Source organism: Terrimonas rubra, from assembly GCF_042686025.1.
Classification (GTDB): Bacteria; Bacteroidota; Bacteroidia; order Chitinophagales; family Chitinophagaceae; genus Terrimonas; species Terrimonas rubra.
The window spans coordinates 1-57671 of the sequence record NZ_JBHUOZ010000001.1 but is presented as its reverse complement, the minus strand read 5'-3'; the positions used below and the strand labels follow the sequence as shown (position 1 = coordinate 57671).

Annotated in this window: 50 protein-coding genes and 2 tRNA genes (1 of these 52 running past the window's edge); 32 read left to right on the top strand and 20 right to left on the bottom strand. The window is 41.9% G+C overall.

Annotated features, from left to right (window positions below; genetic code table 11):
- The 3 genes from ACFS6H_RS00260 to ACFS6H_RS00250 all read left to right on the top strand — a co-directional run.
- A protein-coding gene (locus ACFS6H_RS00260; RefSeq protein WP_386093656.1) for a hypothetical protein crosses the window boundary here: on the top strand, nucleotides 1–297 show its end. 501 nt of this gene lie to the left of the window's left edge; 297 of the gene's 798 nt are visible here — the last part of the coding sequence; its start codon lies off the left edge, out of view; the stop codon is at nucleotides 295–297.
- A 32-nt stretch (nucleotides 298–329) separates the two neighbouring features.
- Nucleotides 330–539 (top strand): hypothetical protein, encoded by a 210-nt coding sequence (locus tag ACFS6H_RS00255; protein ID WP_386093653.1) that lies wholly within the window; start codon nucleotides 330–332, stop codon nucleotides 537–539.
- 558 nt (nucleotides 540–1097) lie between these two features.
- Nucleotides 1098–1424 carry a YegP family protein gene (locus tag ACFS6H_RS00250; protein WP_386093651.1) on the top strand — a complete coding sequence of 109 codons (327 nt, stop codon included), beginning with the start codon at nucleotides 1098–1100 and terminating at the stop codon, nucleotides 1422–1424.
- A 154-nt stretch (nucleotides 1425–1578) separates the two neighbouring features.
- Here the strand turns inward: ACFS6H_RS00250 and ACFS6H_RS00245 are convergent, their stop codons facing one another.
- Entirely contained in the window at nucleotides 1579–2649 is a 1071-nt protein-coding gene (locus ACFS6H_RS00245; RefSeq protein WP_386093648.1) for a hypothetical protein, read from the bottom strand.
- 904 nt (nucleotides 2650–3553) lie between these two features.
- Here ACFS6H_RS00245 and ACFS6H_RS00240 point away from each other — a divergent pair.
- Nucleotides 3554–3913 carry an XRE family transcriptional regulator gene (locus ACFS6H_RS00240; RefSeq protein ID WP_386093645.1) on the top strand — a complete coding sequence of 120 codons (360 nt, stop codon included), beginning with the start codon at nucleotides 3554–3556 and terminating at the stop codon, nucleotides 3911–3913.
- A 67-nt stretch (nucleotides 3914–3980) separates the two neighbouring features.
- Here the strand turns inward: ACFS6H_RS00240 and ACFS6H_RS00235 are convergent, their stop codons facing one another.
- The 10 genes from ACFS6H_RS00235 to ACFS6H_RS00190 all read right to left on the bottom strand — a co-directional run bounded on the left by ACFS6H_RS00235 (nucleotide 3981) and on the right by ACFS6H_RS00190 (nucleotide 17893).
- Entirely contained in the window at nucleotides 3981–7130 is a 3150-nt protein-coding gene (locus ACFS6H_RS00235) for a hypothetical protein (protein WP_386093642.1), read from the bottom strand.
- A 78-nt stretch (nucleotides 7131–7208) separates the two neighbouring features.
- Nucleotides 7209–7853 carry a TIR domain-containing protein gene (locus ACFS6H_RS00230; RefSeq protein WP_386093640.1) on the bottom strand — a complete coding sequence of 215 codons (645 nt, stop codon included), beginning with the start codon at nucleotides 7851–7853 and terminating at the stop codon, nucleotides 7209–7211.
- Nucleotides 7854–7856: 3 nt separating this feature from the next.
- On the bottom strand, nucleotides 7857–8336 hold the full coding sequence (locus ACFS6H_RS00225; RefSeq protein WP_386093637.1) for a TIR domain-containing protein: 480 nt from the start codon (nucleotides 8334–8336) through the stop codon (nucleotides 7857–7859).
- 1 nt (nucleotide 8337) lies between these two features.
- Nucleotides 8338–8997: an SLOG domain-containing protein gene (locus ACFS6H_RS00220; protein WP_386093634.1), complete on the bottom strand. Its 660-nt coding sequence runs from the start codon at nucleotides 8995–8997 to the stop codon at nucleotides 8338–8340.
- Between the two features lie 3 nt (nucleotides 8998–9000).
- Nucleotides 9001–10164 (bottom strand): toll/interleukin-1 receptor domain-containing protein, encoded by a 1164-nt coding sequence (locus tag ACFS6H_RS00215; RefSeq protein WP_386093631.1) that lies wholly within the window; start codon nucleotides 10162–10164, stop codon nucleotides 9001–9003.
- Nucleotides 10165–10183: 19 nt separating this feature from the next.
- Nucleotides 10184–11422, bottom strand: a complete 1239-nt coding sequence (locus ACFS6H_RS00210) for a toll/interleukin-1 receptor domain-containing protein (protein ID WP_386093628.1) — start codon at nucleotides 11420–11422, stop codon at nucleotides 10184–10186.
- A 277-nt stretch (nucleotides 11423–11699) separates the two neighbouring features.
- The gene (locus ACFS6H_RS00205) at nucleotides 11700–16232 is read right to left on the bottom strand and encodes an SMEK domain-containing protein (RefSeq protein WP_386093625.1); all 4533 of its coding nucleotides are present in this window, start codon (nucleotides 16230–16232) and stop codon (nucleotides 11700–11702) included.
- Nucleotides 16233–16407: 175 nt separating this feature from the next.
- Nucleotides 16408–16995, bottom strand: coding sequence for a hypothetical protein (locus tag ACFS6H_RS00200; protein WP_386093622.1), 588 nt, complete (start codon nucleotides 16993–16995; stop codon nucleotides 16408–16410).
- 11 nt (nucleotides 16996–17006) lie between these two features.
- Nucleotides 17007–17576: a hypothetical protein gene (locus tag ACFS6H_RS00195; protein ID WP_386093619.1), complete on the bottom strand. Its 570-nt coding sequence runs from the start codon at nucleotides 17574–17576 to the stop codon at nucleotides 17007–17009.
- Between the two features lie 134 nt (nucleotides 17577–17710).
- Nucleotides 17711–17893 carry a hypothetical protein gene (locus ACFS6H_RS00190; protein ID WP_386093616.1) on the bottom strand — a complete coding sequence of 61 codons (183 nt, stop codon included), beginning with the start codon at nucleotides 17891–17893 and terminating at the stop codon, nucleotides 17711–17713.
- Nucleotides 17894–17914: 21 nt separating this feature from the next.
- Here ACFS6H_RS00190 and ACFS6H_RS00185 point away from each other — a divergent pair, with 21 nt between their 5' ends.
- On the top strand, nucleotides 17915–18103 hold the full coding sequence (locus tag ACFS6H_RS00185; protein WP_386093613.1) for a hypothetical protein: 189 nt from the start codon (nucleotides 17915–17917) through the stop codon (nucleotides 18101–18103).
- A 258-nt stretch (nucleotides 18104–18361) separates the two neighbouring features.
- Here ACFS6H_RS00185 and ACFS6H_RS00180 read toward each other — a convergent pair.
- The 3 genes from ACFS6H_RS00180 to ACFS6H_RS00170 all read right to left on the bottom strand — a co-directional run bounded on the left by ACFS6H_RS00180 (nucleotide 18362) and on the right by ACFS6H_RS00170 (nucleotide 20106).
- Nucleotides 18362–18448: transfer RNA gene (locus tag ACFS6H_RS00180), tRNA-Ser, on the bottom strand.
- A gap of 38 nt (nucleotides 18449–18486) precedes the next feature.
- Complete coding sequence (locus ACFS6H_RS00175; protein ID WP_386093611.1) at nucleotides 18487–19248, bottom strand: TatD family hydrolase; 762 nt, start codon at nucleotides 19246–19248, stop codon at nucleotides 18487–18489.
- Nucleotides 19249–19455: 207 nt separating this feature from the next.
- Nucleotides 19456–20106: a polysaccharide deacetylase family protein gene (locus ACFS6H_RS00170; protein WP_386093608.1), complete on the bottom strand. Its 651-nt coding sequence runs from the start codon at nucleotides 20104–20106 to the stop codon at nucleotides 19456–19458.
- Nucleotides 20107–20280: 174 nt separating this feature from the next.
- On the opposite strand from ACFS6H_RS00170, the gene gltX reads away from it, so the two are divergent.
- The 24 genes from gltX to ACFS6H_RS00050 all read left to right on the top strand — a co-directional run bounded on the left by gltX (nucleotide 20281) and on the right by ACFS6H_RS00050 (nucleotide 46231).
- The gene (gltX, locus tag ACFS6H_RS00165; RefSeq protein ID WP_386093605.1) at nucleotides 20281–21810 is read left to right on the top strand and encodes a glutamate--tRNA ligase; all 1530 of its coding nucleotides are present in this window, start codon (nucleotides 20281–20283) and stop codon (nucleotides 21808–21810) included.
- Between the two features lie 109 nt (nucleotides 21811–21919).
- Nucleotides 21920–22327 carry a cobalamin B12-binding domain-containing protein gene (locus ACFS6H_RS00160; protein ID WP_386093602.1) on the top strand — a complete coding sequence of 136 codons (408 nt, stop codon included), beginning with the start codon at nucleotides 21920–21922 and terminating at the stop codon, nucleotides 22325–22327.
- 42 nt (nucleotides 22328–22369) lie between these two features.
- The gene (locus ACFS6H_RS00155; protein WP_386093600.1) at nucleotides 22370–22888 is read left to right on the top strand and encodes a YegJ family protein; all 519 of its coding nucleotides are present in this window, start codon (nucleotides 22370–22372) and stop codon (nucleotides 22886–22888) included.
- Nucleotides 22889–22954: 66 nt separating this feature from the next.
- Nucleotides 22955–23281, top strand: coding sequence for a TetR/AcrR family transcriptional regulator (locus ACFS6H_RS00150; RefSeq protein WP_386093597.1), 327 nt, complete (start codon nucleotides 22955–22957; stop codon nucleotides 23279–23281).
- Nucleotides 23281–23592: a TetR-like C-terminal domain-containing protein gene (locus ACFS6H_RS00145; protein WP_386093594.1), complete on the top strand. Its 312-nt coding sequence runs from the start codon at nucleotides 23281–23283 to the stop codon at nucleotides 23590–23592. Before ACFS6H_RS00150 ends, ACFS6H_RS00145 begins: the two co-directional genes overlap by 1 nt.
- A 31-nt stretch (nucleotides 23593–23623) precedes the next feature.
- Nucleotides 23624–24997 (top strand): TolC family protein, encoded by a 1374-nt coding sequence (locus tag ACFS6H_RS00140; RefSeq protein ID WP_386093591.1) that lies wholly within the window; start codon nucleotides 23624–23626, stop codon nucleotides 24995–24997.
- Between the two features lies 1 nt (nucleotide 24998).
- A complete protein-coding gene (locus ACFS6H_RS00135; protein ID WP_386093588.1) occupies nucleotides 24999–26045 on the top strand; it encodes an efflux RND transporter periplasmic adaptor subunit in 1047 nt (348 codons plus the stop codon).
- Nucleotides 26046–26162: 117 nt separating this feature from the next.
- Nucleotides 26163–29225: an efflux RND transporter permease subunit gene (locus tag ACFS6H_RS00130; protein WP_386093585.1), complete on the top strand. Its 3063-nt coding sequence runs from the start codon at nucleotides 26163–26165 to the stop codon at nucleotides 29223–29225.
- 132 nt (nucleotides 29226–29357) lie between these two features.
- A complete protein-coding gene (locus ACFS6H_RS00125) occupies nucleotides 29358–29993 on the top strand; it encodes a LutC/YkgG family protein (RefSeq protein ID WP_386093582.1) in 636 nt (211 codons plus the stop codon).
- Between the two features lie 65 nt (nucleotides 29994–30058).
- Nucleotides 30059–30481, top strand: coding sequence for a gamma-glutamylcyclotransferase family protein (locus ACFS6H_RS00120; RefSeq protein ID WP_386093579.1), 423 nt, complete (start codon nucleotides 30059–30061; stop codon nucleotides 30479–30481).
- Between the two features lie 164 nt (nucleotides 30482–30645).
- Nucleotides 30646–31434: a UDP-2,3-diacylglucosamine diphosphatase gene (locus tag ACFS6H_RS00115; protein WP_386093576.1), complete on the top strand. Its 789-nt coding sequence runs from the start codon at nucleotides 30646–30648 to the stop codon at nucleotides 31432–31434.
- Entirely contained in the window at nucleotides 31434–32258 is an 825-nt protein-coding gene (locus tag ACFS6H_RS00110) for a hypothetical protein (protein ID WP_386093573.1), read from the top strand. The genes ACFS6H_RS00115 and ACFS6H_RS00110 overlap by 1 nt, the downstream gene beginning before the upstream one ends.
- A gap of 63 nt (nucleotides 32259–32321) precedes the next feature.
- Nucleotides 32322–33443: a mechanosensitive ion channel family protein gene (locus ACFS6H_RS00105; RefSeq protein WP_386093570.1), complete on the top strand. Its 1122-nt coding sequence runs from the start codon at nucleotides 32322–32324 to the stop codon at nucleotides 33441–33443.
- A 199-nt stretch (nucleotides 33444–33642) separates the two neighbouring features.
- A complete protein-coding gene (locus ACFS6H_RS00100) occupies nucleotides 33643–34275 on the top strand; it encodes a TetR/AcrR family transcriptional regulator (protein ID WP_386093568.1) in 633 nt (210 codons plus the stop codon).
- On the top strand, nucleotides 34262–35677 hold the full coding sequence (locus tag ACFS6H_RS00095) for a TolC family protein (protein WP_386093565.1): 1416 nt from the start codon (nucleotides 34262–34264) through the stop codon (nucleotides 35675–35677). The genes ACFS6H_RS00100 and ACFS6H_RS00095 overlap by 14 nt, the downstream gene beginning before the upstream one ends.
- A gap of 38 nt (nucleotides 35678–35715) precedes the next feature.
- Nucleotides 35716–36930 carry an efflux RND transporter periplasmic adaptor subunit gene (locus ACFS6H_RS00090; protein ID WP_386093562.1) on the top strand — a complete coding sequence of 405 codons (1215 nt, stop codon included), beginning with the start codon at nucleotides 35716–35718 and terminating at the stop codon, nucleotides 36928–36930.
- A 160-nt stretch (nucleotides 36931–37090) separates the two neighbouring features.
- Entirely contained in the window at nucleotides 37091–40687 is a 3597-nt protein-coding gene (locus ACFS6H_RS00085) for an efflux RND transporter permease subunit (protein ID WP_386093560.1), read from the top strand.
- Nucleotides 40688–41487: 800 nt separating this feature from the next.
- The gene (locus ACFS6H_RS00080) at nucleotides 41488–42585 is read left to right on the top strand and encodes an LptF/LptG family permease (RefSeq protein ID WP_386093557.1); all 1098 of its coding nucleotides are present in this window, start codon (nucleotides 41488–41490) and stop codon (nucleotides 42583–42585) included.
- Between the two features lie 171 nt (nucleotides 42586–42756).
- Nucleotides 42757–44082 carry a citrate (Si)-synthase, eukaryotic gene (locus tag ACFS6H_RS00075; protein ID WP_386093554.1) on the top strand — a complete coding sequence of 442 codons (1326 nt, stop codon included), beginning with the start codon at nucleotides 42757–42759 and terminating at the stop codon, nucleotides 44080–44082.
- Nucleotides 44083–44479: 397 nt separating this feature from the next.
- Nucleotides 44480–44728 (top strand): YtxH domain-containing protein, encoded by a 249-nt coding sequence (locus ACFS6H_RS00070; protein WP_386093551.1) that lies wholly within the window; start codon nucleotides 44480–44482, stop codon nucleotides 44726–44728.
- A gap of 199 nt (nucleotides 44729–44927) precedes the next feature.
- Nucleotides 44928–45266 carry a phage holin family protein gene (locus ACFS6H_RS00065; RefSeq protein ID WP_386093548.1) on the top strand — a complete coding sequence of 113 codons (339 nt, stop codon included), beginning with the start codon at nucleotides 44928–44930 and terminating at the stop codon, nucleotides 45264–45266.
- Entirely contained in the window at nucleotides 45259–45648 is a 390-nt protein-coding gene (locus ACFS6H_RS00060; protein WP_386093545.1) for a hypothetical protein, read from the top strand. The genes ACFS6H_RS00065 and ACFS6H_RS00060 overlap by 8 nt, the downstream gene beginning before the upstream one ends.
- 100 nt (nucleotides 45649–45748) lie before the next feature.
- Nucleotides 45749–45822: transfer RNA gene (locus ACFS6H_RS00055), tRNA-Ala, on the top strand.
- 157 nt (nucleotides 45823–45979) lie between these two features.
- Complete coding sequence (locus ACFS6H_RS00050) at nucleotides 45980–46231, top strand: GIY-YIG nuclease family protein (protein WP_386093543.1); 252 nt, start codon at nucleotides 45980–45982, stop codon at nucleotides 46229–46231.
- Between the two features lie 224 nt (nucleotides 46232–46455).
- Here the strand turns inward: ACFS6H_RS00050 and ACFS6H_RS00045 are convergent, their stop codons facing one another.
- From ACFS6H_RS00045 to ACFS6H_RS00025, 5 genes are all read right to left on the bottom strand, one after another.
- Nucleotides 46456–47238 carry an alpha/beta hydrolase gene (locus tag ACFS6H_RS00045; protein ID WP_386093540.1) on the bottom strand — a complete coding sequence of 261 codons (783 nt, stop codon included), beginning with the start codon at nucleotides 47236–47238 and terminating at the stop codon, nucleotides 46456–46458.
- A gap of 580 nt (nucleotides 47239–47818) precedes the next feature.
- Nucleotides 47819–49114: a M28 family peptidase gene (locus tag ACFS6H_RS00040; RefSeq protein ID WP_386093537.1), complete on the bottom strand. Its 1296-nt coding sequence runs from the start codon at nucleotides 49112–49114 to the stop codon at nucleotides 47819–47821.
- Between the two features lie 2 nt (nucleotides 49115–49116).
- Nucleotides 49117–50409 carry a M28 family peptidase gene (locus tag ACFS6H_RS00035; protein ID WP_386093534.1) on the bottom strand — a complete coding sequence of 431 codons (1293 nt, stop codon included), beginning with the start codon at nucleotides 50407–50409 and terminating at the stop codon, nucleotides 49117–49119.
- Between the two features lie 167 nt (nucleotides 50410–50576).
- The gene (locus ACFS6H_RS00030) at nucleotides 50577–51305 is read right to left on the bottom strand and encodes a LytR/AlgR family response regulator transcription factor (RefSeq protein ID WP_386093531.1); all 729 of its coding nucleotides are present in this window, start codon (nucleotides 51303–51305) and stop codon (nucleotides 50577–50579) included.
- 81 nt (nucleotides 51306–51386) lie between these two features.
- Complete coding sequence (locus ACFS6H_RS00025; protein WP_386097207.1) at nucleotides 51387–52523, bottom strand: sensor histidine kinase; 1137 nt, start codon at nucleotides 52521–52523, stop codon at nucleotides 51387–51389.
- A 159-nt stretch (nucleotides 52524–52682) separates the two neighbouring features.
- On the opposite strand from ACFS6H_RS00025, the gene dxs reads away from it, so the two are divergent.
- From dxs to ACFS6H_RS00010, 3 genes are all read left to right on the top strand, one after another.
- Nucleotides 52683–54641: a 1-deoxy-D-xylulose-5-phosphate synthase gene (gene dxs, locus ACFS6H_RS00020; RefSeq protein WP_386093528.1), complete on the top strand. Its 1959-nt coding sequence runs from the start codon at nucleotides 52683–52685 to the stop codon at nucleotides 54639–54641.
- A 240-nt stretch (nucleotides 54642–54881) separates the two neighbouring features.
- Nucleotides 54882–55640, top strand: coding sequence for a geranylgeranylglyceryl/heptaprenylglyceryl phosphate synthase (locus tag ACFS6H_RS00015; protein WP_386093525.1), 759 nt, complete (start codon nucleotides 54882–54884; stop codon nucleotides 55638–55640).
- 82 nt (nucleotides 55641–55722) lie between these two features.
- Nucleotides 55723–56430, top strand: coding sequence for a hypothetical protein (locus ACFS6H_RS00010; protein ID WP_386093522.1), 708 nt, complete (start codon nucleotides 55723–55725; stop codon nucleotides 56428–56430).
- A 135-nt stretch (nucleotides 56431–56565) separates the two neighbouring features.
- Here the strand turns inward: ACFS6H_RS00010 and ACFS6H_RS00005 are convergent, their stop codons facing one another.
- A complete protein-coding gene (locus ACFS6H_RS00005; protein ID WP_386093519.1) occupies nucleotides 56566–57216 on the bottom strand; it encodes a murein L,D-transpeptidase catalytic domain-containing protein in 651 nt (216 codons plus the stop codon).
- Nucleotides 57217–57671: the final 455 nt, after the last annotated feature.

Here is a 57671-nt window from a genome sequence, read left to right as displayed (position 1 = left end):
ATCATCTCTGCCGGCTCGGAGGTGGATTTTGAACGGGAAAGTTATGTGTCGGCTACGAGTGAAACACCCCTGATGCGCTGGGACAGCAGCTTGACTGCCGCTATTACCTTGTCTAATGCGGTGACGCCTAATAGTACTAGCCCGTTGTTCCTGGCACTGGGTGTGGCGTTTTACCAGGAGGTAAATGGTGTTCTGTATTCGCTGAAGAATGGCGGCTTTAATGCCCCGGCTTTGGTAAAGGTGAGCGGCCTGTGGGTGCTAATGACACAGGTGTATTGCTCCCGGAGCGGTTGCTGAATGACCTATTTTCATGCTTAAATTTTACGACTATGAAAGGTATTATGGAAAGGGCGGCGGCCCCTACTCCAAAGTTTTTTAAAAGACTGCGGAATATTGGCCTGGTGCTGGCGGCGGTAGCTGCGTCTGTGGCGGCGGCCCCGGTGGCGCTGCCTGCTGGGGTAATTAAAATTGCCGGTCACCTGGCTGTGGCTGGTGGTGTTGCCGGTGCGGTAAGTCAAACGGCTGTGGAGGGTGAGTGATGAACCAGTATTTTGATGGTACTACGAAAGCCGGTACTGCAGGGGGCACGCTGCTCACGGTGTTTGTTTTTATCAGCAGTGCGGATGTGTTGAAAACGCTGGTATTGGCCGGTATTGGTGCAATAGTGAGTTTCTGTGTAACGGTATGCCTTAAAGCGGCGATAAGGTGGTTTAAAAAGTAGTTTCTGCCGGTTTGGTGTGGCGACTTCCGGCGGAAGCTTATAAAAGTCCTGGCTAAGACCGGGGCTTTTTTTTATGCCCTGGGGTATATGAACTAAAAGAGAAAGAAAAAGGGAAAAAGAAAAAGAAAGCTTTGACACCAGCAGGCGTGTCGAGGCCCTGCAAGTAGGAACGGGATAAAGGATGGCCGGCAGCGCTGATGGAGGTTTGCACGGTAAAGCGGGCAAACCTGTGTTTATGCCGTAGTTCCTTGCAGGGGGGCTGGCAGAGGCGGTGTGCCAGCCTGCTAATTTTGCTGCATTTTTTATTTGTGATTTTGTTGTTGATTGTTTTCAATACAAAAGATGCTATTTTTAATATTCATCAAAAACGCTAACTATGGTTAAGTTTGTGACTAAGACCGGAAGTAACGGTCAGTATTATTTCAGCCTGAAGGCTGATAACGGACAGAAAATTTTATCGAGCGAGGGCTATACAACCAAAGCTGCCTGCCTTGGCGGAATTGATTCGGTAAAGGCCAATGCTAAGGATGATAGCAGGTATGATAAGAAGGTGTCTACAAACCAGAAGTATTATTTTAACCTGAAGGCTGCTAATGGCCAGATCATTGGCACGAGTGAGATTTATGAATCATCTTCGGGCAGGGATAATGGTATTGAATCGGTGAAATCTAATGCACCCGGTGCGGGTGTGGTGGAAGAATAGTATTGTAACTGTATTTGCTGAGCGCCGGGGCTTTTGGCCCCGGCTTTTTTATGCCGCAGATTTTTGCCAATCTGCTTTTTACTATGTTTGTTGAGCTGTTGTGGTTTTTTATACCAAGAAGTTGAGCAAAGTAGTGTAAGAAAAATACCTGCCGTTAGCTTTTCTTTTTGTCTTTGTATTCTTCGGGGATTATTACATGCGTTTCGGATTGGTAAGGATAAAATGGTGGAACATGGGCATAAAAATGTGTATCGAAATATCCATGTAAAATATCGGGAAATAGTTTGCGCTCTATGGGATGTATTGCCTGAGGGTTATGATACATAGATATTCCCTGTGCCCATGATTCCATGGGGCCATTTTCTCCAACGGTATACTTAAAGAGTAATGGGTCTGTGGCATTTGGATCGTGCAAATGTTGATTGCCAATACGGATCATTTTTATATTGGAGTCGCCATAACCTTTCAGTTTACCCATTCTGTTGAACTTTGCAATTGTACCGGAGTTACTAAAAACTACAGCACTAATAAACTCAGCATTGGGTTGTTTGAAGAAATTAGCCGGAATTATTTTATTTCCAATCTGATATTCGATTACTGTTCTTGCTTGGACTTGCAAGTTTCCTTTTTCATCGTAATGGTGGAAGTATTTAACCCCATACAGATACTCGTTTAAGTTGCTATCTGATAACAAATGAGCCATGCTATGATGAAAGGGCTCTACTGCGAGTATTAATGGATTGTTTTTAACCCATTCCAGATTCCAATATTCTTTTTTCAATTTGTTATATAGAGCACCGGCGAGCTTTACCATGCTTTTCTCTCTCAAATCATAGATAAATTGCATGATATTTTTTTCGTTTAAATCGGCAAAAATGTCTGTCTTATCTTTTAGCTCATCATCGGTACCAGGATTGGAGGTCACTGCCTCGACAAATATTTTCTTGTTGTCTTTTTCTAGTTCAAAGTCAGGTCTGGCATAATTCCGATGGATTTTGAATTGTAGGTCTTGAAAAGTTGCGGCTAAATAAAGCTCCCATATCCGAGCGTCAAATCCTTCTCCCTGAAATTGTTTCAAGAAATCAGGGTCTATGTCGGTTATTGAGTTATAGACTTCATTCAAAGTTTTCCGGGCTGGTTCATAGCCCCAAAAATCATCACGAACTTTTTTGAAGTTCCGATGTAGCTTTTCTTCCTTAATGATGGTGTTAAATAAGTCAATCATGTGATGAATAATTTCAAGATATAAATATCTACTAAAATAATAAGTAGTTCTCAATCTCTATTGCCTTGCTGCCGGTAAAAGCGCCTGCGGCAAAAAAGAAGCGTTAGCCTTGCAGCACACCTGCCCGCAATGAGCGTGGAAGCGTAGCGAGCCATGAAGGCCAGGGAGTGAGGTACGAGCGGACGGGCCTGCGAGCGCCCACGAAGGGGCCGGACAGTAAAGGGCTGACGCAGGAAGCACGGTGGAAGGCTCCATAGGAAGCCACCGGTGCGCTGGCCACTGACAGGCACTGGGGCGGCGGCTGAACTATACAAGTAAGCCTTAGCGGTGCTTTGCGATATGAGGCACGAATGAGCAATTAGCAGGCGCAAGGCGAACGCAGCCGCAGTGGGCCAGCCGGCGAGCAAAATTATGGGCAGCAGGTGGACTGTACACTAATGAAGCGAATGCATGACGTAGCGGAGCATAATGGAACCCGGTGAGTATAGTAGCGCCGGCTTGCGAATGGCCGGGTGCAAAGTGATGAGCCAGGTGCGGAGGCAGGGTACCCGGCCATGAAGCAGTTGCCAGGCTACGAACGTGGTGCAATGGTTTGGCGGGCTGCTTGCTGACGACAAGTGACGAACACCTTTTTACCGGCGAAGCGTGGGCTATGTGCGACAGCCTCCGGAGGCATGACGGCGAGGAAGATGCCGTTTCCCTTACTCCATACCCTAGTACTGAAGGTTTACAAACGGCACCGGGCACTTTGCGGCTCATGCGTTAATACATATAAGTTGCGGGTATGTTACCCGATTAATTTGTAATTTACATGAGTTTTAAAAATTACATTTGCTTTATGACGCATACTACAACCCGCAACAATAAGATACACTAAGGCCGCAATGTAAAACGCTTCCGCGAAATGCTGGGCATAAAGCAGGATGCGCTGGCTTATGAGCTGGGTGATGACTGGAACCAGCAAAAGGTATCGCTGCTGGAGCAAAAGGAGACTATTGAAAGCAACATCCTGCACCAGGTGGCTGCCATTCTTAAAATACCGGTAGAGGCCATTCAGAATTTTGATGAGGAGCAGGCAGTTAATGTGATTGCGAATACCTTTGGCGACTATGGTATAGGATTTCAAAGAAATGAAAATCCAACCTTCCGCCCTATTGAAAAATTAGCTCAACTGCACGAAGAAAAGATTGCTTTGTATGAACGTATGCTAAAGGAAAAGGATGAGATGATGGCGAGGCTGGAACGGCTGATTGAGCAGAGGTAATTTGTAGTTAATTTTTTATACAAAGCCGCAAAGACAGAGGATCTTTGCGGCTTTGAAGTACATAAGCTTAAATGTAGTCGATATAAAATCTGTCATTGTTTTCTCTTGTCTCTACATTTTCAGGAGGGAAATCAGGTGGTGTAGCTTTAAATTTTAATTCGGGGGGATAGACTCCTGTTCTTTTTGCCTCTTTCTTTCCTTCCCGCTGCTGATCATGGGTTAGTTTTTGAAAATTCCGTAAATCTTTAATCTTTAAATCGCCTACCAGTATTGTAAAATTATAGTCACGCTCTGTCCCCCCTTTTACAATTACCTTTTCCTTGTTAACATGATCCTGCGGACGAGCTATTTTTGAAAATCCGTATTGTGCAGTATTGACTATTATAAAGTAGTTGTGCATGTCCCTGGTAGCGGCATCAATGATACTATTGTAGTAATGGGTGTCGGCATTCCAAACCGGGGCAATTATAGCATCGACTTGAGAAAAGAAAATAGACCGGTGAAATACATCTGCTAATTCATAGCAATAATATGAGGAAAAATAGAATCCCCGCCATTCAAAAAGGTCGTATCTATAAGGACGGGGTTTGGGAACGGCCATTTTTTCGCCACGCTCCTTTTCGTCCCAAATACAGTCTTCCTCAATAGGAGCGTAATGATTTTTAAGTCTTAATACGGGAATTGCATCTTTGTCTCCTGCAATGTTGATAGGTAATACTGTAAACAGGAAATTAAACCCAATATTCCTGATTTTTAGATGCTCAATGCCGGTAATATAAGCAATTTGATTCCTGGCAACCTGGTCAGTATATCTCGCTATTAAACGGTGTGGTAACGATAGTTCCGGCATTACAAAAAGGTCACATTTCTTAATACCGGATACTTCATCCAGTATCCTGTCGAAAATTTCCATTTTTTCTGAATCAACAACAGGGTTTCCATTAAGGCTTGACAAATATTCTTTAGCATCGACATATTTATTGATAAGTGCAACACGGTATGTGTCCTGACTCTGTCCTCCGTTTGGCGTATATATCTCTTGAATATAGTAATTGTGCTCTCTTTTTTCAGGTATAACTAATTTTGCGTCTTCTTGGATATCTGTTTTTAGCGTTTGAAAATATTCATCTTTGAGCAACTCTTTAGGTACACTGGGTTTGTTGATTTCATAAAATAAATCGAATGCAGTATTCAGCAGTTCGTGCGAAGAAAATTTATCAGTAAACCATTTTTTATCTGTTTGATTCTCGCATTCAAGTAGGTTTTTATAATAAGTTAGAATCGCAGCCTGCCAAAATTTAATTCGGAAGGGTATAAAATCTATTCTCCGAATACCAAATGACTTAGTGATATCCTCTTCTGTCTTCAATATCCCAAAAATAGATTCAGGACTTGTTAAGTCAACATTATAATCAAATGCGAATTTTGTAAACTGAAATAAGGGATAGTAAACAAAACCCCCTCTTAGTAAACCAGTGTCTCGAAATACCGTGTATTTAACTTCCAAATAATCAGCTGTTGAGTGATAGCTATTTTCAGCTTTCTTTTTTTCAATACTTGGAAGTATCGTTTTTAAAGTTCTAACTAATGATGGATTTTTTCGCAACATATTCAGGTCTAATCCTATAGACATAGCCAAGGCATTTTCAAAGTGCAGGCGAAGGGAGATTTTATAATCGTCTGCAGTGATGTTGAAATCCTGCTCATTATTTGATTCAGATATTTGTATCGATTCTATTTCATCAAGAATTTCTTTTGCCAAATCAGAAAGCTCATCCATCCTTTTGTATACTACCAACAGGGTAAATAGTTTTTCCCAAAAGAAGTAATGCTCTATCAGGTACCCGCCTTTGAAAAATTTTCCTATTTTATCAATTTCGGCCTCTTTATACAGGGCACCTCTTTGAATACGCCTTTTGATTAGTTTGCTTAAAAAAGTGGACAATTTGTACTTATTATCCTCCAGGTTTTTAAACCGTGCTTTGTTCAGGTCTACATTGTCGAAATTTGATTCGAAGGTCTGGCTTTCAAAATCGTCAAAAGATTCATCTTCTTCATCCGATAAGAACCGGAACATGCTGCTTCTCTCTTTTTGTTCTTCAACAAATTTTTCAATTAGGTTGGGACTATGATCGTGGTCAAACTGGTAGATAAATAACTTATCCATATTGAGCCTTAGATTCTTTAGGCTCGCAATCTTAAATGTAATGGGTTGTGAGTCTTCAGGAACTGAGAAGAGGTTTGGGAATTGAGTTTTAAGATATTCTTTAATAATTTCATCTTTATTGCCTTGTTTTGGCGCTTCATTATTGATCAGTTGTTCATCTAGTACTGTATTTTTAAGTACTATTAATACGTCATCTACATACCGTCCATAATATAGCGGGGTGAATTCTCTATTAATGTAACGATCTAATGATCTTAAATGAAAGTTTGCCAAAACATGAGAGGTAAATAATCCTATAGGGAGGGGGACAATGTTATCTTCTTCAATTGACAGGTTTGGTTTGACTACTTTTAAAAGACCTCTATATTTAATATGAATTTTTTTAAGGACAATGTGAATCACATCGTTCTCTATTTCAGGGAATTTTTTAAGCAGTGTACTTTCAAGTTTATCAAAATCGAACCTTACTTCATGATAAAAATATTTTAAATCAAAGTTCAATATTGTAACACTCTGCTCTTTATTTAGGGCATTTTTAGTAGCTTTTATTGCTAAAGACCACCAATTTTGAAATTGTTTAAAATATGGTTTGAATAAGGATCTTCCTTCAGTTTTATTGGTGCTTTGATCAATAGCAAGCCTGTTTCCAAATGAAGTGGCCGGTACTAAACCTTCCAGGTAAGCGCCGTATCGCATTAGCCAAATTGTAGCAATTAAATGTAGCTCAATCGGAAAATCACAATGAACATTTGGTCTTGCTATTTCGGTTTTGGCAGATGATATCTTATTGGTATAGTAGTTAGAATGAAAGTTGAGATGCCGGGGTTTAACTTTCTTTGGTAAAATTGAAAAATCCATTTTGCCTAAAACACTGCCAAATGCGTTATTTGATCGGCTCTCTGCTATGAAACTAGTGATATTAGAATTCAACCTTTTTTTATAAATAGCTACTCTTTGTCTTAAAATAAGGTCGTAATTGTCAAAATACACATTGGCCTGAAGTTTTGAAAAAGCAATTTTAACTTCTTCCTGAGTTACGCTTTTTGTCATACTACTGTGAGGTTTAAGTTTATCAAATAATATTGTTGCCTATAAATTAACGAGCAGGATTTATGCACTTAAGTGGAGTCAATGCATAAATAATCTATAACTATCTGCCTGCTTGTATTGCTGCCTGATTTGCCCAGGCAGGAAAGTTGTTGTACCCCTGGTCAAAAAACCAGCAGTAGGTATTAAACTTATCCGAAAAACGAAAGTTTTGCCCAAATTCACTTTTTCGCAAAAGCTATTTTGAAAGTAAAGGGTGTTTGTTTTTTTGTTATTGATCTCCGGCAAATCTTCAAACACACGCCATTTTCTATTCACTAACTCCAGGAAACGAATCTTTCTGCCATCTTCTGAAATTTGAAAAGCGAGGCGTTCCAATGGATTGGTACCTCTTGAAGTGATAGCTTGTTTATTGTCACGAATACGATTGAGGTGAATACCTAAAATGCCATTACCTTTTTCAAAACTCTTGACTATTTCATATTTGACCCATCTTCTGTCGGCGGTATCGTCGCCTATGAGTACAGCGGTAACGGATGTTTGGTTAAGCCCGGATTCAATCAGTGCTTTGATTACAGCAGCTCCTTTGCTCTTCTCTGTTTCCCAGATGGAGCCATCTATAAATGCTTCAGGGCTGTTTTTAAAGAGCCCGCTTTTGCGAACAACGTTTACTTTAAAGTTTTTTACGTCTTCATAAGAAAAACTGAAAAAGGTATGTCTTGGCATGAGCTATCTATCATTTATTGCTGTTTCTACCCATTGTTCAAGGTTATCCGCAATATTGCTATAGGCATTGCCCGCGGCCGGATTATACGTTCTTACCAAACCTGATAGCTTAACTCCCCCGGGAGTATACGTGTATTCAAAGGGGTTGAGGCCCTGGTTGCATCTCCCATTTTTCATGCAGTTGATGTTATGGATATATACGCCCAATACCCCTTTTCCATCCCGCCAAGCTTTTTCAATTTCATACTTTACCCAAGGTCTGCTATAGGTTTCTGTACCAATTAAAACAATTAAACAACTTTTACCTTTCAGGTTACTATCTATCCACTGCTCAATGGCCCGGGGACCGCCCTGCTTTACCTTCTCCCAATCATTGATACTAACCGGCTGATTCTCCTCCAGTGCTCCAATATTGCGTATTTGCTGCACCCGGAACACATCGTTGTCGTAATGGAAACTGTAAAAAATTTGTCGCTTTGCCATTTTATATTTTTTCGATTAATAGTTTTTGAAACAGGCTCATATATCCGTAGTCTTTTACGAGTCTTTCGTCCTGGTACTTTTCTTGAAGTAAATTATTGTAAACAATCCTGGTCGCCGCTCCGGTGCTGGCTATAGGGAGTAACAGTGCATCAGGCTGCTGCTCTCTAAACATGTTGAACTCTGCCTCTATGCCATCCATACCACCAATAAAAACAGCGGCGGAAAACTGATTTTCGCTTAACATATTTTGCCGCATAAGCCGGATACTATCCAGCTTGTCTCCTGTGCTAGGGGTAAATACAATGTTTTCGAATTTATTGTTGTCTTCCGGAAAGATTTCTTTGAAGTAAAGCGATTGATAAAGGGTAACGTGGTTTTGCACTTTTGATTTGAGCTCGCTTTTGACGATTTCGCACTCTTCCTCGGATAAGCGTATATCCCAATCGGTCCTTTCCAGCTTATTAATGATTGTCCTTTCGATAACATAATAAATAAGAGGTGTAATAGACGGATGACCACCCCATATAAGCCGGTGATGTGGCAATAAGATAGTAGTTAGTGCTATTACAGCATCCCGGATAGCTATGATATCAGCTGTATCGTAATATTTTTTATCACGATCGGGAATGGGAATACTGGCCGATAAAAAAATATTTTTCATTGATTAAAATTTAGAGAACCAGTCGTTGAATTTTTGCTTTTTTATGGTCTGGATATTCAAATATTTGTTTAGCCAGTCAAGGTGTTCCAGCCAGCGGTCTCTTACCGACATTTCGTCAAAAATCAGGTGAATTGACTCTATTTTATTTTTCTCAATCTTGGAGATCAGTTTTTCTGAGCTATGGCAATTGACAGACTGCGGGATGCCTATAGTAGGTATATATACTATCCGCTTGCCGCTGCTTACATCCTGGGTAATATACCTGCTATATTGCAGGTTTACTTCTATTTTATTGTTGTATGCCGCCCTGGTAAACTCTGTAATAAGGGCATCTTGCCTGGAAGCCAAATTGCGGGCTCTTGTGCCTTCGATAAGGTTGATGACATCGGTAATGACGCCAGGGTTCAGCTTGCCTCCCGTGGCGCCGGTATGCGGTAATTTATCAAAATCGGATTCGGTAAGTTGTTTTGAAAAAGCAAGGTGGGCAAAATCATTGAAGGGACAACCGGGCCAAATGAGGTGAACTATACCGATTCTTTTCAGGTGGGCCTTTTCTAACTCCTGGCTGCACCATTGGCTTTCGAGAAATTTTTCTGTATTGAGCATGAGTATTACATCGCAGTCGGTCATCCGATGCCATAGTTCTTCCTGAAATTCATCACCCTTATCTACAGCATGGGTATCGAGGAATACATCAAAGTTGTTTTGTTCCAAAGCTTCGTATAGCTGAATGGCTACGTTGCTGGATTCGCTCCTTTTATAGGAAATAAATATTTTCCTTGTCTTTCTTAATAATTCAAAAGCTTCTAAAATGAGGTTGCATATCTTCTTTATATTGTCGTCCAGCTTTAGGCCATTTTGATTGGTCAGCAGGTCGGGCATTTCTTCAGAAAACTCTTTTATATAAACGGGTAGGATGGCATTGCCATCAGCTTTTTGACTTTTGAGGATATGCTCTGTTTCTGCATCCAGGTGATCTTTATGCCCGGAGTAAATAACATAAGCCGGCTCGGCACCAGTATATTCACTTATGTTGTGTTTGGTGATTATTTTGAGCAGATCCTGTATTAGTTTGAGTTCATCGAATTTATTGCTGAGCTCTTTCTTTATTTTATTGAACAGGTCATCGTTTTCCCCAAGTAACACCAATTGATATTTGTACTTCATGAGTAATGATTTTAGCGCGTTAAGAATTGCCAGCTTGTTTGATTAAAGCTTCTATTTTTGCTAATACTTCCGGGTTAGTAATTGCCTTCAGTGTATAAACAATATATCGTACTGCCTCCAAGTCTTTAGTGATTAATTCTTCAAGTACCTTTCCTGCCTCGCGCTGGTTGTTGGCTGCAAGCTTTACTACTTGCTCTATCATTTCTTCTCTGTTGTACTGTTCGCCGTTTATTACATATTTCAATAGTTTTTGCAGCTCTGCATGATTGTGACCATAAAAATGCTGTACTACTTTATCGAAAACCTTGTCTCTGACATATAAATTATCAACCAGGGCTTCGCCCAATCTACGCAGCTCTGCCCTGTTAGAAAATAACGGGATAGCGTTTAGTAGTGCTTTATTGTCTACTCTTCTGTTTTTTACGAGGTACTCGCAAAAATGACGCAAAGAGGTTTGACTGGAAGCGATATAGGAAAGCATCTTTTCTACCAGTTCGGAATTTTCATGATCGTTGTCTACAAGGCTTTTTATTAAAGGCAGGAGGTTCTCTCTAAGTTCCACTGCCTCATAAATAGTTTCGATAAACCCGAGATCACTTCTGTCAAAAAGCATATTCAAAAGATTGCCTTTGATGGAGTTGTCTTTTATGTTCCTGAATACTTCTGCTGCCGTACTTTTATCTGATTCGTTTTCATAGAAATACCAGAAGATCTCTACTTTTTTAAAATCGTCGTTTGGCAACAGGCGGGATGCATTTTTATATATGGAGTACTTCTGGCGCTCCTCGTCGCTCAGTAGTTTTTCATAAATAGCTTTCAATGTATTTGAAAACTCGCTGACAATATCAATATCTGTGTAAGCATCATAACCTGACTCTCGCTTGATTGTATGAAGCAGCTTTTCTACGTCATCTTTGCTAAACATTCTGGTACTCTGCCGCTCAAGCATGGGCTCTATAATGTCTTTTACTTCTACATCATCTGTAAGTAATAAAAACCGGGTTCTGTCTTTTAACCAAAAGGCAGACCACTCTATATATGCCCAGGGCCTTTGGAGATATTTTGGCGTTAATATGGTGAGGATGGCATCTGAATCTTCGAGACCATTTTGTATTACTTTTTTCCAGTTGTCGCCTCCTCTGATAACATCATAAAAAACCTCAACATGATCGTTGAATATACGTGTGAGCATGTTTTTTACAAATTCGGCAAGCGGCCTCTCCTGTTCGTAGTAGCTTAAAAATATCTTGTAACTCATATATGGTGGCTTTAATAATGGCGCTTTTTATGTTTCAATTTTTAATGCAAATTGTCCGTAAAAGTATTTCCTCCTTTTAAAAAAAGACGAGGGAAAACACACGTTTTACAAACACTTACCTGTACAAATTATAAAAAGGTTAATGAACAAAAAAAGGGAAAAACCCCTTTTTTTGAATTGTGATGCTTATTTGACAATTGTGGGGTATGGGGCGCGAAAACGCTAAGTGAGGGGTATTGTTGACCGCTACGTAGGTAATTTGTATTTGTTTGAGGAGTTAGAAAGCGTCTCTTAATCTCCAGGTTAGCTCCAGTGCTTCCTGCCAGCCGGAATTGGCAAAGAGGTCAAGTATAGTAATGAGACTTTTGAAATGGCTGCTGTCAGATAAAAGCTCTTTGTGATCTGAGAGGATTTTTTCCGTCAGCTGTACAATCTGACCCAATGTGGTCTGGTCATACGTAAATCCATTGGCAGCAGCACAGGTAACAATAGCGGAGGACAGTGTGAGTACATACTCAGGATCTGTATATAGCATAGAATTTAAGAGCTGCATGAAATAAAAACCGGTATGGGCTACCATAAATCCGGGACCGATTTTTAATGATTCATCGACTATAAAACTGAGTAAGGGCTTTATTTTATTGAAGTAAGCATTTTTGTTAGCCTGCGCTTCTGCTGATTTTTTACCATCGCTAAGTGAGAAAAACAGTTTTTGAATAACACCATCAATAATTGTGAAGTCGTCGTTTGCACTCTCGTTATTCCATCCTTTGACTGCAATGGTTTTAAACCTGAAAGCGATAATGGCATGTACAATATGGATGAGATTGGTGTTCTTTTCAGGCTCAGCAACATAGTTGTTTTTTTCGCCGTGAGGAATAACATTTCTTATAATTTGAAAAAGAAGCTGGTTTGCAAATTCCTGAATACCCAGCTCTGCATGAATAATATCGGCCGCTACCTGACTATTGTATCTTATAACAAGCCTTAAAAGTAGAACAACATAGCTCTCCCAGATATCTTTCAATATAATACTGCCGGAATTTTTAAAATTTTCCATTAAGACCAACGCCAGCTCTTCTACTTTCTGCTGATCTGCTTTGACAATATTATTGTTGCAAATACGGCTAATAAGATACCTAATACATAAAGTGTCTTTTTCCTGTGCTGCTCTTTCTTTCAGGGTGTGCCAAAAATCGGAGTTGTGGTTTTCCCAATAGTAGTTAGCCGCATGTAGCGCTTTAAATCTTATAAACGGCACGTTGTCATTCATTAATTGAAGTACCAGGGGAGCTAATGCGCCGGAGCTGTCGGCATCTAGTAACTGTACCATGGTTTCGGCTGCCTGCGTTCTGGGAGTGGGAGAATGTGTATTGAAACGTTCAATAATATTCCCTACCTGGTATTGCGGTACCATATACAGATTGTGTCCGATATAGTAGTGGGCTATTGTTTCCACAAAAGTTCTGGTGGCCTTATCTAATTCTTTATTTCTTGCTACGATTTTAGCAAAGCGGCTTATTGTGTTATCACAATTAACCAACAGCTTTCTGCTAAATGTTGTGTGCTTTTTCCGAAGCTGCAGCAGTTCTGTCACAGTAAGCATCAGTGGCTCATATTCTGCCGGTGGCGGACTGTCGGAGTTATTGTAATCATACTTATCGTTGAAGGGCATAATCGCCTGAATAAGCATGTATGCTGTAAATTCGTTTGTATCGGCAGCGTTTACGCCCATGTCCTTTATTTTTTCTTCTGTGGACGGGTAATGAGCTTGCAGTATAGAAGAGGTTTTTCGTGGCTCGTTTTTTACTGTTTTGATTTCTGTCATGTAAGGGCCAGAAACCTGAGGCGTTAGCTGATTCGTTGGTATACAACTTAACAACCTTTTTATTCTATCCGCCACAGCCTCTGGTTCGTTAATCAACTTTGATGTTGTCAGGTTTACGATGGTAGATTCCAGTGACTGCTTTTGAGTAGTAGTGAGGAGACTCCAAACAGACCTTATTAATTCTCCCGCTTCGTAGTTGGTTTCATCGGACAGAAGTATTGCCGGGTTGTGTAATAGTCCAATAACCTGCTTTTTAAAAATGGCCGGATGGTGGGTGAGAAATTTTATTGCTATGCCCCAGATTACTCCTGATTCGGTATTGGAGAAAACGATGTTCATTACCTTACGGGCATCGGTATGTTTTTTCTCCTGAATGGGTTGCTCCAGGTACTTAAAAATGTGTTGAACATGAGACATGGGGCCAAACTCTCTATCGTCGTCTGATCCGAAGTAGGAATATTCATGATAGAGTTTTGCCTGTATGCCTCCAATATTTAGAAGGAATGGTTTGCGCGCTCCACGGAAGTACCGGCGAGCGCTGTATTGATTGGCAATTTTAAGGCCTAAGGGAATAGCCAATGCCGGGTCTAATTGAATTAACCCGCTATAGCTTTTCTCTAAATTGTGATGAATCATTTGAAAGTCCTGCCTTCGGGTACTACGCAAATTGATTACGACACTTCCTCCCAGGATAGTTTGTGTATCATTGTTTTCTGAGTGACGATATAAGGTTTCATAGATTAGCAACCCAAGCTTTTTATTCGCTTTAAAAATTGCCTGCAAATTATCAGTGAGTATATAAAAGAATCTCAAAGGGAAGTCGGGCTCTTTGAGGAGTTCAAGAATCTGTTTTATTTGCCTGGATGCGGCCTGTTTATTACTGCCAATAATTTGACAGAGGTTGAGTGTTCCCCAATGAGCTCCGTTTGTTTCAAGCATGGACTTATAGGATGAGGTTTTTCTCGCCTCAAGCACAAAGGCCATGTAGTTTAGAGCCGCTTTTGAAATTGCTGCATACAATATTTTGTCCGGGTTGGCGGCAATAGCTTTAATGGCCTGGTTTATCAGCAATCCAAATTCCCATAAGAATATTTCGTGCATGGACTTTGATATTTCGGCAAACAAGAGTATGTCTTTTTGCCGTGTTTTCTCTTTGCTGATGAACCTGATTCCTTCCAGTATTTTCCTTATTGTATTTGCTTTATCGATGGCATCGGAGGTATTAAATACGGGCAAAAGATCTTGTTCACTTTTATAGTATCCTCCCAGGATGTAGTTGAGTATGGTTTGGTGATATAACCTGAATAAAGGTGTTTCTTTTTTCCGGACGCTGAAGTAATGTTGCCAAAACAAGCTTCTGTCCTGGTCCCATAGTTTGCTATAGAAGTAAATAAAGCTCTGCCGGAACAGAAAAGGCAGTTTCTCGTTTTTATCAAGGTAGGTGAATAGCTCGTTTATGTTCTCCGGTATCAAATATCTGGCTACTGCATATTCCAACAGAATGTTGTGACTGTAAGAGATGTTTTGCTTTGTGGCTGAGCTTTCGACAATAATACCTAAACTAATAAGGTTGTCAAAGGTGGCTGAGTTGGACTCAGTAAGGACTTCTCTTTTGGAGCAAGACAGGCTTCCGTTTGTTATTAAAGCCAAGGTTAGCTTGTCCAGGAATATATCGTTATTGGTTTGTGTGGCTATCTTTGCCTCCCAAAAGGCTGCTAATAGCTGCTGCTCGGTTTCAATGTGAATCAAGTTTTCTGTTTTGAAGGCATTACCACCGGTAATTATTTCTTCCAACAACTTTAAGAAGTAAGGTATTTTAAGAAAGCTTTTTAGTTCGGCTGTACATTTTTGTATTGCGTGATACAATTTTTTATCCTTCTTAACAGCCAGCTCAAATTCTTCATCTGACAAATCTGGTATGGTTATAGACCTGCATTTAAGCTGGCCGTTTACATTTTCTTTCGGAAACAGTTCGCGTAGCTGTGTTGATTTTTCGGCTTCGAATATCCTGACACTTACCAGGATATTCCATTTATCTTTAAGCTCCTGTATGGCCTCTTTAATTTGCTTGAGTATTCTTGTTTTTGCCCGTTCGTCTTTAGCAGTATCAAATGCATCAAAGATGAGTAATCCTTTAAAATCGTTGCCCTGAAACGGTGTCTGGGTCAGGGCTTTTAACCAGTAACTACCGGTGCTTAACTCTTTGTTTATTTCTTCGTCTGTACCATCTATAAGTTCGTTGATTCTAATTACAAAGCAGGGGATCTGCTTTTTGTGACAAAGTTTTTGCAGTTCTGCAATAGTAAAGCTCTTGCCGGCGCCAGGGCCACCAATGATTAGACCGTTAGCAGCCTGCGCAAATGTGAACATATCCCGGGTCAGCTTTTTACGCTCAATATAAATGCCGCTTTTGTTAGTAGCTACCACCTGTGCAGGCGGTGCTGTAATGCGTTCCCTAACAGTATTAGGTGAGTTAAGCAATACCGGTGCTATTGCCTCTTCCAGTATTTGGTTTATCTCTTTTAACTGTGCGGGTAACTGTGCTTCATAATATATTTTACTCAGCAGTTTGGGGATATCATAGACTTCGTAAATGAACTCATTATCGTGTACTTCTTTCAATACACTTTTTGGACATTTTGGGGAAATGAACAGAATGATAAGGTGCTGAATACTTGAGTTTGCGGGATTGCTTCTAAATGTGGATAATGTTTTCTTAATCTTATCGGTATATTTTTTGTTAGAAGTGACCTGAACTGCTAGTTTTCTTTCTTCGTCGATTAAATCGATACTATCCCGATTTTTATCAGCTGCATTTGCATTTATCAGATTCCAACCAAATGCTTTGTTCAACAGTACGCAAAATAGATTTTCTGCATGAACAGCCCCATTTGACAAGCCCAATGAGTTTGAGTGCGCTATATGGTTTGCGTAGGCAAATAAGTAATTTTGAATATTGTCGTAGTAAGCAGTGGCGCTCATGGTTTCTATTTGTTAAATAGCAATATAACAAAAATAACCTGACCAATTCTAAGGTAATCAGTATTAACTGAGGGGGTGTAGAGCATGTTATTCGGTTCCCCGAATTCCTGACCAGACATCAGGCTATTTCAAAGAAGCACACTGTAATTTAAAAAGGGAAATTGGAAGAAGAGACCTATAGGATTTTAGACAGGCTACATTTTAAGCTGACTGTTTTTTTAGGAATGTCTAACCCTAATTGCCCGGCAATCTGCAGGTATGCTTCTCTTAAATCTTTGGACGAAAACGGCCGGAGCTGGCATAATTCTTTTACGAGCGCATTCCAATCAGGAATAAATTTCAAATGCTCCAGCCAACAAATGAGGTGAAGCGTGGTATATACCCTAATGGTACTATCCAGCTGTTTTAGCGCAGCAATAAAGGGTTTATCGTCTGATATAATCAGTTGTGCGTTTACTTTTTTAAGCTGCGCATATGCTTCTGCTTCTCCTTTATCAATTCCTTTTTGTGTTTCAAGTGTCATCAATACAATGGAATCGTAGGTGTTGCAGTGCCTGTAAAAGCCCTGCTCGGGATGTAAGCGCTGTAAAATCCATTCCCTGTGAGGCTCTGCGGCCGAACCCCTGGCATATTCTTTAACTATTTCCGAAGGAAAATAAATGGTGTGAAACAGGTTCTGCAGGTAATAGAAAAACGATTTGCGTTTGTGCAAATGACTCAGGTAAACAAGCGAAGCGTTATCAATTACTGCTGACTGATGCAAGGTGATGGTTGTTATTTTTTACCATTAAATAGTGAATCTAATGCCAATAAACCTAAACCAATCAGCAAAATACCACCTAAAACTGTTGCAGGATCTTCTCCCTTTTTTACAGGTGCGTTTTTGATGCCTGCCTGGCTTTTCTGAATCTGCTGAATTACCTTATCCAGTATGACCTGCGGTGAGTCTTTACTGGCATCAATAAATACTTCTGTGCAATTTGCGTTGTGCTTTAAATTTTTAACCTTGTTGTAAATGATGATGATTTTTGATTTATCATTTAATTGCGCAAAGGCGGTGTTTATCTCCTGCTGCACTATGTTGGTTAATGGAGATGTAGAGAACAGAATAAAGTAATCGGATGATTTTATACGGTATGCTGTTTCGTTATTCATTTGCCCCGGAGCTGAAAAACGATCCGGCATAAGCATATTGAATCCATGCACTGCACCGATGGTATGCAATCTTACAGCCAACGTTTGCTCAAAATCGTTGCCCGGATTATAACTTATAAAAACCGTAGTGGGCCTCATATCTTTATCACTATTTGAACTACAAAGATACTTGAAAGAGGTTGAATACATTTCTTAATAATTTAACTGTAGCGTATGCCTAAATGTATGAAAATCAAAAATTTAGTTAATATTGATGTTGCTATCCGCATAACGTGACACTTTTAATCCTTTTTTGAAGCCAGATATATTCCTGCAACGAATTTCTATTCCCGCTTATCGGCTGCGCCGGGTGCGAAGGCTACAAGATTGAGCATTTCGCGGAGGCGGCTGCGCAGACGGTTGCCGTAGTATTGCTCCAGCTCGCTGGCCGACAGGTTGGTGGTGATGTGGGTGCGTAGCTGTCGTGTTATAAAAAGGTCGTAACGTGTCAGGAGAATCTCGGTCATAACGTTGCACTCGTTGCCGTAATGTTTGTGGCTGCTTTCGGTACCGAGATCATCGAAGCAAAAGATACGGGGCTGGTAGTGGTACAACTGCCCACGGCTATAGCGATGTATGACGGTGAAACCATCGGCTATAAACTCAAAACTAATGCGCAGGTAAATGGGAGCGGTGCCCTTGGCAGTTGTTTTTGCCTTCTTTACATAGAAGAGTAACAGAATGTTTTGTTCATCGGCGGCAACTTTAAAAGATTACAAATTTATTTTTACTATCCGCAGCAAACAAGATGTTCAATTGCTGAACTACTTGCCAAAAAAGAGGTTTCAGTGAAATATCAGTGACCTGTTTGCTCACTTTCTGAACAGGTTACTGAAGGAATAAGAATTGTTGTCTTTGTTTGATACTGCCCCAAAGAAAAAACGCTGCAAATCAATGATTTTGCAGCGTTTTAACTTGTTTTGTATTACTACTTGCAGAGAGGAAGGGATTCGAACCCTCGATACGGTTTCCCGTATACACACTTTCCAGGCGTGCTCCTTCAACCACTCGGACACCTCTCTGTATGGGGCAGCAAATGTACTGCTTTACAGACAAAAATTTATAAATTAAATAATTTTTTGGCGTTGGTACTGGTGATATGGGCAATGCTTTGCAGGCTGGTCTCATGCAGGTCGGCCAGCTTCTGGGCCACATGGGTAAGGTAGGCGGGTTCATTACGTTTGCCGCGGTAGGGCACGGGGGCCAGGTAAGGGGCATCTGTTTCCAGCACTACATAACTCATATCCACGTCGGTAATAAATTTATCCAGCCCGCCATTCTTAAAAGTCAGTACCCCGCCGATACCCAGGTACAGGCCCATATCGGTAATGGCTTTGGCCTGCTCCAGGTTGCCGGAAAAACAATGAAATACACCTTTTAATTTTCCTTTCTGGTACTCCCGCACTACTTCAATACATTCATCATTGGCATTGCGGGAATGGATCACCACCGGCACATCATAATGCAGTGCCCATTCAATCTGGCGGCGGAATGCGATATACTGTTGTTCCTTATGCGTAAGGTCCCAATAAAAGTCCAGCCCGGTTTCGCCAATGGCGATAAAAGACCGTTGTTCCAAATATTGCTCAGCTATCTTTAACTCTTCCTCAAATTGTTCATTCACCGAACAGGGATGTATGCCCATCATGCTCAGGCACCAGGGATGGGCGGCTTCCGTGTCCAGCATAGCCTGGTGGGTTTCACTATCTATAGCCGGCATGAGTATCGTATTTATACCATTCGCTGCTGCATTTTTCAACATCATTTCCTGGTCATCTTTATACGTATTGGCGTAGATATGAGCATGAGTATCAATAAACATGAGCTTTTTTAAGGGGTTTGGTGATATGTATTGCAAACACAAATTTGTCAAGAAAGTTGAAAATTGTTTGCATAATTTAAAATTTATTATACCTTTAATACAGTTTTCATAGGGTACGGATTAAAAACGGGCCAGGGTTTCTACCCCGGCCCTATTTTTTTTAAGAGGTATTTATCCGTGTCCTGCATTTTGCTGGCTATCGTAGTTTTACGATACCTTGGTGATGGCCCTGAAACTATATCCCTGTTCACTAAAATAAGCGAGTGTTTTGGGTAAAGCATATTGCAAACGGGGAAATGCTTTTTCACTGTCATGAAATACAATGATAGAACCTTTGGTCGCCTTCCCTATTACATGCTTTAAACAATCTTCGCCGCTGATCGTAGTATCAAAGTCTGCGGATAACACATCCCACATGATAATACTGGTTTTTTGGGTGCTTTTGTTCAGCGAAAGTTGCTGCAGGTTTTTAGCCTGGAAACCACTGATGCGACCATAAGGCGGGCGGAATAAATGGGAGTCTATCCATTTGGCTGCTTCCAGTATATTATTAATGTATACCTGGTCATCCGTTTTCCAGCCATTATAATGATTATGGGTATGGTTGCCTACTGCATGCCCTTCTTCCAGTATACGTTTATACACAGCATGTTGTTCCGCTACATTTTTCCCGATACAAAAAAAAGTGGCTTTGGCCTGGTATTGCTGCAAGGTATCCAGTACAAAAGGTGTAACGGTCGCATGGGGGCCGTCATCAAAAGTGAGGTATAAAATTTTTTCCGAGGTAGGTAAACTCCAGGTATAACGGCTGTAAATTTTTTTTAACCACCAGGGCGTTTTAATAAAATACTTTTTCATTGCCCCGCAAAGATAAACAGTCCTTTTATCAATCGCTAAACGGCCGATACCTACTTTATACCTGTATACTATAATCTATATACTGTAATCTATATACTATGATCTGTATACTTGAATCTATATACTAAAGTCTAAATACTCCTCTCTCCATTCTATACATTAACTTTGCCGCCTATGAGTAAGAATGTCAGAGTACGGTTTGCACCCTCACCAACGGGTGGCTTACATTTAGGTGGTGTAAGGACCGTTTTATACAATTATTTGTTTGCTAAAAAGCACCAGGGCGATTTTATATTACGTATAGAGGATACCGACCAGAGCCGTTATGTGGCCGGTGCAGAAGAGTATATATTTAAATGCCTGGAATGGGCAGGTTTAACACCTGACGAAAGTCCTTTGAACCCGGGTGCTTTTGGTCCTTATCGCCAGAGCGAAAGAAAACAGGCCGGCATTTACCAGCGTTATGCCGATAGCCTGGTAAAAGATGGTCATGCTTATTATGCCTTTGATACCCCGGAAGAACTGGAACAAATGCGCAGCCGATATAAAACCGAACAAAACCCTTCGCCGCAGTACGACCGGAATGTGCGTTTAAAAATGCGCAATTCCCTGGCATTGACAGAATCCGAAGTAAAAGCTTTGCTGGATAATGGTACGCCCTATGTAGTGCGTATAAAAATGCCGGATGATGAAACGGTTAGTTTCACTGACATGATCCGGGGCGAAGTAAGTTTTAATACATCATTGGTAGATGATAAAGTATTATTAAAGGCTGATGGTATGCCTACCTATCACCTGGCGGTGGTGGTAGATGACTACCTGATGCAGATCACGCATGCATTCCGTGGGGAAGAGTGGCTGCCCAGTGCGCCGGTACATATATTATTATGGAAATATCTTTTTGGACTGGACCAGATGCCTTTATGGGCACACCTGCCTTTAATATTGGGACCTAACGGTAAACTGAGTAAACGTGATGGCGCCAAATACGGCTTCCCGGTATTTGCCATGAACTGGACCGATCCCAAAACCAATGAATTGACAGAAGGTTTTTTTGAGAAAGGATTTTTGCCGGAAGCGTTTATTAACCTGCTGGCCTTACTGGGCTGGAATGACGGCACCGAACAGGAACTGTTTTCAAAGGAAGAGCTGATCAATGCTTTTTCTATGGAAAGGGTGCATAGCGGCGGCGCTAAGTTTGATTATGAAAAAGCCAAATGGTTTAATGCCGAATGGATCAAACGTACCGATGCGGCAACCTTATTACCAGCTGTGAAAAATATCCTGGCCGATAACCATATTATTGTTGTGGATGATGCGGTGGCACAACAGGTGATTGACGCGGTAAAAGACCGCTGTGTATTACTGACAGATTTTGTACAACAGGCAGGTTTCTTTTTCCAGCAACCGAAGGAGATAGATATTGCTTCCATTCAGCCCAAATGGTCCGAAGCTAAACAATTGTTTTTTGCAGAAGTGATCCGGCAGTTTGAACTGGCTGATCACTGGGATGCAGCACAACTGGAGCAGGGCTTTAAAGAAATGGCCGCGGCTAACCAGTTAAAACCCGGTGATGTGATGTTACCCCTGCGTATTATGTTAGTGGGTGGTAAATTTGGTCCGCATGTTTTTGATATTGCCCAAATAATAGGTAAAGCCGAAACGATTAACAGAATGCAGCATACCTTAGGTTTGCTGGCTTAATACGATACTGGTGACCAGGTAAAATTGCCCGGCTATTGCCGGGCAATTCGTTTACAGGCGGGCAGGGATAATGTCAAAAACCTTACATTTGTTAGTATAAATAAAATACATGAACAGACCGGTACGCGTTTTAGTGGCTAAAGTAGGATTGGACGGGCACGACCGTGGTGCTAAAGTAATTGCAACGGCCTTGCGTGATGCCGGTATGGAAGTAATTTATACAGGATTGCGCCAGACCCCTGAAATGGTGGTGAATGCTGCACTGCAGGAAGATGTGGATGCCATTGGCGTAAGTATTTTATCCGGTGCACACATGACCGTTTTTCCTAAGATCATTGAACTGATGAAAGCAAAAAGTATGAATGATGTATTGCTCACCGGGGGCGGCATTATTCCTGAAGACGATATGACGGCATTGCAACAAATGGGTGTGGGCCGTTTATTTCCTCCCGGCACCACTACCGCCGATATTACCGGTTATATTACGGATTGGGTGAAAGCGCACCGTAACTTCTAAACAATCTTTTATCCTTACCTGCTAACTCCTAAAATTAGATAAATGACCTTTTCCCGCATGGTAATGGCTACGTGTGTAGCGACGGCCTTGTTTATGGCCTGTAACAATAATGACAATGGTATGAAAGTGATTGAGCGGGAGGAAGAACCGGATATTTATCAGGTAAAAGACGAGGATAAAGCCATGAACAATGCCATTGCCACGGCCAGGCAAAGCCTCGGGATATTTAACACTGCCTTAAAGAGTGGTGCCGATAGCCTGCAAAGTTTTTCCCTTAAAGTGCGGTATGATATGCCGGACGGGTATGGTGAACATATCTGGTTAAACGAGGTTAGTTTAAATGATGGAGTATATACCGGGATTGTAAATAATGTACCCGATGTGATCACCGAGGTAAAGTTTGGTGATACGGTAACGGTGAACAACGATCGTATCAGTGACTGGATGTACCTGGCCAACAATAAATTAAGGGGCGGTTATACGCTAAGAGTGATCAGGGAAAAAATGTCACCGGAGGAAAAAAAGAAAATGCAGGAACAAAGCGGTTTCATTATTGAATAAAATAAAAACCGGAAAATAATTTGAAAATTAACAGTGTTAAGTATATTTGCGCTGTAATTATTTATAATGGGTATTAAAGAAAGAAAAGAGAAGCACAAAGAAAACCTGCGCCAGAGCATCCTGGACGCGGCTAAAAAGCTTTTCCTATCAGAAGGCTACGACGCCACATCCATTAGGAAGATTGCCGCCGAAATTGAATTTAGTCCTACCACCATTTACCTGTATTATAAGGATAAGGCCGAGATAGCCCATGCCCTGCATGTGGAAGGGTTTAAAGTACTGGCCACCCGGTTCGGCGTATTGCAACATGTTAAGGACCCTTTTGAACGTTTAAAGGCCATGGGGATATCTATATCCGTTTTGCCCTTGAAAACAGTGACTTTTATGAGTTAATGTTTGTATTAAAGGAACCCATTGCCCACCTGAAAGGAAGCTGCGTATATGAAAACTGGGAAGAAGGCGAAAAAGCTTTCCAGGCTTTGATGATGAATATAGCAGCCTGCCAGGAAGTGGGTTATTTTAAAAACCTGGATACAACGGCAGTGGCCCTGATCGCCTGGAGCACTTTACACGGAATATGCAGTTTAAAGTTACATGGACACCTGGATCATATGAGTGAACATGAGCCCTCCTTACAACAGATGGAGAATATAGTAGGACAATCCTATGAAACATTTATGCAGATGCTGGAACGGCTAAAATAATTTTTTTTCATTTTACTTAACACTGTAAATAATGATAACGGTATTTAGGAGTAAGCCAAAATTGTTGCTGTTTATCTTTTTATTGCCTGTATTGGTACAGGCTCAAAACAGCCTGGATGGTTATATTGATAGCGCACTGACCAACAACCGGGTATTGCAGCAAAAAAACATCTCCCTGGAAAAAGCCACCCTGGCATTAAGCATTGCCAAAAGTTATTACTATCCTAACCTCGGGTTCCAGGCAGGGTACCAGACTGCTGCTGGTGGTCGTGATATCAACCTGCCCCTGGGCGATCTGCTGAACGGCGTGTATGGTACATTGAACCAGCTGACTGGCAGCAATAACTTTCCGCAGTTAAAAAACCAGCAGGTTAATTTTTTGCCGAAGAATTTTTATGATGCCAAACTGCGCACCACCATGCCCCTGTACAACCAGGATATTTACTACAATAAAAAAATAGCCCACCAGCAGATAGCATTAAGCGAACTGGATATTGATGTATATAAAAGAGAGCTGATCAAAAACGTAAAAGAAGCCTACTATAATTACTTAACGGCGTTACAGGCCATTGATATTTACAAACAGGCACTGGAAATTGCTAACGAAAGTAAAAGGGTTAACCAAAAACTATTGGACAATGGTAAAGGCCTGCATGCCTATATATTGCGTTCGGAAAGTGAAATAGAGAACATCAATGCACAGATCAATGCAGCTGAACAACAATCTGCCAATGCCATGATGTATTTTAATTTTTTATTGAACCGGCCTTTACGTGCATCCATCAGCACGGACTATCCTGTTGCTAAAAATATGGAAGAGGCCGGTGGTTTATTACTCCGCGAATACAATAATTCCAGCCGGGAAGAAATAACCTTACTGGATAAAGTAGTGCAGTTAAACGAAACAGCAGTGGCCATGAACAAAAGCGCTTATTATCCTAAGCTGAACAGCTTTTTAGACCTGGGATCGCAGGCAGAAAATTTTAAATTCAACAGCCAGTCCCGTTACTATATGTTAGGCCTGCAGCTGGATGTGCCCATCTTTACCGGCTTTCGTACAAAAAATAAAGTAAAGCAGGCCGAGCTGGATGTGGCCAATGCAAAGATCAACAAGGCCCAGGTAGCGGAACAACTGAACCTGGCAGGCAGCGTAGCAAAAAATAATTTACTGGCTGCCTGGCAAACCTATACAGCTACCACCAAACAACTGGAAGCAGCGGCGGCTTACCAGCGTTTAATTGACCGCGGTTACAAAGAAGGTACCAACACTTTTATTGAAACCGTAGATGCCAGGGGACAGTTTACCCAGGCGCAACTCGCCCATAATATTCAACAATATAAAGTTTTAATTGCTGCGGCTGTACTGGAAAGAGAAGCGGCAACTATACCTCTAAAAACCAACTGATATGTACAATAGAAAAACATTGATAGTGACTTTATGCAGCATGCTGGTACTGGTGGCCTGTAAAAGCAAAAAGCAGGCGGAGTCAATACCGGATGATATTATACCGGTAAAAGTAATGTCCTTGCAGATGGACTCCCTGGAACAAACCATTCATGCATCAGGCCAGTTTACTACTGATGATGAAACCAACCTGTCCTTTAAAAACGGTGGTATTATCCGGAAGATATATGTAGATGTAGGTGATGTGGTTAAAAAAGGCCAGCTATTGGCTACCGTTGACCTGACAGAGATCAATGCCATGTCGCAACAGGCATCTTTAGGTTATGCCAAGGCCCAGCGTGATTATGAAAGAGCCGTGAATTTATATAAGGACAGCGTAGCCACCCTGGAACAAATGCAGAATGCCAAGACGGCGCTGGACATTGCCCGCCAGCAATATATTGGTGCCGGCTTTAACCAGAACAATTCTGAAATAAGAGCCACACAGTCAGGTTATGTATTACGCCGGTATGCGCAGGAAGGCCAGATCGCCGGTCCCGGTACTCCGGTATTACAGATAAACGGTGCCGCCAATGGCAACTGGATACTGAAAGCGGGTGTAAGTGATAAACAATGGTCGGCCATAACAGTAGGCGATAAAGCCATTGTTACTACCGATGCCATGGATAGCAGGACCCTGGCTGCTAAAGTGATAAAAAAATCAGAAGCTATTGATCCGATGAGCGGCACTTTTATTATCCAGTTACAAATAACTGATGCTGATAAAAAAGGGATTGCCGCCGGCTTATTTGGCAAGGCCATTATTACCCCTTCCCGTACCACCGAAGCCTGGGCCATTCCCTACGATGCCTTACTGGACAGCGATAAAAACACCGGTTATGTTTTTGTAACTAACGATGACAGTACGGTACAAAAACTCAGTGTACAGATCAGTAATGTAACCAATGGTAAAGTGATTATCCAGAGCGGACTGGAAAACGTTAAACACCTGATCATATCGGGCAATGCTTACCTGAACGAAGGTTCAAAAATTAAAGTGATACAATAGTATACACTCATTAGTTGATAATTAAAAAAACTGGCAGTGTTGGTGTGAAGGGCTGTACGGACGGTCGCTGCAGGCACACTCCTGTTGATCCAGAAACCTCAAACCTCATGTTATATCATGAAAATATCTGAGTACGCAATCAAGAATAACCAGTTCACCCTCATTATGGTGTTAATGGTAGTAGCGGTGGGTATTGCCACATTGCTGGGCATGCCCCGTTCAGAGGACCCTGAATTAAATGCACCCATATTCCCGGTGGTAGTGGTCTATCCCGGCACCAGTCCCAAAGACATGGAAGAGCTGGTGGTAAAACCATTGGAGAAAAATATTTATGGCCTGGAGAATATTAAACGGATCAAAACCAGTATTCACGATGGTTTGGCGGTATTGGCCGTGGAGTACCGGTATAATGTTAAGGTGGACGATAAATACCAGGAGCTGGTACGGGAGGTGAACAGTTTACGCAGCCAGCTGCCACAGGATATTTACAATATTGAAGTACAGAAAATAGATCCCTCCAATGTAAATATTTTACAGATTGCCCTGGTATCGGAAAACGCATCCCGTGATAAACTCACTGCTGCCAGCGACGATCTGCAAAGCGCCCTGGAAAAAGTTACTTCACTAAAAAATGTGGAAGTACAGGGGTTGCCCGATCGCATTGTAAGGGTGAATATGCAGCTGGATAAAATGGCCCAGTTGCATATACCGGTACCCCTGGTAGCATCGGCATTACAAAGCGAAATTGCCAATATTCCCGGCGGTCATATTAATGAAGGCAATAAAAGCTTTAACATTAAAACCAATAACAGTTACCAGGATATTGAGGAAATAAAAAATACCGTAGTAGTAAGCCGCAATGAAGGCACCATTTTTTTAAAGGACATAGCGGATGTATATTTTGATTATGCTGCCGAAACCCATATTACCCGGCTTAACGGGCACCGGGCGGTATTTGTCATTGCGGCATTGAAGAAAGGGGAGAATATCACCAAGGCACAGGATGCTTACCTGCCCGTGATTGAGAACTTTAAAAAAACATTACCGGCCAATATTGACCTGCAGCTGCATTTTGACCAGGCGGCCCAGGTAACTAACCGCTTAAGCAGTTTAGGCGTAGATTTTTTAATAGCCATCGGCCTGGTATTAATTACACTGTTGCCATTGGGTACAAGGGCATCCCTGGTAGTAATGATATCCATTCCTTTATCACTGGGTATAGGTGTTATTTTATTGAACCTGTTTGGGTATAACCTTAACCAGTTAAGTATTGTAGGTCTTGTTGTGGCCCTGGGTTTATTGGTTGATGACAGCATTGTGGTCGTAGAAAATATAGAACGCTGGATGCGGGAAGGGCATTCCCGTTTGCAGGCAACCATTAAAGCTACCAACCAGATCGGCAAAGCGGTATTGGGCTGTACAGCTACACTGATCATTGCCTTCATGCCACTGGCTTTTATGCCCGAAGCTTCCGGTGAGTTTATACGCAGCTTACCTGTTTCGGTGATCAGCACCATCTTTGGCTCTATGATCGTGGCGCTGACCATTGTGCCGTTTTTATCCAGTATTATATTAAAACCCAGTGCTAATGAACATGGTAATATATTTTTGAAATATTTACAAAAAGCAATTCATGGTACTTACTCCGTATTATTGGACAAGGCCCTGAAACACCCGGTAATAACCCTCATTATTGCTACTGCCGTGTTTGTAGGCTCTTTATTATTAATCCCGGTAATTGGCACCAGTTTATTCCCTTCCTCGGAAAAACCACAATTCTTAATTAATGTTTCGGCCCCCTTACAGTCCAATATATTCTATACCGATTCCATTACCCGGCAAATTGAAAAGGAATTAAAGAACATACCGGAAGTACAATACTTTGCGGCCAACGTAGGCAAGGGTAACCCGCGTATTTACTACAATGTAAACCAGCAGAACGAGCGCAGTGATTTTTCCGAAATTTTTGTACAGTTGCAGCCAAATATCAAACCCAATAAAAAAGTAGAGATCATTGAAAGCCTGCGCAACAAATGGACGCCTTATCCGGGTGCTAAAGTAGAAGTAAAAAACTTTGAACAGGGACAACCCATGATATCGCCGGTGGAAGTAAGGTTATTAGGCGATAATCTGGATACCCTGCGTAAACTGGCTGCCGGGGTGGAGGAGATGCTGAAGAAAACGGAAGGAACCATTTATGTGAACAACCCTGTACGCAATTTAAAATCGGATATACGTATTACCGTTAACAAACAAAAAGCACAGCAACTGGGCGTACCTACGGTAAACATTGGCCGCACAGTGCGCATGGCAGTTGCCGGCATACCGGTAGGCAATTTTACCAATCCCAATGCGGACGGTGATGATTACAGCATTGTGCTCACCACTCCCAGGGCTTCCTACCCGGATATCACAGTGTTTGATAATATTTTTGTGAACAACAATGAAGGCAAAGCCATTCCCCTGTCGCAGCTGGCTACCATTGGTTTTGAAACCTCGCCCCAGAGCATCAACCACTTTAATAAAATAAGAACGGTAACCGTAAATGCCTTTGTACGTAAAGGGTTTTTAAATGATGCCGTTATTAATGATGTGATCAAACAGATGGATAAAACGGATCTGCCGGCCGGCTATACCTATGCTATGGGTGGCGAGGTGGAAGGCAAAAGCGAATCCTTTGACGGCTTTGGCAGTATTATACTGGTAACGGTATTTATGTTTATTGCGGTGCTGGTATTACAGTTCCGGACCTTTAAAAGTACGCTCATTGTTTTATCGGTAATTCCTTTGGGAATAGTAGGCGCAGTACTGGCCCTGCTGGTAACGGGTAATTCCTTATCCTTTGTGGCAACCATCGGTATTGTGGCACTGGCGGGCATCGAGGTCAAGAATACCATCCTGCTCGTTGATTTCACTAACCAGCTGCGGGAAGAAGGCATGGAGCTATTACAGGCCATTGAGGAAGCCGGCGAAAAAAGATTTTTACCTATTATATTAACAACCTTTACGGCTATCGGTGGATTATTACCCATTGCTATGTCCAGTAACCCGTTAATATCGCCCCTGGCTATTGTAATGATCGGCGGCCTCATCAGCTCTACCTTATTATCCCGTATTGTAACACCGGTTATTTACAAGCTAATGCCACCTAAAGTGGTGGTGAAGGGAAAAGAATTATGAATGCTGAATGATGAATTGTGCTTTTAGCTTTAGGCTTTGCGCTTTCAGCATTTTATCCATTGTCAACTGTCAATTGCTCATTGTCCATTGCCTAAAAACTCAGTACCTTAGCGGCTATAGTTAGTTGCAAATATGAGTATATCACCGGCAAAAGAGAATATTTTAAAAAAGATCAGGGAGGCATTAAGTCATCCTACGGCCATACCTTTTCCGGCCAGTGAGGGTAATGCTTCTGTATATAAAGCACCGCAACAGGAAAATGAAATTGAATTTGCCGAGCAGTTCTCCAAACTGCAGGGCAGGTTTGTATACTGTATTAACCAGCAGGAGCTGGCTTTCCAGTTGAGCAGCCTGATACAAAAACAGGACTGGCAGAAAGTATATTGTGTGGAACCGGCCTTGCAGCAACAATTGAGCGCTGCCGTGGCGGACAGGCTGGTGGAAACCGGTTTAAAAGATAGCGATGTAGCCATTACCGGCTGTGAATTCCTGGTAGCCCGTACCGGTAGTATTGTATTAAGTGCCGGGCAGCAAAGCGGCCGTAATACCAGCGTATATGCGCCTATTCATATCTGCATTGCTTATACCCATCAGCTGGTAACCGATGTTAAGGATGCCTTAACGTTAATAAAAGATAAATATCAGGATAAATTGCCGTCATTAATTACTTTTGCTACCGGCCCCAGCCGTACTGCCGATATTGAAAAAACACTGGTAGTAGGCGTGCACGGCCCCCGGGAAGTGTACGTGTTTTTAGTAGATGCCTGACGATTTTAATGCCATTTGAAACCAATTATAAATAAATGGCTTCATCTTTAATACATAATGATTAAATGAAAACACCCTATTTATTTGTATACGGTTCTTTATTAAGCGGCTTTAAAAGTCCGGCTTACGAATATATAAGCCGTTACTTCCTGCTGGTAGGTGCTACTACGGTACCGGGAATATTGGTAGATATGGGTAATTACCCGGCAGCCGTACCCGCCAATGACAGCAGTACCTTAATAAAAGGCGAGTTATATGTGATCAAGAACCCCGCCGAGTTATCCTGGGCCATCGGGCAACTGGACGATTATGAAGGTGCCGTACCCGAAGTAGGCGAAACGCCTTTATACCGTCGTGATACGGTACCGGTTACTGTAAACAATGAAACCGTAGCGGCCAATATTTACTGGTTCAATGGCGATGTGAGTAATAAACCGGTTATTCATTCGGGAGATGTGCTGACCTATATGATGGAGAAGAATAATTAATTTTTTACCGGCAGTAGTTCCCTGATTGAGCTGATGTTGCGACGCTCCATTCATCGTTCGGTTCGCTATTGAGCAGCGGCAATGAACAATTTTGTTACGGTCTATAAACCTTAGGTTTGAAAAATATTCATTATTAATTCTTAATTATTAACTTCTCTTCCCTCTTGTCGACCAATAAAAAAATATACTTTCTTTCCGATTTTCATTTGGGTGCACCCGACCATGCCACCAGCTTACAACGTGAAAAAATGTTGGTCAAGTTTTTGCACCAGATCAAAGAAGATGCGGCCGAAATTTTTATAGTAGGTGATATGTTCGATTTCTGGTACGAATACCGGAAAGTGGTGCCCAAAGGTTTTGTACGTATCCTGGGAAAACTGGGGGAGATAACCGATAGCGGTATTCCTGTACATTTTTTTGTAGGCAACCACGATATGTGGATGAAGGATTATCTGACCGAAGAACTGAATATTAAAGTGTATTTTGACCCGATTGAATTTACGTTCCATGGCAAAAAAATGCTGGTAGGTCATGGTGATGGTTTAGGCCCCGGCGATCATGGGTATAAGCGGCTGAAAAAAATATTCCGCAACCCCGTATGCCAGTGGTTATTTGGTATACTGCCGCCTGCCATAGGCATGGGCGTGGCCAATTATATGAGCCGCCGCAGCCGGGCACAAACCGGTACGGTGGAGGAAGTGTTTTTGGGAGGCGACAAGGAATGGCTGGTCCAATACTGTCAATACAAACTGCAGCAAAAACATTACGATTACTTTGTGTTTGGTCACCGGCATCTGCCTATTTATTACCAGTTACAGCCTGACAGCTATTATATTAACCTGGGCGATTGGATAAGGTATTATACCTATGCGGTGTTTGACGGTGAAAAATTTGAGCTGTTGTCATACAACAATATGGAGCATAAAATCATCTATCATCATATCAGCCAATAATGGTCAACACAATCAGGTATACTTTTGTCAGCCTACTGGTGTTTTTCAGCACCTTCTCTATACTTTCTGCACAGGATGATAGTTTGTTTACATTGCAAAAAAACATTCCCGGTAATATCAGCTCCTTTGCCGTGGACAACCTGGAAAACCTCTATATTTTAAACAGCAGCGGGCAGTTAAAAAAACTGACCGAAAAAGGGGATTCGCTGGCGGTATTCAACAATGTAAAAAAATACGGCGAAGCCACGCTGATCGATGTTTCCAACCCGCTGAAAATATTATTATACTACCGCGATTTTTCAACCGTAGTGGTTTTGGACCGTTTGTTAAATATGCGCACGGCCATCGATCTGCGTAAGACCGATATTTTGCAGGCCGGCACGGTGGCCCTGTCCTACGACAGTAAAATATGGGTATATGATGAAGTGCAGAATAAACTGAAGAAAATTGATGATGAAGGCAAATTATTACTAGAAACGCCCGACTTCCGCCTGTTGTTTAACCAGACAGCGCAGCCACAAAATATTTTCGACCAGGATAAACTGGTCTACCTCTACGATTCAATACAGGGTTTTTTTGTGTTTGATTACTACGGGGCTTTAAAAAATAAAATACTTATTACTAAGTGGAAACATGTGAGAATAGTAGGTAAATATATATATGGTACGGATGGAGCTTTTATATACCGCTATAATATCACCACTTTCCGTTACGATAAATGGCCTGTACCTGCCGCTATTGCGGGCGCCAGGAAAATTTATTTTACCGCTAACCGCTTATATGTGCTGAACGACCAGGGAATTAATGTGTACGGTTTCCGGTAAGGAACACCGGCATGGTGTTCCATTTCCGTTTTTATATTTTTGCGATTCATTAAAGGATAAAACATGAACGACTTCCTGAACCAGGTTTGGTTTGAAAATACGGTACAGTCTTATTTCATTGTGATACTGGTAATACTGGTAATGCTGGGCATAAAAAAATATGTGGCGCATTACGTGGCCAACCTCTTGTTCCTGGGCGTTCACCAGATATGGAAGGATGTAGATAAGCCCTCCTTTAAATCCCTGGTGGCAAAGCCGCTGAGCATGTTCCTGTTTCTTTTTGTTACCATTGTAAGCCTCGATAAACTTACTTACCCGGAGGTGCTGAACTTTAAAATCTACCGGATCGACTTTCATGGCCTGCTCGAGACAATCGCCACTATTTTACTCATTGTTTCTTTTTTCAGGCTTATCATCAGTATTGTGAACTTTGTTGCCCTGATCCTGCACCGGAAAGCAGAGCGTACCGTGGACCCGACCGATGACCAGCTGATCATTTTCTTTAAAGAATTTTTCCGGGTGCTTATTGGTATTATCGGTTTGCTGATGATACTGAAATATGCATTTGGTTACCAGATCAGTAACCTGTTAACCGGCCTGAGTATCGTAGGTGCGGCTGTTGCACTGGCTTTACGGGAAAGCCTGGAAAACCTGATCGCCTCCTTCATTATTTTCTTTGACAAGCCTTTTCATGTAGGCGATGTGGTAAAGGTGAATACGTTTACCGGCACAGTGGAAAAGATCGGTTTACGCAGTGTACGTATCCGTACCGATCAGAAAACCTTTATTACGGTACCCAATAAACAAATGGTAGATACCATTATTGATAACCTGTCCATGCGTACCCAGCGCCGGGCAGATCTTAGATTAGAGATCGGTTTATCAGCCACGGCAGAACAACTGGATAAGTTTGTAAGTGAAGTGCGCCGGGTTATTACCCAGGGCGATATTCAGAACTCCTCCGCGTATTTAACGGATATAACCCCTTCCTCTTACCTGGTAGCGGTGGAATACTATACGGGCCCTATTACCATGACCGACTTTAATACCCTGAAACAGCAGATCAACCTGCAGGTATTACAACTGGTCCAGGATCTTGGTATGGAAATATCGGGCGGCAGTACCGATATCAGTATCCGGCAACCTAACCCTCCGGCTGCTAAAACGGAGCAAAAAGAACTGTAGATATTACTGTTTATTTATATGTGTGTAGGAGTATAATGTAATCTTATTGTCATATCGTAAATAAACGAACAGCCGTTTTAGGTTTTTTTCGGATAAACGGTAAAATATCTTGATGGAAACTTGGGCAACGATTTGAGTTTCCATAGTTTTGCTCCCGATTTCCTGAAAACTACTCAAAAAAGGAAATGCCGCAGATCAATTGGAACCACAAGATAGAATATTACAGAAAGCACATGAACTTTTTCTACGTTATGGTATTCGTAGTGTGAGCATGGATGAGATTGCCTCTCAGTTAGGCATGAGCAAAAAGACCATTTACCAGTTTTTTACGGATAAAGATGCATTGGTGCACGGTGTTATTGATACAGAGATCAACTGTAGCAGGGACGAGTGCATGAGTCATAAGGAAAGGTGCGAGAACCCCGTGCATGAAATATACCTGGCCGTTGAAATAGTGCAGGATATGCTGCGTGTAATGAATCCCTCTATTATTTACGATATGCAGAAATACCACCCCGGTGCTTTTAAAAAAATGAGGGACCACCAGGAAACTTTCTTATATGGTATTATTAAACAAAACCTGGATGAGGGTAAGGCTCTTGGCCTGTATCGCCCGGAAATAGATACCCATATCCTGTCCAAATTCAGGCTGGCTTCGGTTTTTTTATTATTTGATCAGCACCTGTTCCCGGCTGATAAGTTTAATATAGCCGAAGTACTTACCGAAATGACCATGAATTTCCTGAACGGACTAACCACCCCCAAAGGACAGAAACTTATTGATAAATACAGCAAACAGACGAAAACCAAACAAATACATGAAACCAACTAGCAAACAATGGTGGGTAATTACCCTATTAAGCCTGCCATTATTTATACAGGCGCAGCAGACTGCCGCCCCGGTAGTACACCAGTTTACGGTGGCGCAGGCAGTAGAATATGCCCGGAAAAATAATGTACAGGTAAAGAATGCTTTACTGGATGTACAAAAACAAGCCCAGGTAAACCGGGAGGTTACGGGTATGGCTTATCCACAGATCAGCGGTTCGGTAAGTACTACTTATAATCCTAATGTAGCCACCCAGGTAATTCCCAATTTTATATCTCCTGCTACCTACCAGGTATTGGTACAGGAAGGCGTAAAAGATGGCAATGGTAATCCGATACAGATGCCAGGAAGCTTTGATTTTATAGCAGCCCAGTTTGGAACAAAATGGTCTGCCAGCGGTGGTGTATCACTTAACCAGATCATTTTTGACGGCCAGGTGTTTACCGGTTTACAAGCCCGTAAAACATTGATTGATTTTGCGGAGAAAAATGTTGAAGTGACCGAAGAGTCTATCAAAGCAAACGTATATAAAATATACTATCAACTGGTAGTAAGTAAAACGCAATTAGAATTGCTGGACAGCAATATAAGCCTGCTAAACAAATTACTGCATGATACAAAAATTATGTATGATAACGGGTTTGCGGAAAAGTTGGATATAAATAAAAGCACAGTACAAATTGCCAACCTGCAAACTGAAAAAAATAATGTATTGACACAGGTAGCAAATGGTTACCTGGGGCTGAAAGTGTTAATGGGTATGCCGGTAGCTGATTCATTGGTTTTAGTTGATAAAATTGATGATGACCTTATTAAACAGGATATACTGGCAGCCGGAATTTTTAATTACAATGAACGTAAAGAATACCAATATGCGGAGCTGGGTATTAAACTCCGTGAGTACGATATTCAACGTTATAAATTGAGTGCAGTACCTACTTTATCTCTAAATGGTATGTATAGCAAGAGTGCTCAGCGTAATAAATTTAACTTCTTTAAATCAGGTGAAGATTGGTTTGATATTTCGGCCATTACATTAAACCTGAACATACCGATTTTTAAAGGATTTGCTACCAGTGCAAAAATAGCCCAGGCCCGTATCGAGTTGCAGAAGTCAAAAAACCAGGCCGAGGCTTTGAAGTTGAACATTGACAGCGAAGTACAGACAGCAAAAAACAATTTTGTTACTGCAATCAACAGCCTGGATTATCAAAAACAAAATATGGCACTGGCAGAAGAAGTTTACCAGCAAACTAAAAAGAAATATGAAGTAGGTACGGGTAGCCAGACTGAAATTAATACGGCGCAGAATGATTTAAAAATGGCACAAACCAATTATATCAACGCCATGTACAATGCAACTGTCGCTAAAGTTGATTACTTAAAAGCTACCGGTAAACTATAATAATTAAAACACTGAAACCAACTAAATAAATGAACAACATGAAAAATATATTAACACTCACAATGGCCCTGGTAACGGTACTGGTATTTGTTGCCTGCGGCGGTGGAAAAAAAGAAGGGAAAAGCGCATTGGGCGATAAGAAGGTAGAACTGGAAAAATTAAAGAAAGAACAATCTGCGTTGAACGACAAGATTGGTAAACTGGAAGATGAGATCGCTAAACTGGACCCTACCGCTGCCAACGCAAACGCGAAACTGGTAAGTGTGAGCACTATTGGTACTGATTCCTTTTCTCACTTTGTTGACTTACAGGGTAAGGTAGACGCCGTAAACGTGGCCATGGTAGCTCCAAGGGGACAAGGTGGTGTAGTGCGTGCCGTGAATGTTAAACAGGGACAGGCCGTAAGTAAAGGCCAGCTGATTTTACGATTAGACAATGCGTTAGCCTCACAACAACTGGCTGCTGCAGAAACACAGATCGCCGGTATTGAAGCACAGGTTAAGCTGGCACAGAGTGTTTATGAAAGACAACAGAATCTTTGGAAAAATAATATTGGTACCGAAGTGCAGGTATTACAGGCTAAAACAAATGCAGAGAATGCTGCTGCACAGTTGAGTGCTGCCAAAGCCAATGTACAGCTTGCACGCGAAGCAGCAGGTCAGGCAAATGTGTATGCCGAAATGAGCGGGGTAGTGGATGTGGTAAATGTGAAAGTAGGCGAATTTTTCTCTCCTCAATCCGCAGCTATGCCTCAAACAGGTATCAGGATTGTAAATACAGGTGATTTAAAAGTGGCGGTACAGGTTCCTGAAAATTATATTACCAATGTGAAAGAAGGAGCTGCTATCCGTGTTACTTTCCCTGAGCTGGATAATAAAGTGGTAACCACTAAGATCAGTGTTGTATCAAAACTGGTTGACCCTGTAAGCAGGACCTTCTTTATTGAAGCCAGGTTGCCACAGGATAAAGCACTTAAAGCAAACCAGATCGCTAAAGTACAGATACTGGATTATACCAATAATGCAGCCATTACTATTCCGCTGAATACTTTACAAACCGACGATAAAGGCAAGTTTGTTTTAGTGGCGGCCAATGAAAATGGTAAACTGATAGCCCGCAAGAAAGAAATACAGATCGGTAAATTATATGGTGATCAGATTGAAGTGAAAGCCGGTTTGGCCCAGGGCGACCAGATCATTACCGATGGTTTTCAGAATGTGTATGACGGACAAGCCATTACTTTAAGCAAGTAATACATAACCCCGCAGCCGCTACATTCCCGCATTTATAATACTGGAAATTATAAAATGCATTATGTGGTACGGCGATAGGGGACACAGTTGATAAAAAATAATAGAAGATTTACAATGAACAGCCTGCCGGAAAGGAATGCTGTTTGATAAATAAAAGTTTATGTCAGCACTTGAAAATTTTACAGGAAAATTCAAGGAATTTAAGCCTACCAGCTGGTCGGTAAAAAACAAAACATCCATTTACCTGTTAATGTTGATTGTAACATTAATAGGGGTGTTCCAGTTTGTTACACTGCCTAAGGAACAATTCCCCGATGTGGTAATGCCACAGATATATATATCGACGATTCATGTGGGTAACTCGCCCAAGGATATTGAAAACCTGGTGACACAGCCCATTGAGAAACAGATCAAGGGTATTACCGGCGCCAAGATCACCAAGGTAACGTCTACTTCGGTAAACGACTTTTCGGCCATTATTGTAGAGTTCGGCACCAATGTAAAAGTGGATGTGGCGCTGCAGAAAGTAAAGGACGCCATTGATAAAGCCAAACAGGACCTGCCTACAGACCTTACCCAGGTGCCCACGGCCATGGAGATGAGCATTTCTGAAATGCCCATCATGTATGTGAATGTGAGTGGCGATTATGATGGTCCTACTTTAAAGAAATACGCCGATGAGTTAAAGGATAAACTGGAAGAGTTATCACAGATAAACCGGGTTGACCTGGTAGGCGCCCCGGAGAGAGAGTTCCAGGTAAACGTGGATAATTACCGTATGCAGGCTGCGGGTATTACGTTTGATAATATTTCCAACGCTATTAAGAGCGAGAATATGGATATCAGCGGTGGCCAGTTCAAAGTAGGTAATATGCAACGGAACCTGCAGTTAAAGGGGCAGTTTAAAACAGCCGCTGATATAGAGCAGGTGATTGTACGTAACAGCAAAGGGAACCCCATTTATTTAAAAGATATTGCCACTATTAAGGATACTATTAAAGACCAGGAGAGTTATGCCCGCCTGGATGGGAAGAATGTAATTACCCTGAATATTATCAAGCGTAGCGGTGAAAACCTGATTGAAACGAGTGATGATGTAAAACGGATCACCGAAGAATTAAAGGCAAGCACTTTTCCTCCCGGCCTCGAAGTGCGTATTACCGGCGATAGCAGTAACAGTACCCGCGCTTCTTTTGACGAACTGGTAAATAGTATTGTTATTGGTTTTATACTGGTATTATTGATCCTGATGTTCTTTATGGGTGTAACCAATGCCTTCTTTGTGGCCTTGAGTGTACCCCTGAGTATGTTTGTGGCCTTCCTGTTTTTACCGGCAGGTACTTTTGTGGTAGGATCGGCCATTACCCTGAACTTCATTGTACTGTTTGCCCTGCTGTTCGGCTTGGGTATTATTGTGGATGATGCCATTGTGGTAATTGAGAATACGCACCGGATATTTGTGGAAGGTAAGGGACAGATAAGCTCTACCAAAGCCGCCATGATTGCGGCCGGTGAAGTATGGTACCCGGTATTGGCCGGTACATTAACTACGCTGGCGCCTTTCTTCCCCTTATTATTCTGGCCGGGCATTATCGGTAAGTTCATGATCTACCTGCCCCTGATGCTGATCTTTACTTTAACCGCATCACTGATCGTGGCCTTTATCATGAACCCGGTTTTTGCCGTGGACTTTATGAACCATGCCGAACATGAAAAAGAACCGAAGTCAGCCATCTTTAAAAAAGCTTCTTTCTGGATACCCATTGGTGTAGGTATTGTTTTTGACCTGATGGGATACACTTTTGTGGGTAACCTGCTCATCTTTATCATGATCTGTATATTACTGAACAGGTATTTCTTTGATGACTGGATCCATGGATTCCAGAACAAGGCCTTACCCTGGATCATGGGACATTATGAGGACCTGTTACGCTGGGCCCTGAAAGGCTGGCGCCCTGTATGGTTATTATTAGGCGCGGTAGGTTTATTCTTTGTTTCTATTTTCTTGTTCAGTGTGCGAGGTTTATCGGTGGTTACTTTCCCTAACAGTGATCCTAACCAGATATATGTATATGCCAAGTTACCTACCGGCACAAGAGTAGAATATACTGACAGCATTACCCGTATTTTAGAAAACAGGGTATACAAGGTATTGGATATGGACCCTAAAAAGGGTAAACTGAACCCGATAGTGGAAAGTGTGATCGCTAACGTAGCAGTAGGTGCTGCTGACCCTAGCACAGGTGACCGCAGTACGCGTCCTGAATTAGGTCGTATACAGGTATCTTTTGTGGCCTACGAAAAACGCCATGGAAAATCATCAGCCCCTTACCTGGATAGTATCCGTGCTGCGATGAAAGGTATACCGGGTGTGGAATTATCGGTAGCACAGGAAGCCAGTGGTCCGCCTACTGAACCACCGGTAAATATTGAAGTTGCCAGTGAGGATTTTGATAAACTGATAAAAACAGCGGTTAATCTTAAAAACTACCTGGATAGTGTTCGTACACCGGGTGTGGAAGAACTGAAGATGGACGTGGACCTGAAAAGCCCTGAAATTGCACTTACCGTAAACCGGGAAAGGGCAATGGCGGAAGGTGTATCATCGGCACAGATAGGTATGCAGATCCGTACTGCCGTATTTGGTAACGAGGCAAGTAAGATAAAAGACGGCGAGGATGAGTATAAGATACAGGTACGTAATATTGAAGGGCAACGCAGGAACTTAACAGAACTGCTGAATATGAAGATCGCGTTCATGGACATGTCGTCCGGCGCTTTTAAAAGTGTACCTATTTCATCGCTGGTAGATGTTGACTATACTAATACATTAGGAAGTGTAAAACGTAAGAACCAGAAAAGGGTGATCACCCTGGTGTCCAATGTACTGGAGTCGCAGGGGTATACTGCCGCCGGTGTGAACGAAGAACTGAAAAAAGCCATTGCCGACTTTAAACAATTGCCACAGGGTGTAACGGTTAAACAAACCGGTGAAGGGGAGCAGATGGCCGAAACGGCTAATTTCCTTGGCCTGGCTTTAGCTGCCGCTTTATTAATTATCCTGTTCATCCTGGTATTACAGTTTAACTCGATCAGTAAACCTGTGATCATTTTAACGGAGATCGTGTTCAGTGTGATCGGTGTGTTATTGGGTTATGCCATTACCGGTATGCAGGTGAGCGTGGTAATGACGGGTGTGGGTATATTAGGCCTGGCGGGTATCGTAATTAAAAATGGTATCCTGGTAATTGAGTTTGCCGATGAACTGCGTGGCCGTGGTATGAAAACCATGGAGGCAGTGATTGAGGCCGGTAAAACCCGTATCATCCCGGTATTGTTAACGGCTTTGGCTGCCATACTGGCCCTGGTGCCTTTGGCGGTGGGCTTTAATATTAACTTTATTACCATGTTCTCGGAGCTGAATCCCCATATTTTCTTTGGTGGTGACAATGCTTCTTTCTGGAAACCGCTGGCCTGGACCATCATCTTCGGCCTGGCGTTCGCCTTTTTTATGACCCTGGTATTGGTGCCCAGTATGTACCTGATAGCCGAAAGGTTACGCCGCCCGATGCGCAACCAGTTTGGTGGTAAATGGATATCCTTTATGGGAATTCCGCCGGCCATCTTCCTGTTCATTCCTTTAATGATCATTTCGATGGTAACACATAAGCGAAAAGTAAGGCGCCGTGCAGCGAGACTGAAAAAAGATCCGGAAAAATATAAGGTTAATGATAAATTCATAGGTAGTTGGTTATAAACTAATTATGATTATTTTAACAGGTTTGGGGCAATTTTTTTAGAATTGCCCCAAATTTTTTTTAAAAACTGTGCAGCAAATTCAAAAGCCCTTTTGTCTTTGCAATTGTCGGGCATCGACCCGGCTGATCAGTTCCCTATTATAAACGTCACCGTCAGATCACACCTAAATTTTTTTATATTTTCCGCATTACTAACTGCTTATTTGCGGCAAAAGCGATCCTTAAAAGGGGTCGCTTTTCATTTTTAGCCTAGGGAAAGAGCCGTGGTTCGAGCCATGGTTCGTGTCTCACGAACCATGTTTTAGTGGGCAGAGTATAACACTGAGGAACAGGCCATGGTTTGCATTCCACAATTCAGATTTTACCACAGCGTACACAGAGGGGTTTCACAGAGTAGCACAGAAGAGCGTCAAAGCCATGGTTCGTGTCTCACGAACCATTATCTCCGGTAACGGAGATGACGGCTAATATGGAAGGGTAAAAACCGCTGCATAAGCGCCTTTGCCATTGTTTATTAAAACTAGCCTGCTGTTAAAAGATATACAGGCGACGGGCTGCCGGATTGCAGCGGCACCCCCGAACATAGTGAGGGGTACAGCGGAAAGCCGGAACTGCTGCTGACCGGAGTGGCTGCTGCCGAAAGCCCCAAAGGTTTAAGGGAGTAAGCAATAAAGTATAGGGTTGATGGATTATATTTTTAATTTTTACTTTTCACTTTTTCATTCTCTCACCCGCTTTATAAAATCCACAACAATTTTTCAGTTACTTTTGAGGCCGCAAATACTATCGGCATTTATACATGAAAAAATTAGACTGGTACATACTCAATAAATTTCTCACAGCTTTTGTGTTTTGTATGTTGTTGTTTACCACCATTGCCGTGGCGGTTGATGCCAGTGAAAAAACCGATGATTTTGTAAAAACAGGCCTGTCCTCCTGGGAAATTTTTAAACAGTATTATTTAGGCTTTGTACCTTTTATATGGGGTATGTTATTTCCCCTGTTTGTATTTATTGCCTGTATCTTTTTTACCAGTAAACTGGCTTTAAAATCAGAAATAATAGCCATACTGGCCAGTGGCACCAGTTTTAACAGGTTCCTGAGACCCTACCTGGTGGGTGGCATTTTCCTGGCTTCCATTTTATGGTTGGGCAGCCGCTATGTATTGCCCCGGGCAAATGGCATACAGGTTGATTTTAAGACCAAATACCTGGATAAGGACGACCCCACCAAAAACGATAACCATTCAGGTTGCTGGAATTGCTTTTTCCGCAGGCTGGACAGTACCACTTATGCCGGCTTTAAAAATTTTAATGCCGAATCGCAAAGCGGCGGGATGTTTTTCCTGAACAAGGTGAAGGACGAAAGAATTGTGTATAATATCAGGGCCAACAGTATTAAATGGGATACCACGGTAAATAAATGGCGGGCCATATCGGTTACCGAACGTACAATAGACAGCATGCAGGAGCGCATCCGTACATTTGAGGAGCTTACCCTGGACCTGCGGTTAAAGCCCGAGGAGCTGGTGAGTGATGAAGGACTGAAAGATAAATTAACCACTCCCGAGCTGGCCGAGTTTATAGCCAAGGAAGAACTGAGGGCTAATGAGGGGTTGAATGCGTTAAAAGTAGAACGTTACCGCCGTACCGCCACTGCCTTTTCCGTTATTTTGCTCACCCTGATAGGGGTTATTATTGCCAGCCGTAAAACCCGAGGCGGCAGCGGCATGCACCTGGCCCTGGGTATTATTATTGCGGCCTTATTTATTGTATCGGACAGGTTTTCAACCGTATTTGCGACGAAGGGCAGTTTTCCCCCGTTTTTAGCCGCCTGGATGCCCAATATCGTGTTTTCGGTAGTGGCATTATTGTTATACCGCAAAGCACCTAAATAGTATTGCCGGTAACATTTACCGCTGATTGAATATTAGCCCGTGTTAATAATATATTAACCCCGGATATTGTCTTTTTTTTACAAACTTTTACCCTCATTTTTTGTTGTACCGTTGTCCATTGGCTATCTTTAGCGCGATAGCTAAATTTATTTTTACACGAAATAGTTTGTCATGGGAATAATCAAAGACAGGTTTAAAGCCAAGGCTGATGTAACGGCTGTTGAGATTAAAGAAATGCTGAAAGAGCATGGTAATAAAGTAATAGGCGAAGTACAATTATCGCAGATATACCAGGGTATGCGTGGCATGACCGGGTTGGTTACCGAAACATCGTTACTGGACGCTCAGGAAGGTATCCGTTTTCGCGGCTTTACCATACCGGAGTTAAGGGAAAAACTGCCCAAAGCGCCGGGTGGCTCTGAGCCGCTGCCGGAAGGTTTATTTTACCTGATGTTAATAGGGGAGTTGCCTACTGAAGAAGATGTGCATCATTTAAGTGCCGTATTGCAGCGCCGCAGTCATGTGCCCACACATGTGTTTCATACCATTGATGCCTTACCGTTAAATACACACCCCATGACACAGTTTGTGGTGGGTATTATGGCTTTGCAAACCGAAAGCCAGTTTGCGAAAAAATATGCCGCCGGCATGAGCAAAAAAGATTACTGGGAAGCGGTATTTGACGACTCCATGGACCTGATTGCCCGTTTGCCACATATTGCCGCTTATATCTACCGCCGTAAATACAAATTCGGTAATCATATACAACCTAACGGGTTACTGGACTGGGCCAGCAATTTTGCCCATATGTTAGGTTTTGAAGATGAGAAATTTCATGAACTGATGCGCTTATACATGACCATTCATGCCGACCATGAGGGCGGTAATGTATCGGCTCATACTACCCACCTGGTAGGCTCGGCATTAAGCGATCCTTATTTAAGCTTTGCCGCCGGTATGAATGGCCTGGCAGGGCCTTTACATGGACTGGCTAACCAGGAAGTGATCAAATGGATCTTTGAAATGCAGGAAGAGCTGAAGAGCGATGATCCTACCAAAGAAGAAATTGAAGCCTATGTACGTAAAACCTTAAGCGAAGGGAAAGTGGTACCGGGTTATGGCCATGCTGTACTGCGCCAGACCGATCCCCGTTTTACCGCGCAAATGGAATTTGGTAAAAAACATATGCCCAACGATAAGCTGGTAAACACGGTTTGGAAAGTATATGAAGTAGTACCGCCGATACTGGAGTCTTTGGGAAAAGTAAAAAACCCATGGCCGAATGTTGATGCGCATAGCGGTGCTTTACTGGTACATTTTGACCTGAAGGAATATGAATACTATACCGTGCTGTTTGGTGTGAGCCGTGCACTGGGTGTACTGGCCAGCCTTTGCTGGGACAGGGCTTTGGGCTTTGCTTTAGAAAGACCAAAATCAGTAACCACCGACCTGGTAAAAAAATGGTTACGCGGCGAAGACAATATCTGGGGCGATTAACCCCATAGTAAAATAAAGATCGGATAAGGAGAAGTGATTCTCCTTATTTTTTTGCCCTACAGGAAAGAAGTAATAATGGCGTGCCCCTGTTACATAACTACGGAAGTGTATTAATAACAGTGTATAAGTCAATCCCTTGTTTATATAACAGGGTCAGGCTGTCCGCTATATCTTTTGCACTACGCTGCCCTGGCCGCCCGCGGCAAAAGGATGCCGCTTCCATCCTTCACGCTGGCTGACGCCTGTAGCGGGTAGCAATACAAAAACGTTAAAATCAATCATTGCCACCGGGTAAATTGTCAAATTACCTAATTAACAAATGGGTAAGCTGATTTTGGTATGGTTTTTTATAAGTATTAGTCAAACAACATTGTTTAACCTATAAAATGTTTTTTTTATGACTAATAGAAACAAAATACTCTTAGGTGTAATTGGCGCCGCTGCAGCCGGTGTAGTAGTAGGTATGTTACTGGCTCCTGAAAAAGGAAAAGATATGCGTAAGAAAATTAAAAAAACTACCGGCGATTGGGCTGACACCGTGAGTCACCTTTTTGAAAAAGGAAAACACAAAGCTGAAGCCAAGGCTAAAGAACTAAAAAATATTGCAGAGGAAAAAGTTAACCGGGCTAAAGAAAGTTTATCCTAGCCTTTATACAGTTTTTCTCCGTTTGTTTTAATGTTCAAATACTGATAAAAGTATTAACTTAACGGTAAGTGAACATTATTTAATAAAGGGCGGTACTGTTAATACATACCTGTGAGTATTGAAACATGATGAGGATGCAAGTATTGTGTTTTACAGCGCAGCAATGTATTAATAATGCCGCCTTTTAATTTTTTATATTATGAGTGCATTAAAAGAAAAGACAGCTGACATTGTTGATCATATAGAAGACATAGCCGAAACCTACTACAGGCTTACGATTGTGAATGCCACACAAAAGGCAACCAGTCTAGCCTCGTCGGTGGTTATTATGCTCATCGTGGCGGCCCTTAGTATGTTTGTACTGGTTTTCCTGGCAATTGCCCTGGCCATATGGCTGGGCGATGTTTTAGGCAGCCGGTCCGGTGGTTTTTTATTATCGGCCGGTATATTTTTAGTGGTATTGGGCATTGTGTTGTTGATCAGAAAACCAATTATTAACGGGATCCGCGACTTAATCGTTAAAAAAATTTATGAATAAACCTCGTACATATAATGAATTGCTGGCCGAAAAAGCCAGGTTGAAACTCTTGCTGGCCAAACAGAAGGAGATCATTCACCAGGATTTTAACGAGATTAAAACTGAACTGGAGCCGGTACGTAAAATATTTACCCAGGCAAAAAAACTTTTCTCTAAAGATTCCGGCGGCGGCTTACTGACCTTAGGGGCCGATAAGCTGATTGACCTGCTGATAAGGCGGGTGTTACTGGCCAGAAGCGGCTGGCTGGCCAAACTGATAGTACCCGTTTTGGCAAAAAACTATACTTCCCATATTGTGGATGACAACAAGGGTAAGATCATGAATTGGATATTCTCCCTGTTCAAAGGCCGTAAAAACAAAAACACAGGCGAAGAGGAGTGAAAATAGCCGGCTATCATACGTTCAAATAATTATTGCAACATAATTTGTTTGTATTGCTGCGAAACCCCTAAATTTGCTCTCCGATTCAGGAAAGTGAGTAGGGGAATTAGCTCAGTTGGCTAGAGCGCTTGCATGGCATGCAAGAGGTCACCGGTTCGACTCCGGTATTCTCCACGAAAAAGCCCCATAGTTATGGGGCTTTTTTATGTCAATAAGTTAAGGCGGAAGTAGTATGCCCTTTACATGCTCCGAAAGGGTCCGGGAAAAGATGGTCCTGTCATTTTTTTGCTTTCGTATGAAATGACCAAGTTCATAACTTTAGAGAACTTTTATGGCAGCCTTTATTGTATACATTATTTACAGCCCAAAACTAGATCGTTATTATATCGGTTATACCACTGATATGACTAAAAGAATAAATGAACATAATTCCGGTGTTTCTACATTCACGGCTAAAGCAACTGATTGGATATTGAAATGGAGCAAGGGATTTGACAGCAGGGAATTAGCTATGAAGGAGGAAAGAATAATTAAGGCTAAGAAAAGTCGGAAATACATTGAATGGTTAATAACTAAAGAGTAAAAGTTAGAACGCTTGCATGTCCCGAAAGCGTTCGGGAAAGAGGTCACCGGTTCGACTCCGGTATTCTCCACGAAAAAGCCCCGTCTATTAAGGATGGGGCTTTTTTGTATGTCGCGAAAGAGGTCACCGGTACGACTCCAGTATTCTCCACACAAAAGCCCGATAATTATGAGGCTTTTTATTTCAATTATTGGTTGAGCAATATTTACAGACTCGGGTCACATTTAGCGGCTAATATTTTTTGTCAACCAGTTTTCAATATATTGAGCCACTTCTTCCCAGCCATTTTGTACACATATACTATGAGAACGTCCTTTGAACGCTTTAAAGTCTGTTACGCTTTCTTTGTCTTTATATGCTTTAACATTTTTAATATTCAGGCTAATTGGAATGATATGATCTTTTTCTGCACTAATAAACAGCAGTGGTTTATGCGGCCTGTTGAAATCTATTATTCCGTCCTTAAATCTGCTACTCCTAGGAATGTTTCTGCTTTCTGGCACAACTACCTTTTCATACATTTCATCTGACTCCTGGCTTGTTAATGTATTACAAATGGCATAATGAAACCATTTTTTTGTTCCACAATACAAGCTATTGCCTTTAAAAGGGTTTACCACCCCAAAATTTGATTTAATAAAACTCCATTTAAAACTCAAAACTCCTTTGGGTGACGCTGAAGTTATGCAAACGCCCAAAGCACCCTTATCAGATTGAATAAGTTTCTGTACAATAAGCCCGCCCATTGAATGGCCGATCAAAATGGGCATTACATTTCCCAGACTTTCAATAAATTTTGCATAATGGTCAACGACATCGCTCAGCTTAATTTTAGCCAGGTCTTTATTTGGTTTTTGTCTCAATGTATAAGGTTCTCCGTCATGGAACGGGTAGTCAGGCGTATAACAAACATAACCCAGGTTTTCAAAAAATAATTTCCATAATTTCCAGCTTTCTGCATTTTCGTGAAGTCCGTGTACGAATACAATCACTTTCAAATTTGCCATGTTGTAAATTTATTTATGCTCCGGTTTTAACGTTCTTAGATTCCTTGAAATAAACAAGGTTCCGGTGTGTGTCTGAGTCTTTTTTTCCAAGGAACGAAAATGAGAAGCACCGATATAATTTACAATGGTTAACTTTCTCATGATTTACTGTGTTTATCCGAACTGGTAAATGTAAGCGGTGGTCCATTTTCTCCTGTCAAAAATGCTAATCAAAAATCGCTTTATTCATCTTAAAAATTGGGAGTGGCAGCAACAGCAGTTGCGTTAGTTGACGCTATCTGGTTGTTCATAGACCATAGAAGATAATTTGTGGACCAATGACGCAGCTAAAATTTAAAACCGACTAAATTACGAGCGGCAAATAAATTGTATGAGAGGATTTTTAAAAACAGCGCTTTTAGTGACTGTACCAATAAACTTATTCAAAAACAAAAAACGAATACACTCCTGGTGGTAACGGTTATTCACATAGCTACCACATCACCTTTCCTGCTTCTGGTATCAACATATGCGTGTGTGGTAAAAGCTTTTATGGAGTACAGTTCTTCCGAAATAAAAAAACATAATTAATTATGGTTTTTTATTCAACAGGCCGGGTAATACGCCCGGGATCAGCATTGGCGGTAGTAAAAGGCTGTATGGCTTTGGAAAGTGCTTTGATAATATGATTCAGGTTGTCAAAATCAATGCGCTTAATATCATCACAAGGTTCGTGATAACATTTATCATCATCATCACTGGCCATAATGGTATGTGCCGGTATACCTTTTTGGGCAAAAGGAAAATTATCACTACGTTGAAATAAACGCTTTTCAATATCAGGTTCGGCAATAACGGTTAACCCATTTTCTTTCAAAGCCGCTGACAGGATTGCCGGCAGGCTGGAATATTCCTGCCCGGTGATAAATACTTTTTGTTTGCCTAACTGTGGCACACCCAGCATTTCCAGGTTAAACAGGGCAATTACTTTCTCCGCATCCACCTGCCTGCTAAAGTCTTCAGACCCCAGCAACCCTAACTCCTCACCGGAAAAAGCACAGAATAAAATCGTTCTTTCATTGTTTTGCTGTTGGGCAAAATGTTTGGCCAGCTGTAATAAAGCGGTGGTGCCGGATGCATTATCATTGGCGCCGTTCATAATGCTATCCCTTTTTCTCCTTGTTTTATAAACACCTTCATGATCATAATGGGCAGAGAGTATAATAAACTCATCCGGCCTGGTACTGCCTTTTAACATGCCCACCACGTTATACTGTAACATGCTGTATACTTTTGCATTGGCCGTTAGTTTAATGCTGGTTGGTGCAGCAGTGGCATATACCAGGATGATATTATTACGTAACCCCTCTTTCGGAATATCAAATTGTTTGGGCAATTTCTTTTTATCCGGTGTTAATTGATCGGTCCAGATGATTAAAGGCTTTTCGGTGTTTTTATAGGTTTCTAATATGCCGGGGGTAAATGCCCCTTCGTGTTGGATTACAGTAAAATCAGCTAACTCTTTTACAGGATACCAGCCTGGTATTACATTAAAAAACGCATACTCCGATGCCGGCACTACACGGCCATTGTACATCAATATATCCCTCAATGCCAGGTTACTGCCGCCAAAAGGCTGAAAGGGAATATACACTGATGCTTCATTTCCGTAAGCACTTAAACCGATCTCTTTAAAATAACTACCAATATACCTGGCAGCCGTCAATAATTCAGGACGGCCATTGCCGCGGCCTTTTAACTCGTCAGCAGCCAGGTAGCTCAAAATGTGTCTCGTTTCCTGTAAGCTGATACTGGTATCAGGGCTTTGCGCATGAATAAATGGCGACACTGTTACCAGCGCCGCCATTATCCAGAGTTTTATGTTTTGTAATTGCATGTTTATCTTAATTCATCCACATTAACACGTGAAGGTGTGTCCTTGCCGCTGATAATGCTTTTGGCACTAATGGCAATGGATTTAATGATCATGGCCATATTATCCAGGTCAAGTGTTTCCACATGATCACTGGCCTGGTGGTAATGTGGCTCGCTGTCCATTTTAGAGGTAGAAATGGTATGAGCAGGCACCCCTAAGCGGGCAAGGGTAGCGTTGTCCGAACGGTAAAATAACTGTTGGTCGGTATAGGGATCGGGGTGAAAGGTAAAGCCCGTGCCTTTTAAATTTTCCTGTAATATTTTACCCATATCGGTTTTTTCATAACCGGTAATATAGGCGCTGTTCTTACCCCATTTGCTATCGGTGCCGATCATCTCGATATTGCTCATGGCCATCACTTTGGCAGGGTCTAACTGTTGTGAAAAATAACGGGAGCCATAACCACCGATCTCCTCCGCAGTAAAGGCGGCAAAAATAATAGAGCGCTCATTATTATTCAATGCTTTAAAATACTTGGCCAGCAATATAACGGCAGTAATGCCGGCTGCATCATCATTGGCGCCATTGTAAATAGAGTCCCCGTTCTGTACTTTACCAATACCAATATGGTCGTAATGACCGGAGAAGATCACAAATTCATCTTTTTTAGATTTGCCGGGCAGATATCCAACCACATTGGCCAGTTTCCTCTCTTCCGCATCCTGGGATAAGGTAAAGCTGTAAGTATCGGCCTTGCTGCCTAATACCAGGATGATATTGTTGTCAGCTTTAAACATCATGCGCTTAAGACCACTTAAGCGTGGGAACATTTTACTGAAGGAGGTATCGATCCATACAATAAGATTTTCTTTTGATCCTGCATAACCTGAAACTACACTGAACAGGTTGTCTCCTTTATTAACGGAAACTGATTTATAACCCGAACCCTGGTTAAGCGTGAGGCTGGTCTGCGTGCTCAGGAAAATAACATTTTTTACGTCAAAGGCAGCGCCATTAATAGTAGCACTGGCTTCTTTTTGTTTAGGGCTTACCATGGCAAAGCTTTGCAGGTAGCCGCCATTTTTCTCCATGCTCTGTAAGCCGGCTTTCTTAAATTCAGCAGCTATAAAATCAGCCGCCTTATCAATTTCCGGGCTAAAGGTTTTACGGCCTTTCATCTCATCCGATGCCAGGAAGCTGATGATACGTTTGGTCTCCTTTACATTAATGATCTTATCCACCTGCTGGCTGAATGCCGACAAAGAAATGCCGGCCCCAATAGCGGCCATCGTTACATAACGGGTTAATTGCTTCATACAATCTTAAGTTGTGATATGTGTTGTTTTATGTGTTATAATTCCGGAGAGCTAAGTGTCCGCTCCCAAAGAGAGTGAGGTTATAGTGTATGCTGTCTGTTGCGTAATAATCTGGTTAAGTATGTTTGTGTAAAATACATTACCAAATTTCCAAATTATCTAATTGCCTAAAAGCTCATCATCTCCTTAAACTTCACTGTTTGCCTGCGGCTTACTTCAATCTTCTCGCCGCCTTTCAATTCCAGTAATAAACCGCCGTTGAAGTAAGATTCAATTTTATCGATCATACGCAGGTTAACAATATGTTTACGGTTGGCCCTGAAAAAGGTTTTTTCATCCAGCCTTTCTTCCAGTGCATTCAGCGATTTTAAAATAAGCGGTTTGTTGGGGCCAAAAAACACTTTTGCGTAATTGCCCACACTTTCAAACAACCTGATCTCACTTAATTTCACAAACCAGCAACGTTCACCATCTTTTACAAATACCTGGTCGTTTTCGGTGAGTAAACTATTATTCACAAACTCTTCATCGGTCTTGCCTTCTTTAAAAGCTTCCGCCTTTAATTTGTGCACGGCATCGGCCAGGCGTTTGGGTTCGATGGGTTTTAACAGGTAATCCAGTGCATTTACTTCAAATGCTTTTAAGGCAAACTCATCATAAGCGGTGGTAAAGATTACATGTGGCGCTCTTTCCAGCTCTGACAGCATATCAAAACCGGTTTTGCCGGGCATTTGAATATCCAGGAAAATAACATCAGGCTGCAGGGTTTCTATCTTTTCAATGCCTTCCTGGGCGTTGGCAGCCTCGTCTAATATTTGTATTTCAGGGAACTCCTGTAATAATTTTCTTAACTCGGCTCTTGCCAATCTTTCGTCATCAATAAGTATTGCTTTCATGCGTTGTAAGATAATTAAAATTTGTTTTATATGCTCAGAGCGTGGCTAAGGGCCATGCGTCGTGAATAAGCAGAACTACAATTAAAGGGCCAGCTGACTGGCGGGAATAGAAATACGTGCTTCTACAAGATTATCGGCTACCTGTTTTATTTCAAACTTTCCTTTGGTGCCGTATAAAAAATGTAACCTGTCGTTGGTGCTCGATAAACCAAAGCCCTGGCTTAAGGGGTCCAGCGGGTCCTTGGCAGGAGTGATCTTGCCTTCAAACTGCCCTGTATTTAATACCACCAGTTGGTGGCTTCCCTTACTATCAAACTCCGATGTTACCCTGATAACGCCACCTTCGATCTGTTTGCTGATGCCGTGTTTAACCGCATTCTCTACCAGGGTCTGTAACATCATGGGTGGTACAGGCTGGTCCAGGGTGTCTTCATCAATCTGGTACTCTACACGAAGACGGTCTTCAAAACGCATATTCTCCAGTGCCAGGTAATCCTTAACAATAGCCAGCTCTTTCTCCAGTGGCACGGTCTCCGATTTATCTACATTGATACTGCTGCGTAAAATATTACTTAACTCGGTAATGGCTTTACGGGCTTTCTGGGGGTTCTCATCTACCAGGGCCCTGATGCTGTTGAGGGAGTTAAAAATAAAATGGGGGTTAATATGTGCTTTGATGGTCTTTAATTCTAATTCTTTTACCAGGGTTTCCAGCTGCAGGGTTTCCAGTTGCTGCTTCCGGCTTTTGGCAATATAATGGTACATGAAATAGATCAGGCTCCAGATAACGTAGAAAATAAAAATATTAACGGTACTGCTCAGTAAGGTTAGTAAAAAACCGCTTTCTTTAATGGCTTCTATCTCTTTGGCCGATAAATAATTGTAGCGGTACAAAGCCCCGATGTACAGCAGGGCGGAAAGGGTGGAGAATACAATGGTCAGCAGGGTGAATCCATAGATCTGTTTTTCCAGCTTCTTTTGCAACAGGTTGATTTCCAGTATCACCATCCGCATTACATGGGTAAAAACAATACCCAGGATGAACAGGATACCAAAACGGGCAAAAAACATCATGCGGTCGTCAAACGTACGCAGCCGGTCGTAGGACCAGGCAAAGAACAGGTTCATTAAAAAGACGGTACCCCATCCGAAAACCTGGAAAAGCCAATATCTTCTGTTACCACCAATCATAAAGCTAAAGGTAGCCATTTGAACCATTACTCGCACACTTTACTGTACCAGTGGAAAATTGATTTTACAAAGGGCATAATAAGTCCCCTTTTAGGGGTACCTGCACAGGAATTGTGAATTTTAAGTCAATTTTATTAGCCCCATCGCTATAAAATATTACTTTTACAGCTAGTTTAAAGAAACTGCATGGAAATTCAACCTGGCCCATTATTGAAGCGTATAGATTCGCCGACCGACCTTAAGAAACTGTCCCGTGAAGAGTTACATCAGCTGGCTGATGAACTGCGGCAGTACATTATTGACGTGGTAAGTGTGCATGGCGGGCATTTTGGCGCCAGCCTTGGCGTAGTGGAACTCACCACCGCCTTACACTATGTGTACAATACTCCTTACGACCAGTTGGTATGGGATGTGGGCCACCAGGCTTACGGCCATAAAATCCTTACCGGCCGCCGGGATAATTTTCCTACCAACCGTAAATACAAAGGCCTGAGCGGCTTTCCCAAACGCAGCGAAAGTGAATACGATACTTTTGGTGTGGGACACTCATCCACTTCTATTTCTGCCGCATTGGGTATGTCCATTGCTGCTAAATACAAAGGCGAAAAAGACCGTAAGGTAGTAGCCGTAATTGGTGACGGATCAATGACAGCCGGTATGGCCTTTGAAGCTATGAACCATGCCGGTGTGGCTAATACGGATATGCTTATTATCTTAAACGATAACGGCATTGGTATTGATCCTAATGTAGGCGCTTTAAAAGAATACCTGACCGATATTACCACTTCACCCACTTACAATAAAGTAAAGGATGATGTGTGGAAGCTGATGGGTAAACTGCCTGTAGGTAAAAACTTTACCCGTGCCATGGGACATAAGCTGGCTGAGGGTTTGAAAGGAATGGTGAACAGCAATGCCAACTTATTTGAAGCCCTTAAGATCCGTTACTTCGGTCCTATTGACGGGCATAACCTGGCTAAACTGGTAGATACTTTAAAGGATCTGCGTGAAATACCCGGTCCTAAAATTTTACATATCATTACCACTAAAGGTAAGGGCTATGCACTGGCCGAAAAAGACCAGACCAAATGGCATGCTCCCGGTTTGTTTGATAAAGTGACCGGTGAAATATTCAAGAAGAAATTTGATACGCCGCAGCCTCCTAAATACCAGGATGTTTTTGGTCATACCATTATTGAGCTGGCCGAAAAAAATGAAAAAATATTTGGCGTAACGCCGGCCATGCCTTCAGGCTCCTCCCTCAAATTCATGATGGAAAAAATGCCTGACCGTGCTATTGATGTGGGTATTTGTGAGCAACATGCTGCTACCTTAAGCGCCGGTATGGCTACACAGGGGTTAAGGGTATACTGTAATATTTACTCTTCCTTTATGCAGCGTGCTTACGACCAGGTAGTGCATGATATAGCCATTCAAAAACTCCCGGTAATATTATGCCTTGACCGTGCGGGTTTGGTGGGTGATGATGGTCCTACGCACCATGGTTGTTATGATATTGCTTACTTCCGTTGTATTCCCAATATGATCATCAGTTCACCGATGAACGAAAGTGAACTGCGTAACCTGATGTATACGGCACAGCTGGAAAGCAACCAGCTTCCTTTTGTCATCCGTTACCCACGTGGCGAAGGCATGATGCCGGAATGGCAAACGCCGATGGAGGAAATACAGGTAGGCACGGGCCGTAAGTTAAAAGAGGGTAAAGATGTTGCTATCTTATCCTTCGGTCATCCCGGTAACTTTGCTGCAGCGGCTATCCGCGAGGTAAAAGCAGCGGGCATTACACCTGGTCATTATGATATGCGTTTTGCCAAACCGTTGGATGAAGTATTGTTGCACGAAGCTTGCCAGCAATATCCAAAGCTTATTACCGTGGAAGATGGTACGGTGGAAGGTGGCTTTGGCAGTGCTATACTGGAATTCATGGCAAAACATGGTTATAAGAACGATGTAAAAATATTAGGTATTCCCGACAGGCTGGTGGAGCATGGTACACCCAAAGAACTGCACCAGGAATGTGGTTACGATGCTGCCGCTATTGCCCAGGCAATCTACGGGGTAATGCAGGTAGCTGCTATTCCTTCCGGGAATAATATTATTGCCACACCACCGGTGTTGTCATAAAAAGATAGTCAAATACCCGGTAATCGGAGCTTTGGTATCCGGTTGCCGGGTATTTTTATATTACAGGCTGTGGTGTTAATTGCAGCTTTTGTTTGATAATTCTTAATTACTAATTGTTAATTATCAATTACCCATCCCCCTCTTCACCAGTTATTTTCCACTGTTTTCGTTTCTTTTTAAACAGAAAGCAATGGAAATCAAAAAGTTTTCGTTTTTTTGCAACCAATCAACCGGTACCGGATGAAGTCACTGATATATTCTTCACTTACTGAAAAAAAACGCCTGGGGCGAAAATCCTTTGCCGTACTTATTGACCCCGACAAGGTCAATAAACCCGTTTTGGACCAGTTGATCAAACTTTCTTTAGAGGCCGGTGTGGATTATTTCCTGGTAGGTGGCAGTCTTGTCATCTCCGATCACCTGGACGACTGTGTACAGCATATCAAAAGCAACTGTAATATCCCTGTCGTGTTATTCCCGGGCAGTCCTTCACAGGTATCCAAATATGCCGATGCCTTACTTTACTTATCCCTTATTTCCGGCCGTAATCCCGAATTACTGATCGGTCAGCATGTGGTTTCTGCACCCTTTGTTAAAAAAAGCGGCTTAGAGATCATGCCTACCGGTTATATGGTTATTGATGGTGGCGCACCTACAACGGTGTCTTATATCAGCAATGCCAGTCCTATACCTGCCAATAAAGGCGAAATAGCCATGTGTACTGCTATGGCCGGCGAAATGCTGGGCATGAAGCTTATTTACATGGATGCGGGCAGCGGGGCACAACAACCCATTCCCGAAAAAATGATCCAGGCCGTAGCACAGCATATTGATGTGCCCCTGATCATTGGCGGTGGTATTATTGAGCCCGAAAAAGCCTACCTGAACTGCAAGGCCGGCGCCGATGTGATCGTAGTAGGCAATGCCATTGAAAAAGATCACTCCCTCATTAAAGAAATGAGCGCGGCGGTGCATTCTGTTACCACTGTAACGGTATAAGGCTTTCGCATTCCGCTATTAAGGTCCTTCATCACTAAGTCTTGCTCGTTAGCGGCAAACATTTTAAAACAGTATCTATTAAATGAAAAAAATCGAAGACGTTTTATCAGAATTTAATATTGATCCAGGTAAACTTAAAAGTTTATTAGGTCAAAAAGGGTTTCGATTGCTCGCTGATGATGAGATTGCGGAAACAAAAGAATGGCTTGAAAACTATCAACTTGGTATTGAACTTTTCCCGGTTATTACAAATGATGAAAGTGATTTTATAGGTGTCTATATGGAAAAGCCATTATTGAATAAAATTGCTTTAATGCAACACCACAATTTAGACTTCACTCCCAAATTTAAAGACCTCAATAGTTTAATAAAAAATATAGAAAACGGATTTATAACGAGGGATAATGATTGGGAAGACTTTAGAAATAACTTTGATTATCCATCCCAAAACGCTACCACAGCATACGAACATTCAATTATTGGTACGCTACATCAGGAACTTGAAGACAAAAGAAATTCGAATGACAGGTATGAACTTTTAGCCTCAACTATAATGGTACTAACACCGTATGAAAAAGTTGAAGACATTTATCAATTTTTAGAAGATGAAAACATATTTGTCAGACAAAAATGTGTTTCAGTTTTAGGAGATTTTTATCAGCACGAACCTATAAAGGAAAAAATACGGGAAACCTTAAAAACAATTAATAATAAAATATTGGAAAAGAAGGTTTATAATGGCTCTTTAGTTGAAACTAAAAAAGGATTTTGGAAATCTTTGTTTAAATAATCAAGGCTGAGTAGAAACTTTACTAATAAGCGGAGCCTTGTACTTTAAAACCTGTTATTACCGGGCTTAAGAATTTTAAGCCATGTAATACGGATAACAACTATCAACCATGAACTATTAACCATGAACTCCCTCTTACTCATAAATCCATAACAATACCGGTTGCTTACTCCCGTTAATAACCGTTTTCAGATATTGTAAAAACCCGGGCGATACAGTGGGACAGCCATCGCTCTGGCAGATGTCTTCGGCTACGGCTTTATCCGGTACACATTCATGCGCATGTAATACCACAAAACGTTCAAAGGCTTTATTATTGGTTTGTTCCAGCCCGTGGAGTTTATAGGCCAGTCCAAAACGCCCCTGGTAGGAATTGCCGATCTTATACTTGCCCAGGGAGGTACAGCCACAGCCAACCGTATTACCATACTTGCGTCCCTCCAGCCAGTTTTCATTACAGCGGCCATGGGTTACCGGGGCGCTCTTCAGCAGGGAATCTTTTTGCAGGTCAATCACCATAAAACGGTTATTGCCGGATGGCAGGCTCATGTCAATCAGGAAAGCGGTGGTGGTATTATAGGCTTTGTTAGCGGTAAATGTTTTGGCATCGGCTATTTTCTGCAATAACTTATCGTCCATTACAGGAGTCGCCTTAACCTGTGAAATAGCAGCCTTGGGCAGGTACAATGCTTTGATGCGTTTTCCGGGTTGGGTATAGGACAAAAATATAAAAGCGGACAGGGTGATGAGGACGGTAAATGCTGAAAAATAAAAAATCTTCTTCATGAACAGGGTTTGTTAAACAATGTATGATGTTGGTTTTGACATTATCCATAATTGTCCAACTCTTTTTTTCAAAAAAAATAAAAATTTTTCTAACTTTTTTTTAGCCATTAAACGGTGTGTTTTTTTCTTCGTTATTGTGGTACCGTTATCACCAAAAAAGAACCCGCTGCAAGCCTTTACAGTATTCGTTTTCGCGGTATTTTTTCGCTTTTATTTTTACTTAAAACAAACCGGTTTTTTTATCGTTTTCCCTTGCGTAGGAGTAGGGTAGCAGAAAATATTTTTTGAAATTTTTTCAGATATTTTTCAAATAAATTTGGTGGGGTAAGAAAAAGTTCTACATTTGCACTCCCAATCGCGATAAGCGGTTAAGAAAAAGGGAAAAAGTTCTTAAAAACAGGTGTGACGGAAGGGTCTAAAATCTCGCAGATTTAACATCTACTTTGTCCTTTGAT

Coding starts and splice junctions, on each gene's coding strand:
- ACFS6H_RS00255 (WP_386093653.1), top strand. CDS start 330: ATGAAAGGTATTATGGAAAGGGCGGCGGCCCCTACTCCAAAGTTTTTT.
- ACFS6H_RS00250 (WP_386093651.1), top strand. CDS start 1,098: ATGGTTAAGTTTGTGACTAAGACCGGAAGTAACGGTCAGTATTATTTC.
- ACFS6H_RS00245 (WP_386093648.1), bottom strand. CDS start 2,649: ATGATTGACTTATTTAACACCATCATTAAGGAAGAAAAGCTACATCGG.
- ACFS6H_RS00240 (WP_386093645.1), top strand. CDS start 3,554: ATGCTGGGCATAAAGCAGGATGCGCTGGCTTATGAGCTGGGTGATGAC.
- ACFS6H_RS00235 (WP_386093642.1), bottom strand. CDS start 7,130: ATGACAAAAAGCGTAACTCAGGAAGAAGTTAAAATTGCTTTTTCAAAA.
- ACFS6H_RS00230 (WP_386093640.1), bottom strand. CDS start 7,853: ATGCCAAGACATACCTTTTTCAGTTTTTCTTATGAAGACGTAAAAAAC.
- ACFS6H_RS00225 (WP_386093637.1), bottom strand. CDS start 8,336: ATGGCAAAGCGACAAATTTTTTACAGTTTCCATTACGACAACGATGTG.
- ACFS6H_RS00220 (WP_386093634.1), bottom strand. CDS start 8,997: ATGAAAAATATTTTTTTATCGGCCAGTATTCCCATTCCCGATCGTGAT.
- ACFS6H_RS00215 (WP_386093631.1), bottom strand. CDS start 10,164: ATGAAGTACAAATATCAATTGGTGTTACTTGGGGAAAACGATGACCTG.
- ACFS6H_RS00210 (WP_386093628.1), bottom strand. CDS start 11,422: ATGAGTTACAAGATATTTTTAAGCTACTACGAACAGGAGAGGCCGCTT.
- ACFS6H_RS00205 (WP_386093625.1), bottom strand. CDS start 16,232: ATGAGCGCCACTGCTTACTACGACAATATTCAAAATTACTTATTTGCC.
- ACFS6H_RS00195 (WP_386093619.1), bottom strand. CDS start 17,576: ATGTATTCAACCTCTTTCAAGTATCTTTGTAGTTCAAATAGTGATAAA.
- ACFS6H_RS00190 (WP_386093616.1), bottom strand. CDS start 17,893: ATGACCGAGATTCTCCTGACACGTTACGACCTTTTTATAACACGACAG.
- ACFS6H_RS00185 (WP_386093613.1), top strand. CDS start 17,915: ATGTTTGTGGCTGCTTTCGGTACCGAGATCATCGAAGCAAAAGATACG.
- ACFS6H_RS00175 (WP_386093611.1), bottom strand. CDS start 19,248: ATGTTTATTGATACTCATGCTCATATCTACGCCAATACGTATAAAGAT.
- ACFS6H_RS00170 (WP_386093608.1), bottom strand. CDS start 20,106: ATGAAAAAGTATTTTATTAAAACGCCCTGGTGGTTAAAAAAAATTTAC.
- gltX (WP_386093605.1), top strand. CDS start 20,281: ATGAGTAAGAATGTCAGAGTACGGTTTGCACCCTCACCAACGGGTGGC.
- ACFS6H_RS00160 (WP_386093602.1), top strand. CDS start 21,920: ATGAACAGACCGGTACGCGTTTTAGTGGCTAAAGTAGGATTGGACGGG.
- ACFS6H_RS00155 (WP_386093600.1), top strand. CDS start 22,370: ATGACCTTTTCCCGCATGGTAATGGCTACGTGTGTAGCGACGGCCTTG.
- ACFS6H_RS00150 (WP_386093597.1), top strand. CDS start 22,955: ATGGGTATTAAAGAAAGAAAAGAGAAGCACAAAGAAAACCTGCGCCAG.
- ACFS6H_RS00145 (WP_386093594.1), top strand. CDS start 23,281: ATGTTTGTATTAAAGGAACCCATTGCCCACCTGAAAGGAAGCTGCGTA.
- ACFS6H_RS00140 (WP_386093591.1), top strand. CDS start 23,624: ATGATAACGGTATTTAGGAGTAAGCCAAAATTGTTGCTGTTTATCTTT.
- ACFS6H_RS00135 (WP_386093588.1), top strand. CDS start 24,999: ATGTACAATAGAAAAACATTGATAGTGACTTTATGCAGCATGCTGGTA.
- ACFS6H_RS00130 (WP_386093585.1), top strand. CDS start 26,163: ATGAAAATATCTGAGTACGCAATCAAGAATAACCAGTTCACCCTCATT.
- ACFS6H_RS00125 (WP_386093582.1), top strand. CDS start 29,358: ATGAGTATATCACCGGCAAAAGAGAATATTTTAAAAAAGATCAGGGAG.
- ACFS6H_RS00120 (WP_386093579.1), top strand. CDS start 30,059: ATGAAAACACCCTATTTATTTGTATACGGTTCTTTATTAAGCGGCTTT.
- ACFS6H_RS00110 (WP_386093573.1), top strand. CDS start 31,434: ATGGTCAACACAATCAGGTATACTTTTGTCAGCCTACTGGTGTTTTTC.
- ACFS6H_RS00105 (WP_386093570.1), top strand. CDS start 32,322: ATGAACGACTTCCTGAACCAGGTTTGGTTTGAAAATACGGTACAGTCT.
- ACFS6H_RS00095 (WP_386093565.1), top strand. CDS start 34,262: ATGAAACCAACTAGCAAACAATGGTGGGTAATTACCCTATTAAGCCTG.
- ACFS6H_RS00090 (WP_386093562.1), top strand. CDS start 35,716: ATGAAAAATATATTAACACTCACAATGGCCCTGGTAACGGTACTGGTA.
- ACFS6H_RS00085 (WP_386093560.1), top strand. CDS start 37,091: ATGTCAGCACTTGAAAATTTTACAGGAAAATTCAAGGAATTTAAGCCT.
- ACFS6H_RS00080 (WP_386093557.1), top strand. CDS start 41,488: ATGAAAAAATTAGACTGGTACATACTCAATAAATTTCTCACAGCTTTT.
- ACFS6H_RS00075 (WP_386093554.1), top strand. CDS start 42,757: ATGGGAATAATCAAAGACAGGTTTAAAGCCAAGGCTGATGTAACGGCT.
- ACFS6H_RS00070 (WP_386093551.1), top strand. CDS start 44,480: ATGACTAATAGAAACAAAATACTCTTAGGTGTAATTGGCGCCGCTGCA.
- ACFS6H_RS00065 (WP_386093548.1), top strand. CDS start 44,928: ATGAGTGCATTAAAAGAAAAGACAGCTGACATTGTTGATCATATAGAA.
- ACFS6H_RS00060 (WP_386093545.1), top strand. CDS start 45,259: ATGAATAAACCTCGTACATATAATGAATTGCTGGCCGAAAAAGCCAGG.
- ACFS6H_RS00050 (WP_386093543.1), top strand. CDS start 45,980: ATGGCAGCCTTTATTGTATACATTATTTACAGCCCAAAACTAGATCGT.
- ACFS6H_RS00045 (WP_386093540.1), bottom strand. CDS start 47,238: ATGGCAAATTTGAAAGTGATTGTATTCGTACACGGACTTCACGAAAAT.
- ACFS6H_RS00040 (WP_386093537.1), bottom strand. CDS start 49,114: ATGCAATTACAAAACATAAAACTCTGGATAATGGCGGCGCTGGTAACA.
- ACFS6H_RS00035 (WP_386093534.1), bottom strand. CDS start 50,409: ATGAAGCAATTAACCCGTTATGTAACGATGGCCGCTATTGGGGCCGGC.
- ACFS6H_RS00030 (WP_386093531.1), bottom strand. CDS start 51,305: ATGAAAGCAATACTTATTGATGACGAAAGATTGGCAAGAGCCGAGTTA.
- ACFS6H_RS00025 (WP_386097207.1), bottom strand. CDS start 52,523: ATGGTTCAAATGGCTACCTTTAGCTTTATGATTGGTGGTAACAGAAGA.
- dxs (WP_386093528.1), top strand. CDS start 52,683: ATGGAAATTCAACCTGGCCCATTATTGAAGCGTATAGATTCGCCGACC.
- ACFS6H_RS00015 (WP_386093525.1), top strand. CDS start 54,882: ATGAAGTCACTGATATATTCTTCACTTACTGAAAAAAAACGCCTGGGG.
- ACFS6H_RS00010 (WP_386093522.1), top strand. CDS start 55,723: ATGAAAAAAATCGAAGACGTTTTATCAGAATTTAATATTGATCCAGGT.
- ACFS6H_RS00005 (WP_386093519.1), bottom strand. CDS start 57,216: ATGAAGAAGATTTTTTATTTTTCAGCATTTACCGTCCTCATCACCCTG.